This is a genomic window from Spirosoma knui (assembly GCF_054780635.1).
Map to the genome: position 1 here is coordinate 980,416 of NZ_BAAGVY010000001.1, position 57,671 is coordinate 1,038,086.

At 53.6% G+C, this 57,671-nt stretch carries 29 protein-coding genes (2 of these 29 only partly in view); 22 read left to right on the forward strand and 7 right to left on the reverse strand.

From position 1 onward, the window contains the following. The 3 genes from ACYVIY_RS03980 to ACYVIY_RS03990 all read left to right on the forward strand — a co-directional run. Nucleotides 1-740, forward strand: the 3' portion of a protein-coding gene (locus ACYVIY_RS03980; protein WP_460974977.1) for an ABC transporter permease. 1,243 nt of this gene lie to the left of the window's left edge; the window shows 740 of its 1,983 coding nt (coding positions 1,244-1,983); the start codon falls outside the window, past its left edge; the stop codon is at nt 738-740. 64 nt (nt 741-804) lie between these two features. Next, entirely contained in the window at nt 805-2,412 is a 1,608-nt protein-coding gene (locus ACYVIY_RS03985) for a M1 family aminopeptidase (protein ID WP_460974978.1), read from the forward strand. A 188-nt stretch (nt 2,413-2,600) separates the two neighbouring features. Then, nucleotides 2,601-3,191 (forward strand): carboxylesterase family protein, encoded by a 591-nt coding sequence (locus ACYVIY_RS03990; protein WP_460974979.1) that lies wholly within the window; start codon nt 2,601-2,603, stop codon nt 3,189-3,191. A gap of 264 nt (nt 3,192-3,455) precedes the next feature. On the opposite strand, the gene ACYVIY_RS03995 is transcribed toward ACYVIY_RS03990, so the two are convergent. After that, nucleotides 3,456-3,920, reverse strand: coding sequence for an Lrp/AsnC family transcriptional regulator (locus tag ACYVIY_RS03995; protein ID WP_460974980.1), 465 nt, complete (start codon nt 3,918-3,920; stop codon nt 3,456-3,458). Nucleotides 3,921-4,132: 212 nt separating this feature from the next. Here ACYVIY_RS03995 and ACYVIY_RS04000 point away from each other — a divergent pair, with 212 nt between their 5' ends. After that, nucleotides 4,133-5,098 carry an NAD-dependent epimerase/dehydratase family protein gene (locus ACYVIY_RS04000; RefSeq protein ID WP_460974981.1) on the forward strand — a complete coding sequence of 322 codons (966 nt, stop codon included), beginning with the start codon at nt 4,133-4,135 and terminating at the stop codon, nt 5,096-5,098. A gap of 1 nt (nt 5,099) precedes the next feature. Continuing rightward, nucleotides 5,100-6,308, forward strand: a complete 1,209-nt coding sequence (gene kbl, locus ACYVIY_RS04005) for a glycine C-acetyltransferase (RefSeq protein ID WP_460974982.1) — start codon at nt 5,100-5,102, stop codon at nt 6,306-6,308. Between the two features lie 64 nt (nt 6,309-6,372). Here kbl and ACYVIY_RS04010 read toward each other — a convergent pair whose 3' ends face one another. Then, a complete protein-coding gene (locus ACYVIY_RS04010; RefSeq protein ID WP_460974983.1) occupies nt 6,373-7,383 on the reverse strand; it encodes a LacI family DNA-binding transcriptional regulator in 1,011 nt (336 codons plus the stop codon). 246 nt (nt 7,384-7,629) lie between these two features. Between ACYVIY_RS04010 and ACYVIY_RS04015 the strand changes: the two genes are divergently transcribed. From ACYVIY_RS04015 to ACYVIY_RS04035, 5 genes are all read left to right on the forward strand, one after another. After that, nucleotides 7,630-9,003, forward strand: coding sequence for a Gfo/Idh/MocA family protein (locus ACYVIY_RS04015; RefSeq protein WP_460974984.1), 1,374 nt, complete (start codon nt 7,630-7,632; stop codon nt 9,001-9,003). Nucleotides 9,004-9,166: 163 nt separating this feature from the next. Then, a complete protein-coding gene (locus tag ACYVIY_RS04020; RefSeq protein ID WP_460974985.1) occupies nt 9,167-12,160 on the forward strand; it encodes a SusC/RagA family TonB-linked outer membrane protein in 2,994 nt (997 codons plus the stop codon). 13 nt (nt 12,161-12,173) lie between these two features. Beyond that, the gene (locus ACYVIY_RS04025; protein WP_460974986.1) at nt 12,174-13,625 is read left to right on the forward strand and encodes a RagB/SusD family nutrient uptake outer membrane protein; all 1,452 of its coding nucleotides are present in this window, start codon (nt 12,174-12,176) and stop codon (nt 13,623-13,625) included. Between the two features lie 79 nt (nt 13,626-13,704). After that, nucleotides 13,705-15,018, forward strand: a complete 1,314-nt coding sequence (locus tag ACYVIY_RS04030) for a DUF3472 domain-containing protein (RefSeq protein WP_460974987.1) — start codon at nt 13,705-13,707, stop codon at nt 15,016-15,018. Nucleotides 15,019-15,071: 53 nt separating this feature from the next. After that, entirely contained in the window at nt 15,072-16,199 is a 1,128-nt protein-coding gene (locus ACYVIY_RS04035; protein WP_460974988.1) for a GHMP family kinase ATP-binding protein, read from the forward strand. Between the two features lie 25 nt (nt 16,200-16,224). Here the strand turns inward: ACYVIY_RS04035 and ACYVIY_RS04040 are convergent, their stop codons facing one another. Beyond that, nucleotides 16,225-17,058, reverse strand: a complete 834-nt coding sequence (locus tag ACYVIY_RS04040; protein ID WP_460974989.1) for an ion transporter — start codon at nt 17,056-17,058, stop codon at nt 16,225-16,227. A gap of 320 nt (nt 17,059-17,378) precedes the next feature. Here ACYVIY_RS04040 and ACYVIY_RS04045 point away from each other — a divergent pair, with 320 nt between their 5' ends. The 5 genes from ACYVIY_RS04045 (at nt 17,379) to ACYVIY_RS04065 (ending at nt 22,541) form a co-directional block, all read left to right on the forward strand. Further along, entirely contained in the window at nt 17,379-17,852 is a 474-nt protein-coding gene (locus tag ACYVIY_RS04045) for a cupin domain-containing protein (protein WP_460974990.1), read from the forward strand. A 97-nt stretch (nt 17,853-17,949) separates the two neighbouring features. Then, nucleotides 17,950-19,317, forward strand: a complete 1,368-nt coding sequence (locus ACYVIY_RS04050; RefSeq protein ID WP_460974991.1) for an amidohydrolase family protein — start codon at nt 17,950-17,952, stop codon at nt 19,315-19,317. A gap of 34 nt (nt 19,318-19,351) precedes the next feature. Continuing rightward, nucleotides 19,352-20,500, forward strand: a complete 1,149-nt coding sequence (locus ACYVIY_RS04055) for an FAD-dependent monooxygenase (protein WP_460974992.1) — start codon at nt 19,352-19,354, stop codon at nt 20,498-20,500. A 23-nt stretch (nt 20,501-20,523) separates the two neighbouring features. Further along, entirely contained in the window at nt 20,524-21,843 is a 1,320-nt protein-coding gene (locus ACYVIY_RS04060; RefSeq protein ID WP_460974993.1) for an NAD(P)/FAD-dependent oxidoreductase, read from the forward strand. Nucleotides 21,844-21,893: 50 nt separating this feature from the next. Next, on the forward strand, nt 21,894-22,541 hold the full coding sequence (locus tag ACYVIY_RS04065) for a DAPG hydrolase family protein (protein WP_460974994.1): 648 nt from the start codon (nt 21,894-21,896) through the stop codon (nt 22,539-22,541). Between the two features lie 16 nt (nt 22,542-22,557). Here ACYVIY_RS04065 and ACYVIY_RS04070 read toward each other — a convergent pair whose 3' ends face one another. The 4 genes from ACYVIY_RS04070 to ACYVIY_RS04085 form a co-directional block, all read right to left on the reverse strand. Continuing rightward, on the reverse strand, nt 22,558-23,331 hold the full coding sequence (locus ACYVIY_RS04070; protein ID WP_460974995.1) for a LytR/AlgR family response regulator transcription factor: 774 nt from the start codon (nt 23,329-23,331) through the stop codon (nt 22,558-22,560). A gap of 52 nt (nt 23,332-23,383) precedes the next feature. Next, nucleotides 23,384-24,439 carry a sensor histidine kinase gene (locus tag ACYVIY_RS04075; RefSeq protein WP_460974996.1) on the reverse strand — a complete coding sequence of 352 codons (1,056 nt, stop codon included), beginning with the start codon at nt 24,437-24,439 and terminating at the stop codon, nt 23,384-23,386. Beyond that, a complete protein-coding gene (locus ACYVIY_RS04080) occupies nt 24,432-25,502 on the reverse strand; it encodes a sensor histidine kinase (RefSeq protein WP_460974997.1) in 1,071 nt (356 codons plus the stop codon). Before ACYVIY_RS04080 ends, ACYVIY_RS04075 begins: the two co-directional genes overlap by 8 nt. A 286-nt stretch (nt 25,503-25,788) precedes the next feature. Then, nucleotides 25,789-29,775: a hybrid sensor histidine kinase/response regulator transcription factor gene (locus tag ACYVIY_RS04085; RefSeq protein ID WP_460974998.1), complete on the reverse strand. Its 3,987-nt coding sequence runs from the start codon at nt 29,773-29,775 to the stop codon at nt 25,789-25,791. 489 nt (nt 29,776-30,264) lie between these two features. Here ACYVIY_RS04085 and ACYVIY_RS04090 point away from each other — a divergent pair, with 489 nt between their 5' ends. From ACYVIY_RS04090 to ACYVIY_RS04120, 7 genes are all read left to right on the forward strand, one after another. Further along, the gene (locus ACYVIY_RS04090; RefSeq protein ID WP_460974999.1) at nt 30,265-34,269 is read left to right on the forward strand and encodes a hypothetical protein; all 4,005 of its coding nucleotides are present in this window, start codon (nt 30,265-30,267) and stop codon (nt 34,267-34,269) included. A gap of 155 nt (nt 34,270-34,424) precedes the next feature. Further along, a complete protein-coding gene (locus tag ACYVIY_RS04095; RefSeq protein ID WP_460975000.1) occupies nt 34,425-37,958 on the forward strand; it encodes an SMP-30/gluconolactonase/LRE family protein in 3,534 nt (1,177 codons plus the stop codon). Between the two features lie 335 nt (nt 37,959-38,293). Beyond that, nucleotides 38,294-42,472 (forward strand): hybrid sensor histidine kinase/response regulator transcription factor, encoded by a 4,179-nt coding sequence (locus tag ACYVIY_RS04100; protein ID WP_460975001.1) that lies wholly within the window; start codon nt 38,294-38,296, stop codon nt 42,470-42,472. A gap of 206 nt (nt 42,473-42,678) precedes the next feature. Continuing rightward, nucleotides 42,679-43,434 carry a DUF5602 domain-containing protein gene (locus ACYVIY_RS04105; protein ID WP_460975002.1) on the forward strand — a complete coding sequence of 252 codons (756 nt, stop codon included), beginning with the start codon at nt 42,679-42,681 and terminating at the stop codon, nt 43,432-43,434. 105 nt (nt 43,435-43,539) lie between these two features. After that, nucleotides 43,540-47,613: a choice-of-anchor Q domain-containing protein gene (locus ACYVIY_RS04110; protein ID WP_460975003.1), complete on the forward strand. Its 4,074-nt coding sequence runs from the start codon at nt 43,540-43,542 to the stop codon at nt 47,611-47,613. 247 nt (nt 47,614-47,860) lie between these two features. Further along, on the forward strand, nt 47,861-48,433 hold the full coding sequence (locus tag ACYVIY_RS04115; RefSeq protein ID WP_460975004.1) for an RNA polymerase sigma factor: 573 nt from the start codon (nt 47,861-47,863) through the stop codon (nt 48,431-48,433). A 155-nt stretch (nt 48,434-48,588) separates the two neighbouring features. After that, a protein-coding gene (locus ACYVIY_RS04120) for a putative Ig domain-containing protein (RefSeq protein ID WP_460975005.1) crosses the window boundary here: on the forward strand, nt 48,589-57,671 show its 5' portion. It continues 1,300 nt past the right edge of the window; the window shows 9,083 of its 10,383 coding nt (coding positions 1-9,083); its start codon is at nt 48,589-48,591; its stop codon lies off the right edge, out of view.

The following is a 57,671-nucleotide window of genomic DNA, read 5'->3' on the forward strand; positions in this document are numbered from 1 at the left end:
TCCTCTTTCTGGGTAAATTTTGCGGACTCGCTCTGGTAGTCACTACCTGGGTGGTCTTTCTCTGGCTGGCTGGTCTTATCAACCAGTTGGTCATGCACTATTACCAGTTCGAGATAGGCGTGTACGTAAAGGCGCTCTTCGGTATTCAACTGACCAACTACCTGCTCTTCGCCTTGCTCGTCTTCGTAGTTCATGTTCTGGTGAATCAGAAATACATCGGTCACATGGTAGCCTTTGGCCTGTACGGGTTCATCGTTTACGCGTCGATGCTCGGCGTGGAACACAAGCTACTGATCTACGCGTCTGATCTGGGCTGGTCGTACAGCGATATGAGTGGCTTCGGCCCGTTTATCAAACCCTGGCTGTGGTTTAAATTGTACTGGGCCTCCTGGGCCTTTCTCCTCGCGGTGATCGCTACTCTGTTCTGGGTACGTAGCAAAGACGGTGGCGTTAAGGCACGGCTCCAAAGGGCCCACCATCGGTTGCCGCACTATAAATCCGCTCTTGTAGTGGCCCTGACGCTGGTTATCGGCTCGGGTGGCTTTATTTTCTACAACACCAACGTGCTGAACAGGTACCTGACGGAAGCGGACCGGATGGCGATGCGGGCGGAATACGAGCGACGCTACGGCCAGTATGAGCACGCTACGCGACCCGTATTGACGCGAACAAAGGTGCAGGTCGAGATTTATCCCGACGAGGGGGGGGGGCAACATCTGGGGCACGTATCAATTAGTTAATCGCAGCCATGTCGCCATTGACTCCATCCATCTGTCTACGGTTCCGCTCAACGAGTTTCCCACCATGTCCTTTAACCGGCAAGCTTCGGTTGTTGTAGATGATGATCAGCTTGGCTACCACATCTATCGTCTAAAAAATCCGCTCCAGCCCGGCGATTCGGTGCAGATGCGTTTTCAGGTTCAGATTAAACCCACCGGCTTTAGCAATCGGGGGGTAGATGCCGCCATTGTCGGGAATGGTTCGCATATCACCAACGACTGGATGCCCGTCCTTGGTTATCAGACCGACCGGCAGCTGCGCACGGCCCAAGACCGGGCTCAGTACGGGTTTCCTCCGCGCTCTGAGCGTCCATCCCTCTATGATGTGGCGGCACGTACTGATGCCCAGCATGCCGAACGGATGAATTTTGAAGCGGTTGTGAGCACTACGAACGACCAGATTGCGGTGGCACCGGGCGCGTTGATACGTACATGGACGAAAGGCGACCGTCGGTATTTTCAGTACGCGACCAATGCGCCGATTCTGAACGAGTACGCGTTCTTCTCGGCAAAGTATGCCGTGCGGGAAGCGCAGTGGGTTCCGCCTTCCCCCGTTTCGCAGCTGTTGGTTCAGCCCTCGGACGTCTCGGCAAAGCCCGTAACGATTCAGATTTTTTACCATCCCGCGCACGACGTCAACGTGGAGCGCATGGTAAAAAGCGCGCAGGCTTCGCTGGCCTATTACGCACGGGAATTTGGTCCGTACCCATACAGCCACTTTCGGGTGCTGGAGCGCCCGGGGCCCGGCCGGGGTATGCACGCCGAACCGATGACGATTGATTATCAGGAAGGGTATTCCCTGATGAATCCTAAACCAGATGGCCTCGATCTGCCGTATCACATCATGGCCCACGAAGTCGCGCACCAGTGGTGGGGTATATATCTGACTCCCGCAGCGGTTGAGGGAGCTGGTTTACTCGTCGAAAGCCTGGCGACGTACTCGGCCATGCAGGTCGTGGAGGAAACGCTGGGCTACGAACACCTGCTCCGGTATTTGTCCCAAATGCGTCAGGAATACGAAGTGCCGCGCTCCCGAGCGGCTCCGCCCTTGCTCCAGTCCAACAACGCGTTTATGAATTACCGCAAGGGCCCCTTCGCGCTCTACGCGCTGAGAAATTACATTGGAAAAGACCGGGTTAACGAGGCACTCCGGCAGCTGCTTCGTCGCTATACGCCAACTCCGCCCTTACCGACAACGCTCGATTTTTACCGGGAACTAAAGGCCGTAACGCCCGACTCGCTTCACTACCTTGTGCATGATCTTTTCGCGGCCAATACGTTCTGGGAGTTGACCACGAAACAAGCCACGGCCACCCAAACCCCGGCCGGAGCCTGGCAGGTTGTCCTGGACGTAGAAGCGCGGAAGGTAACCGTCGACCTTATCGGTAAAAAAACGAATATTCCCATGAGCGACTGGGTGGAGATCGGGGTCTTTGCCCCTGATGAAACCGGTAAGCCAGCGTTAAAACCGCTCTATCTGCAAAAGCACCGCATCCGTTCCGGCCAGCAACGAATCAGGTTGACGGTGCCTGCAAAACCCCAACGCGCGGGCATCGACCCCAACCACCTGCTGATTGATTTGGAACTGGACGATAATACGAAGAGGGTGAAAATTGAACGAGAAGCCTTATAATGATTCTGTCACTAACCAACTGGGCTCACCGCACAAAGCGATCTCTGCTAATCATTACGTTACTAATGAACCGTTTTTTGTCTGGATTCTGGCAACTGAGCTTTCTGCTAATGGGCCAGGCGCAAGCCTAGGTACATACGTATAGCCTACAGATACCTATTGAGAAGACACATTCGGTCAATTACGTAGTGTATCTGCCCAAAAGCTATTCGGCTACGCTATCGACCCGCTGGCCCGTTCTACTTTACTTACACGGGGGCAGCCTCCGAGGGAATGACTTGAGCCTGATAGCCCGGCAGGGCTTGCCGTACCAACTGGAACATGGCTTCGACATCCCGTTTATTGTCGTGGCGCCCCAATGCCCGTCGGGTGAGATCTGGACGGATACCGAGGGGCTTAAAGCGGTGCTGGATGAGGTGACGAAAACCTACCGGGTCGATGCCCATCGCATGTATGCTACCGGGCATAGCATGGGTGGTCGTGGCGTCTGGTATCTGGCGTATACGTATCCCGACTATTTTGCCGCCATTATTCCCATCGCGGGTTTATCGCCGATCCAGCATTGGGCTACCCGGCTGAGTCAGTTACCCATCTGGGCGTTCCACGGAGAAGTTGATGCAATTGTTCCGGTATCAGACTCACAGGCATTGGTGACGGCGCTCGAACAAGCCGGTGGAAAGGCCAAATTGACCATCCTGCCCAAACGAGATCATTTTATACTGGATCTGTACGAACAAAAAGAACTTTATGAGTGGCTCCTAACCCATCGCAAGCCCTGATGTAAAGCTAGCTCTTCCACAGCGTCCGGATAGACGTTTCGGTCAATAGCTCTTGCCTTGACTTATCCGGAGTTTAAAGATCTGCTGGCCAGTATAAAACAGCACATGTATCGGGCAACTGTTTTCCCGGTATGGACAGATAAGCGAGTTTATTTTGCCGGTTTGTGCTTGTCCGCTGGTCTCGTTAAACAAGTTGCGCCTGTAGGGTAGGGGCGTTACTGGGTTAGAGGAGTGCCGACCTATTTTGCCGGTAAACAATCTTTTTTAGGGAATGTAGTAACCGAGTCTGTGTTTGATTTCTTTCAGGACAAACGTGCTGTTCAAGACGCCTATGTTCTCAATCTGAGACAGTTTATACTTGACGAAATCGTGGTACTCATCAAGACTGCCGACGTGGATCTTAAGCAGAAAATCGACTTGGCCAGCCATGTGGTAGCACTCCTGCACTTCTTCCAGTTTCTGCACCTCTTCTTCAAACTTATCGATAAACGCTTTGTCATGATAGCGCATCGATACCTGGCAAAACGTGGTAATTGGCTGACCTAACAAGCTTTTATCCAGCACCGCTATATACTGCTTGATATAGCCCAGCCCTTCCAGTCGTTTGATTCGCTCGTACACGGGGGAGAGCGTCAGCCTGAGTTGAGCCGCCAGTTCCTTCGTCGTTAGCTTAGCATCCTGCTGCAACAGCCGTAGCAATTGTTTGTCCGTATCATCCAGTGGTTCCATGCCAAAAAATTTTCTTTAAGACTTCAAACAAGATACACTCAAAAAGTTAATTTATCTGCTCTACCTCCTACGAGCCGTAATATTATCTGATTTGAGTATAGGTTACTCATTTATTATCTGGAAAATTAATTTTGTGCCGGAAATAAGCTTACGCGTTTTAGTTGGGTTTACAAAACGCAAGAGCCATTGTTTTACTTTCTCATTCGTTATGTATGCCGCGCGAGCGCATTTTAATTATTGGATCGAATGGGCAGATTGGGACGGCTCTGCTGCCCCTATTACAGGCCAATTTCGGCTATAGCAACGTAATAGCCACTGATCTTCGCAAGCCCTCAGCTGACGTCGGTGTCTTTGAACTCCTCGACGCCACCCGGCCCGAAGCGCTAACCGAGATCGTACGTAAATACCGGGTTACACAGATATACCATCTGGCCGCAGTTCTGTCAGCAAAAGGAGAGAGCGATCCACTCTCGGCCTGGAATCTGAATATGCAAACGCTGCTGAACGTACTGGAAGTAGCCCGGCTGCATGCCCTCAAAAAGGTGTTTGTCCCCAGCTCAATTGCCGCTTTTGGTGAGCAGGCTCCCAAACACGAAACCCCGCAAGCCACTCTGCTCGACCCGGCTACCGTGTATGGAATCAGTAAGGTGGCCGCCGAAAATTGGTCATTGTATTACCACAAGCGGTATGGACTCGACGTACGTTCACTACGTTATCCAGGCGTAATTAGCTACCAGTCCATGCCGGGTGGCGGCACAACTGACTATGCCGTAGCGATCTTCCACGCGGCTATCCAGGGTAAGCCGTTTGAGTGTTATCTGCGCGAGGACACGCTGCTGCCGATGATTTATATGAACGACGCATTGAGAGCCACGCTGGAATTGATGGAAGCGCCTGAATCGCAGATCAGCGTCCGAACGTCCTACAATCTGGCAGGTATGAGCTTTACCCCCGCCGACGTAACGACGGCCATCCAAACGTATTTTCCGAATTTCGTTACGGAGTATAAACCCGATTTCCGGCAGGCAATTGCCGAATCATGGCCTAAATCCATCGACGATTCAGTAGCACGACGTGATTGGGGCTGGAAGCCCACGTTCGATCTGGCCCGAATGACCCAGGAAATGATTAATAAGCTGACAGGGCTATATCAGCCCCTTGTCCCGACCTTACAGTAGTATGAACGAAACCATCAAACAACAACTTCAGCACGAGCTGAATAGCCTTAAGGAAGCGGGGCTTTATAAATCCGAGCGGATTATTGTATCGCCCCAGTCATCCGTAATTGCCATTCATGACGGACGGCAGGTACTCAATTTTTGCGCAAACAATTACCTGGGCTTATCCTCTCACCCGGATGTAGTCGCGGCTGCGCATGATACGTTGGATACGCACGGGTTCGGCATGTCGTCGGTACGGTTTATCTGCGGTACTCAGGACATTCATAAGGAGCTGGAACGACGAACTGCCGAGTTTGTCGGGGCGGAAGATTGTATTCTTTACGCAGCAGCCTTTGACGCCAATGGGGGCGTATTTGAACCGCTGCTGGGCGAAGATGACGCCATTATTTCGGATGAGTTAAATCATGCGTCGATTATCGATGGAATCCGGTTGTGTAAGGCAAAACGGTTTCGCTATAAGCACAACGACATGGAAGATCTGGCGACTCAACTACAGGCGGCTGCAACGGCACGCCGTATCCTGATTGTCACCGATGGCGTTTTTTCGATGGATGGAACGATTGCGCAGCTGGATAAAATCTGCGATCTGGCCGATCAGTACGGAGCGATGGTCATGGTTGACGAATGTCACGCCAGCGGTTTCATGGGTAAAACGGGTCGCGGCACCCCCGAATACCGGAACGTATTAGGCCGTATTGACATCATCACCGGAACCTACGGCAAAGCCCTTGGTGGCGCATCAGGTGGCTTTACGGCGGCTCGTAAGGAGATTGTCGAGTTGCTTCGGCAGCGGTCACGCCCGTATCTGTTTTCTAATACGTTAGCGCCGTCTATTGTGGGCGCTTCGCTGAAAGTGCTGAACATTCTGGAAAGCTCGACCTCGCTGCGCGATAAACTGGAAGCCAACACCCGCTACTTCCGCAGCGCCATGACAGCCGCCGGATTTGACATCGTGCCAGGAGAGCACCCGATCGTTCCGATTATGCTGTACGATGCCCCCTTGGCCCAGGAGTTTGCCGCCCGGCTGTTGCAGGAAGGGATCTACGTAATTGGTTTCTTCTACCCGGTTGTTCCGGCGGGAAAAGCTCGTATCCGCGTCCAGATTTCAGCTGGTCACGAAGAGGAGCATCTGCAACAGGCCGTGGCCGCCTTCACCAAAATAGGACAGGAACTTGGCGTAATTACCGTTGGCGAAACGGTGAGTTAGCCCCTTTTTAGGGTCATAAAAAAGCTGACCTCTTTCGTTTAAAAGGGTCAGCTTTTTTATGACCTTAACGTATTACCAGCTGGGGTTCCAGCATAACGCATTGGAACGTATCGGCCGCCTGATCTTCTTTCGACTCTACAATGGAAAGCAGAATATGCACCGTTGTTCGCCCGATCTCATACGGATGCTGCTCAACGGAGGCCAGTGGCGACTGATCCATATAGGCGGTTAGGGGAAGGTTCGCAAAACTAACAAACGAAATATCTTCGTTGATCCGAAGCCCCTGTTGGCGGCAAGCCCGCATCGCGTCCAGAGCCACGTAATCATTGAAGGCCAGTACGGCATCAGGTCGGTGCGCGGAGTTCAGTAACTGGGTCATTTTCTGAATGGTGTCGTCGGGAGTAAGATCGACGCGTTTCACGAGCGCGCTCTCAACAGGTAAGTTGCCTTCCAGAAGTGCCTTAATGTAGCCCCGGTACCGATCTTCACTGGCCACTAGTGGATACGGTCCGTTCACTAAAGCAATTCGCTGGAACCCCTGTTTAGCCAGCCATTTTGTGGCCTCATAAGCGCCTTTCTCCATATCGCACCCAACCTGATGGGTCTTAACCCGGGGCGGAATCCGGTCGAATAAAACGACGGGAACACCCCGATCGATCAGATCCTGAATGTGCCCAAACTGCTGTGATTCTTTCGCCACTGACAACATCACGCCATCCACCTGATGCCGGTTCAGTAAAGACAAAATCTGCCGTTCACGCTCAAATGAATCGTGCGACTGATACAAGGCAACGCTGTACTGATGACTGAAGGCCAGTTCCTCGACCCCATTGACTATTTCCGAAAAAAAGTTTTCGCGAATCTCCGGTAAAACCAGGGCAAAAACGCCTGTTTTCCCGCTGCGCAGATTACGGGCCGTCTGGCTGGGCGTGTAGTGCAGTTGAGCTGCCAGTTCACGTACCGCGTCGCGGGTTTTCTGGCCAATTCGGGGGCTATCCTGAAGCGCCCGTGAAACGGTGGAAGGAGAGATGTTTAATCGGCGGGCAATTTCCTTGATAGTTATCGGTTCTTTCATCAGTTGACGGGATCACCTATACAAACTACCCATTTTAGCGTTTAACGCCAAATTATTTCGGCTTTAAACAAACGTTTGCACAGGGTATGACAAACGTTTGCGCAAGAAAATTTGGTATTTATTATCGGGATCAACGGTTACAGCCTATTTACAATTGCGTTCAGTAAGGCTAACTTCAATCCTCCATTCAAGGATAACATTAACTAGATCAGACTCTTCCATTCAATTAACTCTTTTAACTAACGTATGTCTCTCACCTCCCGTCGGTCCTTTATTCGTACTGCTGCCTTAACCAGTGCTGCTGTACCGTTTATGCCTTCCCTGTATAACGCGGCAAAAGCAGGTAACCAACCTTCAGCCTTGTCAAAAGTGCGATTAGGCTTCATTGGCGTTGGGCTGCGGGGACGTAGTCACCTTCAGCAGGCGCTCTATCGACCCGATGTGGAAATTACGGCTCTTTGCGACACTTCGGCGGACGCCATCGCCCGATCCAATGCTATGATCGAGAAGGCGGGCCGCAAAATTCCGCCCGCCTATACCAAAGGGGACGAAGCGTTTCTGGAAATGCTCAAGCGCGACGATATAGATGGTGTCGTTATTGCTACCCCCTGGGAATGGCACACACCTATGGCAGTAGCCTCCATGAAAGCAGGCAAATATACTGGTGTAGAAGTATCGGCCACGGTTACGTTAAAAGAGTCGTGGGATTTGGTGGATACGTATGAGAAAACCAAAGCGCACTGCATGATCCTGGAGAATGTGTGTTATCGACGCGACGTAATGGCGATTCTCAATATGGTCCGGCAGGGTATGTTCGGGGAGATGACCTACGCTCATTGCGGCTATGAACATGACCTGCGGAATATCAAATTCAATAATGGTACCGCCCGTGGGGTTGGAGCCGAATTTGGCGAGAAAGGCTTTTCAGAAGCGCAATGGCGCACTCAGCATTCCGTTGACCGAAACGGTGACCTTTACCCGACCCACGGATTAGGACCGGTTGCGCACTGGCTCAATATCAACCGGGGCAACCAGTTCGTGCGGCTGACCTCAATGGCTACCAAAAGCCGGGGACTCCATAAATACGTAGTGGATAAAGGCGGGGCCGACCACCCCAATGCCAAGGTCAATTTTAAACTGGGCGACGTCGTGACGACCATGATCGAGTGCGCAAATGGCGAAAACATCATGATTATCCACGATACAAATTCGCCCCGGCCGTACTCACTTGGCTTCCGGGCGCAGGGTACACAGGGTATCTGGATGGATGACAATCATATGATTTATCTGGAGGGCGTCAGCCCAAAACCGCACCAGTGGGAGCCCTTCGCACCTTATCAGGATAAATACGACCATCCGCTCTGGAAACAGCACGCGCAAACAGCCCAGAATGCCGGTCACGGTGGAATCGACTTCTTTGTGCTGCGCGGATTTATTGAAGCCATCAAAAACCAGGTCGCTCCCCCCATCGACGTATATGACGCAGCCGCCTGGAGCGCCATCAGTCCCCTGTCCGAAGAAAGTATCGCCAAAGGCAGCAAACCCATGGATATCCCTGATTTCACGCGGGGTAAGTGGAAGACCAATAAGCCCATTTTTGGCCTGAACGATATCTATTAACCGTCTCCTAATTCATGCTTGGAAAGACAGAGCCAGTCGATCAACTGGCTCTGCATGAGATACCTATGCCCCAATTAATCGGGGCCGCCTTACGGTAGCGCCACCCCGTTTTTTCCTTCAAGTTTCCCTAGTTCCTGTTCACCTATATCAACCAATCACCAGTATGAATCAGTATTTTTTACGAATAAGAACCGTTACCGCTCAGCCGACGCGGTGGCTGTTGGGTCTTTGGCTGGTTTTACTAACCGTAGCCACGAATGCGCAGACCTCGATTACGGTCAATGGGACCGTTACCGATAGCGAAAACGGTCAGGGATTGCCGGGCGTTAACGTAGTGGCTAAAGGATCGGCGCGTGGTACGACCACCGATGGCAACGGACGCTATCAACTGACTGGCATCCAGCCAAAAACAGTCCTGGTTTTCAGCTCGGTTGGCTACACGTCTCAGGAGGTTACGGCAGCGAACAGCAGTGGCCAATCGCAAACGACCATTGACATAAAGCTGGCGAATGACAACAAAAGCCTGAACGAAGTAGTCGTGCTGGGGTATACAACAACGACGCAGAAAAACCTGACGGGCGCAGCGCAGGCCGTATCGGCCAAAGAACTCAAGGACGTAACGGCCAACAACGTAGGCCAGTTGTTGCAGGGTAAAGCGGCCGGTGTATTTGTGGGTAATAATTCCGGCGACCCCCGCACCCCGCCAAAAGTGCTGATCCGGGGAGTGGGTACGCTGACCGCCAGTTCAAACCCCCTTTACGTAGTGGATGGCGTTATAGGCGGTATTCCAAACCCCAGCGATATCGAGTCAATCACGGTGCTGAAAGATGCGGCCTCCACGGCTTTGTACGGGGCACGGGCTTCCAACGGCGTTATTGTGGTCACAACCAAACGGGGCGCATCGGGTAAAGGGCAGGTAACGGTTCGGCTCAACAAAGGCGTGGGCTACTTAAGCCTGGGCAATTTTCGGTTGCTCGATGGGCAGGAGTTATATGCGCTTCAGAAAGGCGTGTTCCAGCGCGACCGTCCAACAGCTGTGCTCAACGATTACCTGCCAACGCCTGAAGCCAATGCCAACACCAACTGGTTCGATCAGGCTTTTCGGCCCGCAACAAACACCCTGGCTGAACTCAGCGCATCCGGTGGAAACGACAAAACCCGCTTTTTTCTGAGTGGCAACTATTATCAGGAAGATGGGATTCTGAAAGGAACGGGCCTCAACCGGTTCGGGCTGCGGCTTAATTTTAGCCACAACCTGAGCGACAGGTTCCGGGTGAGCCTCAACACCGCCGGAACGTACACCCGTGGCTTCGACAACAGTAATGGCGCTTTGTACGGGGCTTATACCTACCTGCCCTACGACGACCCCAATTACAACGGTGTGCCGTATAACCCCGTAACGGGGGCAAAAAAATGGTACGGGCGCGACAACGCCAATTTCATCTACAACCAGCAGTTCAACACGTTCAAAGAGAACACGTTTGCGGGTGATGTGCTCTTTAAAGCCGAATATGATCTGCTGCCCTGGCTTTCGCTATCAACAACCAACCGGGCACAAACCAACTATTACGGCAGCGAGAGCAGCCAGGACCTACGGGGCAATGCAGCCGCCGATGTGCAGGGACGTCTTACGGATTACACTAGCCGGGACTATAACTTGCTGACATCTAATCTGCTACGCTTCAGGCGGAGCTTCGGCGACGGCCATAGTCTGGATGGACTGGCTGGCTATGAGTACCAGAATTACTATTTTGAATCGTTGGGAGCTACCGGCAAAGGAATCTTCTCCGGACTGAACATACTGGATGCAACGTCGCAACCTGAGAGCATCAACGGCAGTAAAACCGACAATGCGTTTCAATCTTACCTGTTCCAGGCAAATTACGGCTACAAAGAAAAGTACCTGGTCACTACGTCGTTCCGGCGCGATGGTTCGTCGAAGTTTGGCCGCGACCGCAAATACGGTAATTTTTACGCTGTCGGCCTGACCTGGATTGCCTCGAACGAAGCATTTCTCAACAACAATTCAACCCTGAATAATCTTAAGTTTCGGCTTAGCTACGGTACGACAGGCAATGCCGACGGCATTAACGATTACGCAGCGCAGGGCCTGTATAACTTAACGGGTCAGTATGCCGGAAATCCATCGGCCTATCCAACGCGCATTGAAAACCCGAACCTGTCGTGGGAGGTATCCAACAACGCCAACATCGGGGTCGACGCTACGTTGTGGAACCGGCTGAACGTAACGGTCGATGCGTATAATCGATTGACTAACAACTTGTTGTTCAACCGCCCTCTACAGGGTACGAGCGGCTATGCGTTTATTACTGAAAATATTGGTGCCGTTCAGAATCAGGGCGTTGAAGTCGTTTTGTCGGCGGATATTCTGCAAAAAACGGCGTTCAAATGGCGGGCCGAAGTCAATGCAGGCATGAACCGAAATCGGGTCACCGCCCTCTACGGCGACCGAACGTTCGTAGCCAACAACATGCGTCCCTTCGCGCTGGATATGCCGCTGAATAGCTGGTACATGCGTCGTTGGACAGGCGTTGATGCGCCAACGGGCGATCCGCTCTGGGAAAAAGTAAATACGGATGGCACAAAGACAAGCACCAACAACTATAACGAAGCTACGTTGCAGTTTATCGGCAGCAACGCCAACCCGAAACTGTTCGGAGGTATCCGGCAGGTGCTGAGCTGGAAAAATTTTGAACTGAATGGCTTTTTTACCTATGCCGCTGGCGTAACGATTTACAATGGCGATCGGAATCTGTTCGACAACGACGGGGCTTATGACCGTTACAATCTGCTGGCGTTACAGGATGGCTGGAGCCGCTGGGAAAAACCCGGTGATGTCGCTACGCATCCCAAATACGTAATCGGGGGTAACAAAAACGCCCAGCGTCCTTCGTCGCGCTTTCTCGAAAATGGGAATTACCTGCGCCTGCGAAACATAACCTTAAACTACGACCTGCCCAAAGCGCTGGTCAGCCGGGCCAAACTGGGCAGCGTACGGCTGTCGGCATCGGCGGATAACCTGTTCACCATCACGAAGTTTTCGGGTATTGACCCCGACGTAGCGGAAACCGGCGAAGTCGGTACGAAATATCCGTTCAGCAAGAAATTTGTTTTTGGCGTTCAACTCAGTTTCTAAGCAGCACCCATCCATGAACTCTCATTTTTCGCGGTATCTCCTGCTCGGTATGGTCTTTATGACCGCTGCCTGTAGCATCGACAAAAAGCCTTACAACGGACTTCCCGAAGACGCCATCCTGCAAAATGCGCAGGGTCTACGAGCCGCTACCGATGGCAACTACACGTTCATCAAAGATTCGGATTATACCCGTAATCTGTTCATCATGAACGAGTACCCCGGCGATAATTTAACGCTGAGCGGCACCACAACCGACCCCTTATTCCTAACGTATACGTACCGGCACACCTCGGATCAGGGTAATGCGTTGCAGATCTACCGGAAAGCGTATCAGGTCATTGTCGGATGCAACAAAGTGATCGGATCGATTAAGGAAGGTACGTCTAAAGAACTGGATCAGATCCTGGGCGAAAATCGGTTTCTGCGGGCGATGGTTCATTTCGATCTGATTCGCCTGTTCGGTCGGCCCTACACGCAGAGCCCGGAAGCCAATCTGGGCATCATTATCAAAACCGATACCAAAGCCGACGACAACGCCACCCGTTCGACCGTAAAGGATGTTTACGCATTTGTGGTCGATGAACTTCAACGGTCGGCTCAGCTCATGACAACCGTTCGTACCAGTAGCTATGCCAGTCCGGCGGCTGCCAACGCGCTGCTGTCGCGGGTGTACCTGTACATGAACGATAACGCCAATGCCCTGAAATACGCCGATCTGGTCATTGCCGATAGTCGCTACGCCCTGGCGACACCTACGCAGGTGCCGGATTTTTATACGCTTGAAAATGAGCAGAATCGGGAAGTTATTTTCGCCATTAAACACACGCTCAAAGACGACCGGGGCTTTAATGCCATTGGATCGATGTACTATACCTCACCGGGAGGGGTGGGCTGGGGCGAAGTGTATGCCTCGCAGGAATACCAGGATCTGGTCAACAAATACCCCAATGACAAACGCCGGTCGTTTCTGGTTAAAAAGCTGACGACTGCGGGTGTGCTGGAGAAGCGGAACGGAATCGACAAAGTGTTCATTACCAAATTTTCCAATCAGGGCGGCATTCCGACGCTAAGCTCGCCGATTGTGCTCCGTCTGTCGGAAATTTACCTGAACCGGGCCGAAGCCTACGCCAAGACCGGCGAAATGGCCAAAGCGATTGCCGACGTGAACCTGATTCGGCAACGGGCCGGCCTGACGGGCGCGGAACTCTACTCCGAAACTGACCTGAAAGGCTTGCCAACGGTGCTGGACGTTGTGCTTCAGGAACGTCGGCTGGAGCTGGCCTTTGAAGGGCACCGCCCGTACGATCTGTTTCGCAACAACCGGAGTCTGGTTCGCAATTATCCCGGCTTTCATAATACCACAAATGGCCAGCAGACGGTGGCTCCGGACGATAAGCAGCTGGTTAATCTGATTCCTGAATCGGAAATTGTGCTGAATAAAAACCTGAAGCAGAATCCCTTGTAACGCAGTACTGACGAAGGAGACAACCCGCTGAAGCACTGGGCTGTTTCCTTCGTCCTATTCCTTTTATCGTTTCGTAACCATGATTATTGTAAGCTGGATACACGTACTGAGCTTCCTGCTGGTCGCTTGTAAGCCCTTCGATTCATCCGTTCAAACGCCTGCTGTTCATGACCCGAACGTAGTACGGGTTCCGGTGGGTGGCAACAGCTGGGTGACGAACGTGGCAAACGGCCCGGAAAGCATCGGTACGGACGGACTGACGAACTGGTCGAGCCAGTTGAGCAAGGTGGCTACGTATGTTCGTTTTGAAAAGACGGGGCCAGTGACGCTATCGGCTAAGCTGCGCGTGCCAGAAGGAAAAAGCCGCATCCGGGTTACGGCACTGGGAAAATCGAAAGAGGTTGACGTACAGGGCACTACGTTGACCGATCACCTGCTTGGTCAGTGGACGATTCTGAAGGCGGGGTACGTAGAGATCACACTCGAAGGGCTGAGTAAAACCGGCGCTGCGTATGCCGACGTGGCGGATTTCGGGATCAGCGGGGACGCGGTCGACGAACGTACCGCCTTCGTGCGTAGCAACGAGGGTAACTTTTTTTACTGGGGTCGGCGCGGGCCGTCGGTCCACCTGCGCTATCCGGTTCAGGAAGGAGTTGATGTCGAATGGTTTTACAACGAGGTGACTGTCCCCCAGGGCAGCGACGTGATCGGGTCGTATTACATGGCCAACGGTTTTGGGGAAGGGTATTTCGGTATGCAGGTTAACTCACCCACGGAACGGCGGGTGCTTTTTTCGGTCTGGAGCCCGTTTAAGACCGATGATCCAGGTCAAATTCCGGCCGATCAAAAGATTCTGCTCGTCCGAAAAGGTACGGATGTGATCACCAATGATTTTGGCAACGAAGGCTCCGGCGGACAAAGCTATTTGCGGTATAACTGGGTCGCTGGTCAGACGTATCAGTTCCTGCTGCGTGGACAACCGGGCGGTGATGGGTACTCGACGTATACTGCTTATTTCAAGCCAGTCGACGCCGGAAACTGGCAGCTGATCGCCAGCTTCAAGCGGCCTAAAACGACAACCTATCTGAAATCGCTGTATTCCTTTCTGGAAAATTTTACGCCCCAGACGGGTACTATTCAACGCGAAGTTGACTTCTCGAACCAGTGGGTCAGAACTAAAGACGGAACGTGGCAGGAACTAACCAGGGCTCAGTTTACCGGCGACAATACCGCCAGGAAATCGTTCCGGATGGACTATGCCGGAGGCCTGCGTAACAACCGATTTTTTCTGCGCAATTGTGGCTTCTTCGATTCGTTTACACCGCTCAGGACCGATTGGGTAAGACCCGCCCAACGCCAGCCTCCGGTTATTAAGCTGGACGCTTTACCCTGATCGGTTACCATCCCGGTTTGTTAGTGCCCTGATTTCTTTACGTATTACCCGACATGGTCAATTCCACTATTACAGCCTCTACTCCCGGACGCATCTGCCTGTTCGGCGAACACCAGGATTATTTGGGTCTTCCCGTTCTTGCAGCTGCCATTTCCTGTCGCATTCAATTCGTTGCCAGGCAGATTAACCAGCGCGTCGTTGACCTCAACCTGCCGGATCTTAACAGTCGGGAACAGTTTAGCTTAATCGAAATGCCGCTGGCTTATCAGCACGATCGGGATTACTTTCGGAGCGCTATCAACGTGTTGCACCGAAAAGGCTTTCGATTCAAAGACGGTATCGAAGGAGAGGTTCGGGGGGCTATTCCAATCAATGCGGGTACCTCAAGTTCGTCGGCGCTGCTGGTTACCTGGCTCAACGTATTGACTCAATTGGCTAAAAACCCCCAGACCTTATCCCCCAGAGAATTGGCGGAGCTGGCCTACCTTGCTGAAGTACTGGAATTTGGTGAGCCGGGGGGGATGATGGACCATTATTCAACGGCAGTTGGCGGGGTAATCTACCTGGAATCAAAACCCGCCATCCGGCTGGAAACGTATCGACCCAAGCTAGGAACATTTGTACTCGGCAACTCCCAGGAGCCCAAAGATACCATTGGTATTTTGGGACGTGTAAAGCATGGCATGTTACGTATTGCAGACCAGTTGACGACGCTGAATCCCGACTTTTCCCTGCGTACAACCTCAGTGGCAGAGATTTCGGCCTACAAACCGGTTCTCTCGAAAGAGGATTACATTTTATTGAAAGGAACGCTCGCAAATCGGGACTTGCTACGGGAGGCCCTGACGCTGATTCAGGCCTCTTCTGCCCCTGATTCGCGACTCGATCATGGTAAATTTGGTCAGCTATTAAGTGCACATCACGTCAACTTGCGGGATGCGCAACGCATTTCAACCCCAAAAATTGATCGGATGCTGGATTCGGCGCTGGCGGCAGGGGCGTTAGGCGGTAAAATCAACGGCTCAGGGGGGGGAGGGTGTATGTTCGTTTATGCACCCGATAAGGCCGAACTGGTAGCCGAAGCAATTGAACGGGAAGGTGGACAAGCCTTTATTGTCACCGTTGATAGGGGAACGACTTCAAAGTGGCAGTCAGCACTCAGGGCCGAAATAATCCACTGAGCCAGCCCAGATTAAACCGGTTTGATCATGGATTCGGGCTTTCAGAAAGTATATGCCCGCAGTATTTGCAGTGGATCGCATCCGAATCGTGCCCCTGCCGACCGCAACTCGAACACGCTTGCTGGCGAATGGGCTGACGGCTTGAAACGCCCGATAAACTCACAGCCACAATACCGGTCGGCACGGCAATGATAACGTACCCCAGCATCATGATCAGGCTGGCAATAAACTTCCCTATGGAGGTGCTGGGGACGATGTCGCCATACCCTACTGTCGTGATGGTGATGATCGCCCAGTAAATGCTGACGGGTATGCTTTCGAATCCATTCGTACGCCCCTCTACTACGTACATCATGGAGCCCAGGATGATCACCAACGTAAAAATGGCCACGAAAAAAACGGTGATCTTGGCCCGGCTTTCCCGCAGGGACGTGGCCAGCAAGGTGGCTGCCTGGGTGTATTCCTGCAATTTAAGAATGCGAAAGATCCGCAGCAGCCGTAAGATCCGGATGACGACCAGTTCGTGAGCGCCAAAATAAAACAGGCTTATGTATGCCGGCAGTATGGCCAGCAGATCCACAAAGCCGAAAAAGCTGAACACATACCGCCAGGGATGGCGAACCGCTAAAAGTCGAATAATGAACTCCAGGCTAAATAGGGCGGTGAATATCCATTCCAGGACATAAAAGAAGGTGCCAAATTGCTGATTGAGGGAGGCAATGCTTTCCAGGATAACCAAAACGACACTAAGCAAAATCAGCACCAGCAGTGCAATGTCGAAGGTTCGGCCCGCCCAGGTATCATTTTCGAAAACGATATTGTGTAGCCAGTGTTGGAAACGTTGCCAGCGCGTCTGCATGTGAGTCAAGGCGTAGAAAGACGAGAGATACGTAATAGGTGTTGATGGGTGATTTCGTAACCAGGTCTGCTACAAAGTTGCAGCCCGGTTCCAGTATTACCTAACGTTAATGCACGCTAATTTAGCCCTCTGTTCCCGGCGAGTAACGAGCCTTTTTATTGAGACGTATCAATACCTACGTACCGGTTGCCTGTTCGTTTCATCCCCCCGCTCTGCTGGTTTCAAGGCTTAGTTTGAAGGTTCTATAGAAGTTGCTCCCGGTTCTGCAGTACGTACCGATCACCTTTGTGACGTTCAATCAAACAAAGCCTCTTTAAACCATGACAACGTCTCAAACACAGGCTGGCCTTCAGGTCGGCGCATTGCGGTGGCACAATGGCCACCTTATGAACTTTAAAGTAACAACAACGCAAACCGACGGAGCCTTTTCCCTGCTCGAGGTGACCCTGCGCCGGGGCTGTGAACCACCCCGACACACCCACGAACGTGAAGACGAACTGTTCTACGTGCAGGAAGGGGTTATGCGGTTCACCGTCGGCGACCAGGTAATCGAAGCAAAGCCCGGCGATACGGTATTTATGCCCCGGCAAATTCCCCACGCCTTCGAAGTGGTTACCCCATCGGCCAAGGCCCTGCTGTATCTGACGCCCGGTCACTTCGAAGGCTTCTTCTACGAACTCAGCGAAGAAGCTCCCGAAGCCGTTCTGCCACCCGCCCCGATGGGGCCACCGCCAGTGGAGGTGATGAACCAGATTCTGGAAACCTCAACGCGTTACTGCGTTCGGTACGCCTAACATGAGATGTTGAAGAGGGGTAATAAGCTTAGTTACCCCTCACTATTGCAAACGTACTAACCCTTACTACGTCTTTACTTTATTCGCAACAATACCTATGAACCATCGTTTGCTCATCAAAAACGCCCAAGTCATAACGCTCGATGACGAGCTGGGCAATTTCTCAAAAGCTACTATTCTCATTGAGAATGATACCATAACCGCCATCGGGCCCGATCTGGACGCGGTTGATGGTGAGGTCATTGACGCTACGGACATGATTGCGATGCCGGGATTTGTTGACACGCACCGGCACGTATGGCAGGGCCAGATTCGCGGTACTACGACTGACCTGACGTTGGGTCAATACATGCAATGGATGCACGGCGTATTGGGCGATAAGCAGTCTCCGTCCATTGGCGCGATCTATCGGCCGCAGGATGTATATGCGGGTAATCTGCTGGGCGCTGTTGAGGCCATTGATGCGGGCATCACAACCTTGTTGGACTGGTCGCACATTATGAACTCACCCGAAAACGCCGACGCGGCCATCGGAGCCTTACAGGACTCAGGTATACGGGCCGTTTTTGCTCACGGTTTTTCGCAGCTTAGCGGCCATCTACTAACCGATGTCGAGCGGGTAAAAGCAGAATATTTTTCTGCTGAAACGGGCCCATTAACAATGGCCTTAGCGATTCGCGGCCCTGAAATGTCATCCATGGCCGAGGTAAAACAGGAAATCGAGCTGGCCCGTAACTTAGGGCTACGTATATCCATGCACGTTATCGGTGGGGCCGTCAGGCCCATTGAATTGCTCGCTGCTCATAACCTTCTGGGTCCCGATCTGAATTTTGCCCACTGCACCCTCTTAACAGACCATGAGTTCGCCCTGATCAAGGACACCGGCGGCTCTATCTCGATTACCCCCGAAGTAGAAATGCAGATGGGCATGGGGTTTCCGGCTACCGGAAAGGCATTGCGGCACGGGATTAGTCCTTCGCTTGGCGTTGATATTGTGACGGCTACGGGTGGGGATCTGTTTGCGCAGATGAAAATCGCGCTGCAAACTGAACGCGCCCTGCAAAATGATGAGCAGCTCCGGAAAGGACAAATGCCCCAAACCTTATCCCTAACCACCCAGCAGGCGCTCGAATGGGCGACGATCAATGGCGCGAAGGCGTTAGGGCTGGATCATCGGGTAGGGAGCCTGACGCCAGGTAAGCAGGCCGATCTGATTCTGATCCGCACGACTGACCCCAATCTAAGCCCGGTAAATAATCCCGTTGGTTCCGTGGTGTTGCAGAGTCATGCGGGTAATGTCGACTCGGTATTTGTGGGTGGCAAAGCACTCAAACGCAACGGCAAGCTGGTCCATACCGATTGGCAGAAACTTCGGCAGCTAGCTGTTGAATCCAGAGATTACATCGCAGCCAACTCGCATAACCAGCTACTAACCCAATCCACGTCGAGCCTGGTTGTGGAGTAGTCACTTCATTTGGCCATTATCTGGACGGTTTATCATGAAAACAACGAATCAATTTACCATCATCGGCGGGGGCATTGCCGGGCTAACAACGGCGGTTGCCCTGCGCCAGATCGGTCTTCAGCCGACGGTTTACGAAGCTGCGCCCACGATCAAACCATTGGGCGCTGGACTGGGTTTGGCCGCCAATGCCGTCAAAGCGTTCCAGAAACTGGGTATTGCCGAATCTATTCTTAACGCGGGTCGACTGCTGGACGCATTTGTCATTCAGGATCAGGATGGGCGCGTCATTACCCGTACCGACAGCCGGGCTATCAGCCAGCGTTACGGTACTGACAACTTCACGATTCACCGGGCGGCATTGCACCAGGAGCTGTTGATGCAAGTCGGCGACACTCCGATTGTAACGGGCAAACGGGCTATTCGGATTAGCCAGCCCGGCAATCGGGTTACCGTGCATTTCGACGACGGGACCGAGCACGCAACGGACTATCTGATCGTTGCCGACGGCATTCATTCGGCCATCCGGCAGCAGCTTGTTCCGGGTAGTCAACCCCGGTATGCAGGTTATACGTGCTGGCGGTCGGTTATCGACAGCAGCGGTTTAAACTTATCGGAAGCAACGGAGACCTGGGGCCCGAACGGGCGAATGGGTTTGGTCCCCTTAGCGGACAACGCCTTGTACTGGTTCGCCTGCACCAACGCACAGCCCAACGACCCCCGGATGCGGCAATCGACAATCGCTGATTTATTGACCTTGTTCGGTAAGTATCACGCACCAATTCCTGAAATCTTAGCCCGTTCTAGTGATAAAAACCTGCTTTGGAACGACATCTACGATTTAAAACCGATTCCGCAGTACGCCTTTAAGAACATAGTCCTGATCGGTGATGCAGCCCACGCGACGACACCCAACATGGGGCAAGGCGCTTGTCAGGCCATTGAAGACGCCGTTGTGCTGGCCGATGAACTGAAAGGAAGCGGTTCGGTAGCCGACGCCTTCCGCCGATTTGAGCAACGGCGACTGAAGCGTACGCACTACATTACCGACAACTCCCGGCGAATCGGCCAGATTGCCCAGACTCAGCGCCCTTTATTAGCCTGGTTACGTAACGGTGTTTTTCGGCTTCTGCCGCCCAGCGTCAACGAGCAGCAATTGAAGCGGGTGTATGAAGTTGATTTTTGATCCACTATTTCCTCTTGTCAATCATGACATACCAAGAAACAAATTCATTGAACATTCCCCGGACTGCCAAACCAAGAGTCGTCATTGTTGGCGGTGGTTTTGGTGGCATCCATGTTGCGAAGGGGCTTATAGGAAGCAACTATCAGGTGGTTATGCTCAGTGCGCAGAACTACTTTAGCTTTTGGCCCCTGCTGTATCAGGTAGCCACCGCCGATCTGGAACCTGATGCCATTGCCCAACCGATCCGGAAGCTCTTTGCGAAGCGACTAACGGACTTCTATTTTCGGGTGGCGCAGGTCACGAGCGTAAACAGCGCTGCCAAAACCGTATCGACATCCGTCGGTGAATTGGCGTATGATTATCTGGTAATTGCCACGGGAACGCGGGCTAATTATTTCGGCAATGAACAAATCAGACGCTTTGCTTTCCCCATGAAAGGCCTGCCCGATGCGCTGGATTTGCGTAGCCAGGTATTGCAGGTGCTCGAGCAGGCCAGCCTGGCTCCGGACGTACCGAGTCGACAGCAGTTGTTAACGATCGTAATTGTAGGGGGCGGGCCGACAGGTGTAGAGCTCGCGGGAGCACTAGCCGAAATGCGAAAATACGTACTGCCGGGCGACTATCCGGACATGGATCATAAGCTGGTTCAAATCCACCTGGTAGAAGGGCATGATCGGCTGCTACCGACTATGTCGAGCCAGGCTAGTGAGGCAACTTATCATGACCTCGACAAACTGGGCGTTATCCTCCGCTTGAACACAATCGTAAAGGCGTATGACGGACAGTACGCTACGTTAGGTAATGGTGAACAGATCCCCACGCGCACCTTAATCTGGACGGCTGGTGTAACCGGAGCAACTCTTGAGGGCTTACCCTCCTCTGTCCTAGACCGAAGCCGGTATAAAGTGAACAGCTACAATCAGTTGGAGAACCATCCGGATATTTTCGCAATTGGCGATATCGCGCTGATGCGATCCGCCGACTATCCAAACGGATACCCCAACGTAGCGCAGCCGGCTATGCAGCAGGGGAGCCATCTGGCTAAAAACCTACATCGTCTGCAACGAGGGAAAGCGCTTCGCCCGTTCAGTTATCTGGATTATGGCTCACTGGCGATCATCGGCCGCAACCGCGCTGTCGGTGACTTTCCGGGCAATCTGCACCTGACGGGCTTTCCGGTCTGGGTCGTCTGGCTAATGATTCACTTTACTCATCTGGTTGGCTTTCGGAACAAGCTCGTGGTGATGGCCAACTGGCTCTACCACCTGTTCACTTTTCAGGGAGGTACGCGACTGATTATTCGACCAGTTGTTCGTCAGAACGAGCCCTTGATTGATCCATAGCTCGTTACGTATCAGCCTGATCCTGTTACCATCAACCAAACGTATCAACCATGAACTGGCAATTCCCTTCTGTCCGGCCTGCTGGCTGGCGCATGAAACCACTCTCCAGCGCAGCTACTGCCTTCCGGGTCTTACCGTATGGCAGCTTCGAGCTAACCATTGAACACGACTTGATTAAGGACGTAACGCCCGCGATGCTGGTCTGGTGGTTTACCCACATCGGCGGTACGATGCAATACCAGGGCCAGACGTACCCCCGATATCTGGTCTGGCACCCGCTCGATCATATTCGCTGGGAACTGGCGAAGCCGGCACCCGGTGGCGGAGCGGGCGTGGGCGCTCAGTTCAGAATTGTCGAGGCCTTTGGCCAGAACCGAAATCACCTTGTCGATAGCACCGAAGACGTCATCACGCTTGATACGGAAGGCATTACGTTAGTCCGACGCATAGCAGGGCTGGAAGTGTTTCGACTAGCTCACCGGTTTATTCCTACGGAGGGCGGTACGTTGTACCGGTCCCGGATGCAGGTTGGGCACGAAAGTCGGTTGGGCAAGTGGCTCATCAATCCCTTCATGCAGCGGTTCATTTTTACCAAAGCGATGGGGTACGCCTGGCTGAAGCATAACGTAGAGGAAGTTGGTAATTTTGAAGTATTTCTGCCTACGCTGTATAACCAGCAAACACTGGTTGCTACGTGATTCGGTGTCCTACAGCCTACTTACCCATCCACTTTTTAAACTCTCCCGATCGGTCGCGGCTAACCAGTACCTCCCCATCGGCGGCTGGCTGTAGGGTAAGCTTCAGTTTGTAGTTAAAGTACTGATGAATCTTTATGACGGAGCTGATATGGATAATGTACTGACGATTCGCCCGGAAAAACTGCGACGGGTCAATCATCGTCTCCAGATCATCCAGCGTATAATCGATCGGATATTTCTGACCTTTGACTGTTCGGAACAAGCTTATGCCATCTTCAGAATAGAAGTAGGCAATGTCCGTCACTTCAACGGGAATCCACTGGGAGAGGTGCCTCACCAAAAAGCGTTTACGGTACTCGACGGGTTGAATCTGCTCCCGCAGTTGCTGGGCCAGCTCACTGATGGCTACTTTGCTTTCCCGACCGCTCCCTGCCGAAAGCAGTTTTTTGTGCTTGTTCAGGCTGGCTTCCAGGTCCTGGCGCTTGATGGGCTTCAGCAGATAATCAATGCTGTTCACCTTAAACGCCCGAATTGCGTATTCATCGTAGGACGTAGTGAAGATAACAGGCGAGTCTACATCGATTTGCTCAAAAATAGCAAAGCTTTGCCCATCGGCCAGTTCAATGTCCATCAGAATCAGGTCGGGCGCTGCGTGATTTTGGAGCCACTCTACGGAGGCCTGTACGCTGGCGGTCAGACCGACGATGCGAATGGAGGCATCGACCTGCGTTACCAACTCCATGATCTTTTCGGCGGCCAGTTCTTCGTCTTCAACAATCAGTACGTTCATTGTCTGTGAGGAGTTTAGGCGATTTACTTTCGTTTAAGTGGGTCTTTGTCAATTATGGAGAGTCGATGCTACCAATCAGCGGAATGGTAACGATAAAGGCCGTGTCGGTTTCCTGAACATCCAGGCTTCCCCGGCCCAGCAGTTGATATTTCGTGGCGATATTGGCCAGACCCACTCCGTTGGAGACAATTCGGGCTGGCTTCCGTTGCAGGGTATTGCTGATTTGCAGGCGCCCATCGTCGGTGATTGTAATGCAGATTTGAAGCGGGCGATGGGCTAAGATTACGTTATGCTTCACGGCATTTTCCAGCAGCAGTTGCAGCGTTAGTGGGGGTAGTTGAGCATTCTGGTACGTTGCCTCGACTTGTACCTGCAAATTAATTCCGTTGCCGTAGCGGGTTTTCAGTAAGTGATAGTAGGACTGAATAAACGACAGCTCTTCTCCCAGAGCGGTTAACGTTCCCTGGTTCGACTGAAGCAGATACCGATACACACTGGCTAATTCATCAATGAAGCGTTCAGCCCGGTCACTGTCCTTGTTGATCAGCGACGAAAGCGTATTGAGCGAATTGAACAGAAAATGGGGATTAACTTGCTGTTTAAGCCCCTCAAGTCGGCTCTGTAGATTCGTCTTCTTCAGCTTCTGCGTGCGTTGCAGCGCCTGCACCCACATCTCGAACGTATAAAATCCTTCGTGAACGACATTCGTAATCAGATTGCCGATCAGGCCAAGTACTAAGGTCCACACTAGGCGGGTAGCCGAAAACGTATAGCCCGGAAAGTGCACCCATTCGTAGCCGTAAAACAAGAGTAAAAACGTACCCGATGACATCACCCCATGAATGAGCAGGGCCAGGCTCAGGCGTACGCCCGTCTGCCGAATAGCCGGAAAACGGTGCCGTAAATAAACCGCTGGCAGGGCATGCAGGAAATAAGCGGGTGTCCAGACGATCGCCGTGCATAGGGTGGCCGCTACAAACAGATCCAATCGCTCAACATAGCGCCATCCGAACAGCATTCCGTTAATGAATAGAACGTAGCCCGGCAGAATCCAGGCGGCAATGCGCGTATCCTGCCGGGTAAATCGGTTTAGGGTTAACCTAAGCATGGTCTCTTTGCAATACGGCGGTGGTGCTGGCTACTAACGGTAAGGTAACCGAAAAGAGCCTGCCGTCATCAGAGATGATCGGGTCGGCTAACGCCAGCAGAGCGAAGCGTTCCGTCAACTGATGCAGGCCACCCGGACGATTGTCTACGCGCAGTATTTTGGGTTCAATCGTATTGGTCACGACCACCGCAGGCTGGCCGTTCATCGCGGCACAGGAGTCGATGGTTGTAATGGTAATACGTAATGGTTTATCGACCAGGATGCTATTATGGCGGATCGCGTTGTCGATCAGAACCTGTAAACTGTAGATCGGCAGGTAGGCCTCCAGCCAATCCGGAGAAACCGCTATGGTGAACGTAATGGCCTGTCCATAACGGACTTTTAGAATAGAAAACAGAGACTGCATGAACTGAACCTCGGCCTGAAGGCTAACCCACTGAATGGTATTTGATTGCAAAAGGTACCGGTACACAGCCGCTAACTCGTCCAGAAACTCATTGGCTTTCTGCTTATCGGCCGCAACCAGCGCGGAAAGGGAAGTCAGCGAGTTGAACAGGAAGTGAGGGTTCACCTGATTCTTCAACTGGTCGAACTGGCTTTGCAGATTCGCCAACTGGATACGATCAGCCTCTTCCATCGTCCGGCGGTATTGACGCAAATAGTAAACCACCTCATAAGTCGTTCCAAAGACACTGATGGTCAGTAAGCCAATGCCCAGATGAGTAGCGACAACCGCAACCGTGACGGGTACGGGAGCCGTGTGGGTAGCGTGGGTAATACCTAAAAAAGCGAGCTGCGCACTGGCGGTAATCACTACGTAGCCCAGAAACGAAAGCGTGACGCGCCGGGTGGTTTGACTAATATCCGTGTAGCGCTGTCGAACCCATTGTCTCCAGCGGTCCAAACCCAGCCACACTAACCAGATATACACCATACCCAGCAGCGACCAGCCCAGATACAAGCTTACGCTAAACGTATACTCCCGAATGTAGACCAGATTAGCCAGCAGGAGCACAACCGGCAACCCAATCCAGCGTATCCAGCGATCGTTTAAACGTTCCATTGCCTGTATCAGGTTGCTGACTTTTCTAATATCGAGATGGTGCGGATCGTCGCGGTTGAGACGTTGGGAAATTTAGTAACGTCGGCGGGTTGACGAAAGCGTATGCAATAATTCGTCAAAATTGCCATCAGCAGGCGACCAACCCAGCAGGATCGTCCGTCAGACCGTCAACCTGGTTGGTGAAGGAAGCAATTCCGGCCTTGAAGCAGCAATGGGGTTGGTCAGTTGCTGAAGCTAGTGAATGCGTATAGCTTCAAAAAAGCCATGAATCCGGCCTAGCTTCGCGTTACGTTATTGGATGATGCTGGCTAATGAATTCAGAAGGGGTAAGCTGGTAAAGCTTACGAAAACATTGGGAAAAATAGGAGGGGCTCGAAAAGCCGACCAGATAAGCCGTAGCGGTGATGGGCTGGCCCTGTCGCAAGTATTCGGCTGACCGCTTCAATCGGTAATTCTGAATTAATTCATTGGCCGACAAGCCCGATACGGCTTCCAGTTTACGGTACAGACTTGCCCGGCTCATCCCCATTTCACGGACCAACTCATTGATTCCAAAAGCAGAATCATCGAGGTGTTCGTTCAGAATGGTATAAAACTGGGTCAGGAACGGATCTGACTGAGCTAGCTCAGCGTCGGAGAGAACGGTATCTGGCTCCGCCAGACTTTGCCCCACCCACTCGCGCAGCCGTCGCCGGTTTTCCAGCAAATTCTGGATTCGCAGCCGAAGCTCGTCTACGTGGAAGGGCTTGGTGATGTAATCATCGGCGCCCAGCTTTAACCCGTTCACCCGGCTGGATAGTGTACTTTTTGCCGTCAGCAGCACCACCGGTATGTGACTGGTACGCGGGTCGGTTTTCAGCTTTTCGCAGAGTGTATACCCATCCATCACCGGCATCAGTACGTCACTGAGCACCAGGTCAGGCATGTGTTCGGTCGCTCGCTGAAATCCCTGCGCCCCGTCGCTCGCCCGCTCCACCCGGTAGGAGGCCGGTAAACTCTGACTAATGAATTCGGCCAGATCGTCATTATCTTCCACCAGCAGGATGAGGGGTGTTCCAGTCGATGGGGGCGATGCATGCAGTAGCGAACTTTCCTGCGTATCGGCCAGTGCGGTAAGGACTATCGGCTCGTGAAAGGCGGATTGACACGGAAACCGAACCGTAAAAGTCGTACCGACCCCTGGTTCACTTTGAACCTCAACCGTACCGCCCTGCACCTCCACAAGTTCTTTGACCAGGGCCAGCCCAATGCCGGTGCCTTCCTGCGAACGGGTTGGGGAGTCGTCAGCCTGATAGAAACGATCGAAAATTAAGGGTAACTGCTTTGGGGCTATGCCGATGCCCGTGTCGGTCACTTTGAGCTGGACGAAACCGTCCGTGGCTTCCTGTACCGTAACGATTACCCGATCGCCGGCCCGGCTAAATTTGATGGCGTTGGACACCAGATTGTAAACGATCCGTTCCAGTTTCGCCTGGTCGAATAAAAAATCACCGGTGAGCTGCGACTCATAGCGAACCGTTATCCGCAACTGTTCCGCCTGCTCTCCAAACGACCTTACTATCGTTTCGACAAACTCGCCCACGTTGCCAACCGACTGCTGAACTGGCATGGCGTTCGCTTCTAATTTCGACAGATCGAGCAGTTGGTTAATGAGTTCCAGGAGCTGATAAGCGTTACGTTCAATGACCCCTAGTTTACGCCCGTCGTCGGAGTCCGCGTATTTTTGTTTTAACTGCTGAGCGGGTCCCAAAATCAAGGTTAATGGCGTTCTGAACTCGTGCGTTACGTTCGAGAAGAAACGAGTCTTCATCTCATCCACCACCCGCAACTGTTGGGTCTCCCGTTCCTGAAAAGCCAGATTTTGCTGCTGAAGCGTAAGTTCCTGCTGTAAGCGTAGTCGGCTGATGTACGAACGGAACACACCGTAGAAAACGCCAAAAATAACGAGCCCATACAGCCCATACGCCCACCAGGTTGCCCAATAAGGTGGTTTTATAATCACGGACAGGGTGCGGACATGGGAACTCCACTGGCCTGAGGTATTAGAAGCATTCAGCTTCAGGACGTAGTGACCGGGACTTAGATTCGTGTAAATGGCCTGGGGCTGGTTCGACTCGACCCATTGGTCAGTAAGCCCTTCCAGCTGATAGCGGAACCGGTTCTTTTCGGGTTTGTTGTACTGGGCTACCGCAAATTGCACAGTCAGATAATTCTGATCATGGGGCAGCGTTAATTCACGTAATACCTGCACCGGCAGGAAAGGCGTAGCGGCTGTATCCGCAGGACTGCTCAGCGATAAGGGCTGGTTGTTCACCTGAATCTGGGTGACTTCGACGGCCGGCGCAAAGCGATCATCCCGAACCTGGCGGGGTGAAAAAGCCGTGATGCCTTCTAGCCCACCCATAACAATCTGTTCGGCAGCGGGGCCTCGGGCGGGTACGTACAAAAAATGAAAGCGGTTAAACTCCTCGGCCAGCAGCCCATCCTCCCGGGTGTAGGTGTGCATTTGATGGGTTTTGCGATGCATACGTACCAGACCCTTGTTGGTTCCCATCCAGAGGTACCCCTGCCCGTCCGGAATAACGGAGTAGATTACGTTGTTGGGGAGTCCGTCGGCTTCGGTGATCCGTTGGCACTGGCCGGTGCGTTTGTCAAAGGCGCATAGCCCCCCGCCAAACGTGCCGATCCACAGGCGATTCGGGTCGGTCGGGTCGGCAGATAAACAAAAAATAGTATTGCTACTAATGGAGGTTGGATCCGTAGCTACGTGGGTAAACGGCCGATGGACGCCCGTTCGTCGGTCAATCCGGAACAAGCCTTTGCCTAAAACAGCCATCCACAGCGCCTGGTCATCGACGACCAATTGTAGGGGCACCTGCGGAAGGCGGAGTTTATGGACAAACGGAATCCATTGTTTGGTTGCTGGTTGGTACTGCCAGGCGAGCGAATCATGGGCTACCCACACCTGCCCGGCTGGGTCGGTGGCCATTGGATACGGAGTGGCTCCCTGTGCTGACGCGGGCATGGGTACGGCCGTAACCCGACCACTGACCAAATCCAGCCGTTGAATGGGGGGCCGTGCTACGTTAAACCAAAGCCCGTGCTGTTGATCGACGGTATACCGAAAGTCGTACCCATTCGTATTGGCGACAAAGGAAGACGCCAGGGGTTGCCGAACGCCTAACCAGTGCCGAAGCAAATCGACGTGAAAAGACACCTGATAAGGCGCTGTTTGAAAAGGATTTACAGCCAGATCATACGTCTGTATACCAGCCCCATTCGTTCCTACCCAAAGCACATCGGAGCGATCCACCCACAAACTTCGGCCATGTTCCATAGGCGAGATCGTGCTAGGAGAACTCAGCAACTGAAGTCCCTGCTGATGGGTGTATCGGTACAATAAGCCTTCTCGCAGAAAATAGATTATCCCTTTGCTATCAGTCGCGAACTGCATTTGATTCCATATATGCTTCAAGCGGGGCAGGGGATACGGTTGCGTTTGACCAGTGAGTGGATTAAGCCGGACCAAATGCTGGCTGGTTCCAATCAGAAACTGGCCATCCGGCGTTCGATAGAGACCGTTTAAACTGTCATGAGGCACCGGAAAGGTGGGCGTCATGAAGCGCTTCTGTACGTCATCAAAATAGGAAAGCCCTGACCGAGTGGCGACCCAGCAGCGACCCTGGTTGTCTTCCGTAATACCGATTCCTGCATCGTCGGGCAACGTATGGTGTTGATCTTTCTGATGACGAAAAAGCTGGCACCGTCCCGTCTGGATATCATAGAGGCCTACGCCCTGGTCAACGAACGCAATCCAGAGTCGATCCCGACGATCCCGCCAGACAGTCCCCGGCTGCTTGAATACGTTCTTATAGGCAGGTAATTGTGAGACATTGGTAAACGTTTCGGTCCGTGGGTCGAATCGATCCAGATCCCCTCGTTCACTCACGATCCAGATCATACCTCGATGGTCCAGCATGAGTCGGATTAAGCCCGGATAAGAAAGCGATGGTTTTCCCGTAGGCGACGGCCTGAAAATCCGAAAGGTGCGGCCATCATATCGGCAAAGCCCGTCGCGGGAAGCGACCCAGATAAAGCCTTGTCGGTCCTGCACAATGCCGGTGATATACGCCTGGGGCAACCCTTGCCGATCGTTTATCACCCTGGGCCGGGGTAAGGCAGACGACTGGGCCAGGGAAGCGTTGCCGATAAGGCTGAAGCAGCCGCTTAGCAGGAGTACGAGCGTGAGTCGTGTCAGGTAATGCAGGCCCATGCCAGGTCTGAGGGTTTTGTTGAGTAACGGAACGGTAGCAAAAAGTGAACCGGCTTTAGCCGCTCACGACAGTTCAGACGGGTAATCAACCCAATAATTTCTTACAGTAGGCGAAGACGTTATTCGGCAGAAGGTGTACTGAAAAAAACGATGTTTTGAACCTCCCGGCTAGTTGTTGAGACAGGATTAACAGGATTTGAGACGGAATTAACAGTCCTTCTGGGTAAAGAACGAGACCTTTGGCGGGTTGCATTGAATATGTTTTCATTAGTTAGAAATCAATGACTTATAAGATTCATATTTTGATAAAGACAACTTACCCAGGGGTGTATACGAACAAATGGCATTCTTGGATTAACTACTGCGCCTGTTTGGGTAAGATCGCGAGGTGATTGCCGCCTGGTGCGTATTTACGCCTGTCTTCTTACGCTGCTTACTTTTTCCGCTCACTAGTTTTTCTAATTAACACATAACCGGATTCCTAACTGTATGAACTCAGACTTCTACTACGCCCGGCCCTTTTCAGCACCCGGCCGTTTGACAGCCGACCGCCTTTCGGGCGAGGCTGAACACCAAACCACTCTTCGGCCAGCGCGAATGCTGAGCCGGATGTTAGGCTCAAAGCTAATGAGCCGCCCCTGGCTCATGGCCCTGTTTGGCCTATTCTGGCTGGGCTTGCCCTTACTGACAAAGGCGCAGACACCGGATGGCGTTACCGTGGCCGGAGGCCTGCCTTCAGCGGCTACTCAGTTTGATTATGCCAGTGGCGTATATGTGGATGGGCTGGGCAATGTATATGTATCTGATGAAAGTAACCACCGCATCCAGAAGTGGGAACCGGGTGCCACCCAGGGTATCACTGTAGCGGGAGGCAATGGTGAAGGGAGCGGAGCTAATCAATTGTCTTATCCGCATGGCGTTTTTGTGGACGGAGCAGGCAACACCTATGTAGTTGATCGGTATAACAACCGCATCCAGAAGTTCCCCCCAAATTCTACTTCGGCCACTAGTGGTACCACTGTAGCGGGGGGTAATGGAGCAGGTAGCGGAGCCAATCAGTTAAATCGTCCCCTTGGCATATATGTGGATGGGACGGACAATTTGTATGTGTCTGATGCAGATAACCACCGCATCCAGAAGTTTCCCCCTAACTCCACGTCAGCTACGGCTGGCACCACCGTAGCGGGAGGCAATGGAGCAGGTAGCGGGGATAATCAGTTGGAGGATCCTTCAGGGGTGTATGTGGATGGAGCGGGGAATATCTATGTCGCTGATACAGATAACACCCGCATCCAGAAGTTTTCCCCTAACTCCACTTCGGCTACCAGTGGTACCACCGTAGCGGGGGGCAATGGCAATGGTAGTGAGGATATTCAGTTAGATCGCCCCTATGGCGTGTGGGTGGATGGGCAAGGCACCATCTATGTGGCCGATTCAGGCAACGACCGCATCCAGATGTTCCCCCCTAACTCCACGTCAGCTACGGCTGGTACCACCGTAGCGGGAGGCAATGGTGAAGGGGGTGGGGCCAATCAGTTCGATTTTCCCGAGGGCTTGTTTGTGGATGGGGCGGGCAATATCTATGTGGCCGACGCCGTCAACAGCCGCATCCAGAAGTGGGCTCCCGGAGCTACCCAGGGCACTACTGTAGCGGGTACTTTGTGGACATATCCCGAGGACTTGTTTGTGGATGGTGGGGGTAGCATCTATGTGGCTGATTCGTATTACTACCGCATCCAGAAGTGGGCTCCCGGTGCCACTCAGGGCATCAATGTAGCCGGAGACAACAGCTACAATGGGAGTGGGGCTACTCAGTTAAATAATCCTCAGGGGGTGTTTGTGGATGGGCAGGGTTATGTCTATGTCGCTGATTCGAGAAACCATCGCATCCAGAAGTTCCCCCCCAACTCCACTTTGGCTACCGAGGGTATCACCGTAGCGGGAGGTAATGGCCAAGGTAGAGGGGGCACTCAGTTGGATTTTCCCCGTGACGTGTTTGTGGATGGGCAGGGTTATATCTATGTGGCTGATAGGCGTAACCATCGCATCCAGAAGTTCCCCCCCAACTCCACTTCGGCTACCGAGGGCATCACCGTTGCGGGAGGCAATGGCCAAGGTAGCGGGGCTAATCAGTTCACGAGTCCCTATGGGGTGTTTGTGGATGGGGCGGGCAACATCTACGTGGCGGATTATGGTAACGCCCGCATCCAGAAGTTCCCCCCTAGCTCCACTTCAGCTACCAGTGGTACCACCGTAGCAGGAGGCAATGACTATGGGAGTGGGGCAAGTCAATTAGCCACTCCCAGTGGCGTGTATGTGGATGGAGCGGGCAATGTGTATGTGGCTGATGCAGGCAACGACCGCATCCAGAAGTGGGCCCCCGGCGCCACCCAAGGCATCACTGTAGCGGGCGGTAATGGCTACGGTAGCGGAGCCAATCAGTTTAAATCTCCTTCAGGCGTCGTTGTGGATGGGCAGGGCTATGTCTATGTCGCTGATTCGAGAAACTACCGCATCCAGAAGTTTCCGCCCTTACCGGCTACCGTAACTGAGCTAGCAGTCACCCCCAATCCGGTTTGTGCGGGTCAGCCCCTGACCTTCACCGCTAGTGTGGGCAACGTAACGGGCAGCTACAGCTATACACTCACTAACGGCACCAGCACTACCACCGGCACGTCGTCCACCACCGCCTTCAGCCAAAACCTAACGGCCAGTGGGCAGGGAGCACAAACCTACACCCTGACGATTGGGACTACGGGTGGCTCCACTACGGCAAGCGTAGGGGTTACTGTCAACGCCCTGCCTGCTCCGGCCATCACCAACCTGGCCAGCAGCTTCTGTAAAGACGCCAGTGCCGTTACGTTGACGGGCACGCCAGTCGAAGGGGGCGTCTTCACTGTTGATGGCACGACCGCTACCAGCTTTAACCCCACCAGTCTGAGTGTAGGCACTCACACCGTACGCTACACGGTCACCACCAATGGGTGCAGTGGCTCCACCGAGCAGACCGTAACCATCAACGCCCTGCCAACTGCTCAGATCACTAACCTGGCTAGCTCGTTCTGTAAGAACGCTTCGGCGGTCACCTTAACTGGTACACCCCCGGAAGGAGGGGTATTCACCGTTGATGGTCAGTCAGCTACCTTATTCAGCCCAACCAGTCTGAGTGTTGGTACACACACGGTCCGCTACACAGTGACCACTAACGGTTGTTCAGCTTACAGTGAGCAGAGCGTGGAAATCAACGCCCTGCCTGCTCCGGCCATCACGAACTTAGCTAGCTCTTTTTGTAAAGATGCTCAAGCTGTTACCCTGACGGGTACACCCACTGAAGGGGGCGTGTTCACTATCGACGGTCAAAATACTAGCCAGCTCAACCCCGCCAATCTGACGGTGGGTAACCACACGATCCGTTACACCGTCACTACGAATGGCTGTTCAGCTTACAGTGAGCAGAGTGTGGAAATCAAGGCACTACCTGTCCCGGCTATCACTAATCTGGCTAGCAGCTTCTGTAAAGACGCTAGTGCCGTTACGTTGACGGGTACGCCAGTCGAAGGGGGCGTCTTCACTGTTGATGGCACGACCGCTACCAGCTTTAACCCCACCAGTCTGAGTGTAGGCACTCACACGGTACGCTACACCGTGACAGCCGATGGCTGTTCGGCTTATAGTGAGCAAACAGTAACCATTGAGACCGTGCCTAGCGCTGGTCTGACTAACACGGGACCTCTTTCGGCCACGAACACCACGGTTACCCTCACCGCCACCGGCGGCAGTAGCTACAGCTTTAGTGCGGGTGCTGCTCAACAAGGCGGTGGGGCAATGGCTACCGTCACCACGCCGGGTGTTTACTCGGTCACTGCTACCAGCAACGGCTGCTCATCAACAGCCTCTACGACTGTGACGGGGGGCGTGAGCAGCCTGACGGTGTGTCGGGGGGGGACGGCGGTGATTAGTGTCGCGGTGAGTGGCAGTCCGGTCAAGTACGAGTGGTACAAGAACAGCCTGAGTACGCCCAAGATCATGGAGACGCCCCAGCTGTTTCGGGGTACGGCCACCAGTAGCTTAACGCTGATCAATGCCCAGAGCAACACCCAGGGTGACTTCTACCTGAAGGTGACGGACCGCTCAAACTCAGTGGTGGTGTACGGTCCCTACCGGCTGGTGGTAGACGCCAGCTGCCGGGCTCGGGAAGGGGCGGCTGTTGAGCCCGAAGTGGCCTTGCAGGTGGAGCTAGCCCCCAACCCCCTCCAACAGGACCGGCTTCGGGCGGTGGTGCGAGGAGCGGAAGGTCGCTTGTTACAAGTAGAGTTGGTGGACCTGCAAGGTCACTCAGTACGTCAGCAACGCTGGCCGCAGGCCGAGGCTGAGCAGGTGATCGATTGGGATATGCAGTCACAGGGAGATGGGGTGTACCTCTTACAGGTAGTTAGTGAAGCTGGCCAGGGTCTACCGGCTCAGCGCCGGAGTGTGAAGGTGATCAAACTATAAAGACCTGACTCAACCTGAAGCTCGGCGTTATACACGTCGAGCTTCAGGTATACCTCCTAAACAATATGCCTGTTTTGTTCTGCCTGGTCTTTCCCATCTGTATAGACCCAACTTAATAGGATTTATAATCAACACATAACTGAATCCTTAACTATATGAACACAGACTTCTACTACGCCCGGTCCTTTTCGGCACCCGGCCGTTTGACATTGGGTGAGGCTGAACACCAAACCGCTATTCGGCCAGCACGAATGTTGAGCCGGATGTTAGGCTCAAGGCTAATCAGCCGCCCCTGGCTCATCGCTCTGCTTGGCTTACTCTGGGTGAGTTTACCTTTCCTGACCAAGGCGCAGACACCAGATGGCGTTACCGTGGCCGGAGGTCTTCTTTCGGCAGCCACTTACTTCAATGGCCCCAATGACGTGTATGTAGATGGGCAGGGCAACATCTACGTCGCTGATCAATATAACCACCGCATCCAGAAGTGGGCTCCCGGGGCCACCCAAGGCATCACTGTTGCGGGCGGTAATGGCGCTGGCGGTGGGGCAAATCAGTTATCTTATCCCAAAGGCGTCCATGTGGACGGAGATGGTAATATCTATGTAGCCGATTCAGATAATGACCGCATCCAAAAGTTCCCGCCCAATTCGACTTCGGCGACTTCGGGCTCCACCGTTGCCGGGGGCAATGGTGGAGGGAGTGGGACTAATCAGTTTAATGATCCTTATAGGGTGTTTGTGGATGGATCGGGCAATATCTATGTCGCTGATTGGAGAAACTACCGAATCCAGAAGTGGGCACCTGGGGCCGTTGAGGGCACTACTGTAGCGGGGGGCAATGATTACGGTGGTGGGGCCAATCAGTTATGGCATGCCGAAGGTATGTTCGTGGATGGAGCGGGCTATTTATATGTAACTGATAGCGATAACTTCCGCATTCAGAAGTTTCCGCCCAACTCGACTTCGGCGACTTCGGGCTCCACTGTCGCAGGGGGCAATGGACGAGGTAATGGAGCCAATCAGTTTGATCTGCCCGATGACCTGCATGTGGATGAGCAGGGCAATATCTATGTGGCAGATACGCGTAACCACCGTATCCAGAAGTTTCCGCCCAATTCGACATCCGCAACTTCGGGCTCCACCGTGGCGGGGGGCAATGACTATGGCAGTATGGCCACTCAGATAGGCTGGCCCGAAGGAGTGTTTGTGGATGGATCGGGCAATATCTATGTCGCTGATTCAGATAACCAACGCATCCAGAAGTTTCCGCCTAACTCCACCTCAGCTACGGCTGGTACCACTGTAGCCGGTACGTTACCGTTATATGACATCTGGAGCCTGGACCTGGATGGGCAGGGGAATGTGTACGTAGCCAACTGGTATTTTGACCGCATCCAGAAGTTTTCTCCCAATTCCACCCAGGGCACCACCGTGGCGGGGGGGAATGGTAAAGGAAGCGGAGCCAACCAGTTGGATTATCCGTATGGGGTATATGTGGATGGAGGGGGCAACCTCTATATCGCTGATGGAGACAACAACCGCATCCAGAAGTGGGCTCCGGGAGCCACTGAGGGCACCACCATAGCGGGGGGCAACGGGTATGGTAGCGAAGCTAATCAGTTAAAAGATCCCACAAACGTGTATGTGGATGGAGGAGGCAATGTCTACATCGCTGACTATAGTAACAACCGCGTTCAGAAATTCCCCCCCAATTCGACTTCGGCTACGTCGGGCTCCACTGTTGCAGGCGGCAATGGGCGAGGTAGTGGAGCCAATCAGTTGGCTTCTCCTTCAAGCGTGTATGTAGATGGAGCGGGCAATTTGTATGTGTCTGACTATGATAACCACCGTGTCCAGAAGTTCCCGCCCAACTCGACTTCGGCTACGTCAGGTTCCACCGTAGCGGGGGGCAATGGATATGGTGATGGGGCCAATCAGTTGGCTAATCCGTATGGGATGTATGTGGATGAGCAGGGCAACATCTATGTCGCTGATGAAGATAACCACCGCATCCAGAAGTTCCCGCCTAACTCGACTTCGGCGACTTCGGGCATCACTGTAGCCGGGGGCAATGGTGGGGGAGCTGGGGCCAATCAGTTAGATAGTCCTTTAGGTGTCGTTGTGGATGGAGCAGGTTATGTCTACGTGGCAGATACCGATAACTACCGCATCCAGAAATTTCCCCCCTTACCGGCTACCGTAACTGAGCTGTCAGTCACGCCTAGTTCGGTTTGTGCGGGTCAGCCCCTGACCTTCACCGCTACGGTGGGCAACGTAACGGGCAGCTACAGCTATACCCTCACTAACGGCACCAGCACTACCACCGGCACGTCGTCCACCACCGCCTTCAGCCAAAACCTAACGGCCAGTGGGGGGGGGGACCAAAGCTACACCTTAACCATAGTCACCATAGGCGGCTCCACTACGGCAAGTGTAGGGGTTAGCGTCAACGCCCTGCCCACCCCAGCCATCACGAGCCTGGCCAGTACTTACTGCCAGGATGCTCAAGCTGTTACCCTGACGGGTACACCCACCGAAGGGGGCGTGTTTATCATCGATGGGCAGAGTGCTACCTTGTTTAACCCGGTTAGTTTAAGCGTGGGTACCCATACGGTACGTTACACCGTCACTGCCAATGGCTGTTCAGCTTACTCGGAACAGACCGTAACCATCAACGCCCTACCGTCTGTCCAGATCACTAACCTGGCCAGTTCATATTGTCAGGACGCCCAGGCCGTTACCCTGACGGGCACCCCTACGGAGGGCGGGGTATTCACTATTGATGGTCAGACCGCTACCAGCTTTAACCCGGCCAGTCTGAGTGTGGGCACTCACACCGTACGCTACACCCTCACTACCAATGGCTGTTCGGTGTACGCCGAACAAACGGTGACTATCAACGCCCTGCCTTTGGCTGGCCTGACTAACTCAGGGCCGCTCTCGTCTACCAACGCCACGGTTACCCTGACCGCCACCGGCGGCAGCAGCTACAGCTTTAGTGCGGGCGCTGCTCAGCAAGGCAGTGGGGCAATGGCTACCGTCACCACGGCTGGTGTCTACTCGGTCACTGCTACCAGCAACGGCTGCTCGGCGACGGCCTCCACCACCGTTAGCGGGGGCAGCAACCTGACCCTGTGTCGAGGAGGTACGGGTGTGATCAGTGTAGCGGTGGAGGGGGCTCCCCTCAAGTACGAGTGGTACAAGAACAGCCTCACTACGCCCAAGATCATGGAGAGCCCGCAACTGTTTCGAGGTACGGCTACCAGCAGTCTGACCATCATCAACGCTCAGACTAACACCCAGGGCGACTTCTATCTCAAAGTGACGGATCGTTCGGGTAGTGTAAAGGTGTATGGTCCCTACCGGCTGAATGTAGACGCCAGTTGCCGGGCCCGGGAAATGGCGAGTCTGGAAGTGGCCTTGCAGGTGGAGCTAGCGCCCAACCCGATTCAGCAGGAGCGGCTGCGGGCGGTGGTGCGAGGAGCGGAAGGTCGCGCCCTGCACGTGGAGCTGGTTGATCTACAGGGGCATTCGGTACGTCAGCAGGTCTGGCAGCAGGCTCAGCCTCAGCAGGTGATCGACTGGGATCTACAAGCGAATCCAAGTGGGGTGTACCTCTTGCAGGTGGTCCGTGAAGCGGATGCCTCGACCCCGGCTCAGCGCCGAAGTGTAAAGGTGATCAAGCCTTAGAGAAAGTTTATGTTAGATCTTTAGTAAGTCGGCTCACCTGAGGGCCAAAAACGCCCGGCTTTCGAGTCGGGCGTTTTTCTTAATCGATACTGCCCAATCATGATTTCTTTTTGAAGAACGCAGACCCTACTTGTAATCGACGCCAGCAAAGTCAATTTATCAGTAGCTGAGAGGAGAAATGAAGCCGGGCACGATTTTGGCAACCCCTAACCGAAGACAGCCGACGTAATCTCGCTTATGGGTCTGATCTGTTACTTGAACTCAGGCAATTAACCTCATATGTTTAAATCGGCACGTGCCAATTTTCCGTACTTTTAAGGTCAATTTGCTGAACCATGCGCTTTTTGCACTTACTGCTCTTCTTGCCTTTCCTTGTTATGGGGCAGCCTACTTCCCAGTCGGCTAAGGGCTGGCAGGAACTGACCATCTCTGATGGGCTGTCGCAGGGGATGATCTATGACCTCAAGCAAGACAGAAAGGGATTCATCTGGGCCGCTACCAAAGATGGATTAAATCGCTACGACGGCTACAACTTCACGGTTTTTACGCACAATCCTTACAATAAATTTAGTCTGTCGTCAAGTGCCTGTTCGACCTTATTAATTGATCGTCAGGGGCGGTTATGGATTGGGACCTTGAACCGGGGACTCAACCTGTACGATGAGCGGACCCAGCGGTTTTATCACATCGACATGAGTGATCCAGCTTCGCCTGATGCCGGTAATTATGAAATAATTACGTTAGCAGAAGATCCCGAGGGCAACATCTGGGTAGGTACCCGACAAAATAAACTCGTTAAGATTACCTTGTCGGGTTCGTTGAAAGCAGGGTTTCCCCAGCAGGATGACGCTACGTCAATGGTTCGTTTCAGCCGCTTCTCATTTCCGCTGAATAGCGTAATCGGAGAAAGCGCCCCGACCCGGATTCGCTTTCATGCCGATGGGCAGGCCGAAGTCAGTGCCGCCCGGGAGCTATACCGGCTGAACTGGCGGCAACCGCAGCCAACCCGTTATACGCCAATCAACCGATTCGGCTCATTGGCCACCTTATTCCAGGCAACGCCCGACGGGCAACAACCCGACTACTGGTTTGGATTCAGCAATGATACGCTCATTGGCTGGCTGCAAAACAGACGAAAAGCCATCAGGATGCCACCCACCAAAAACTTCAATGTACTTCTGGAGGCACTCAACGAGCGTACGGTGGCTGTAGCAACGTCAGAATTTTTGTGGCTTATGTCGCCCGCTCAGCTCTACGCCCAGGAGCAACTGTCAGCACGTAATGCATTTGCCGTTATGCCGCCCAACGTATTTGGCATCACAAAACTGCTCATCGATAAAACCGGCAACATCTGGGTAGGTACGGCGGGTTACGGACTGCGTAAGTTTAGCCCGCGCATTAAACAGTTTCAGGCTTATCTGCCCAATACGTCGCTCTCTTATTTGTTTCAGGATCGACGAGGACAGATGTATGTGCGGGATCAGTTTAACTACGGCCGACTGGACCGGTCGGCCAGCCGACGGATTCCGTTTCTGAGCAAAAGTGACGCGGTAGCCGACCGGGCCGTGTACATGATGCAGGATCGACAGGGATTCTTCTGGGCATCCGTCATCAATACGCAGGTGCAGCCGATTACCCATCAGCTGATAAAGTTTTCGGAAAGCTGGCAACGGCTTAAGACCTATTCGCTGCCCGCGGGTACCGTTTTTGGGTACTATGGCAACCAAACCCGGCAGGACGAAGCTGGATATCTCTGGATCGGTGCCACGAATGGAAAACTTCTTCGCTTCAACCCGACTACTGAAACCTTCAGCGTATTTTCGTATCAGCACCTGTTTCCCCGTCAGGCCGCCGAGGTAGAAACTTATAGCCTCTATTTCGATCGAAGTGGCACGGGCTGGATAGGGACGCAGACTGGGCTGATCCGGGTTGATCATCCACAGACAACCCCGGCTTTTTCGCTTTACAAAAACGATGTGGCCGTCCGGGAAAGCCTGAGTAATAATTTTGTGTCGAGCACCATCGATGACCCTGACCAGCCGGACAAATACCTTTGGATCAGCACAAAAGGAGGGGGGCTGGAACGGCTCGACAAACAAACGCGGCCCGGTGCTCCGGGTAAATTTCGGCACTTTACCGAAGCCCAGAGACTGCCTAATAAAGTGGTGTACGGCATCCTGGTGGATGAGTTCCGGCAGCTTTGGATGAGCACTAACCGAGGGCTGGCGCAACTCAATCCCCGAACGTTCAAGTTTCGTAATTATACCAAAGCGGATGGCCTTCAGGACGACGAGTTCAATACGGGGTCGTTTGTTAAAACTGCATCAGGTGAACTGTTTTTTGGGGGCGTGAACGGGCTGACCGCCTTCCGGCCTAAAGACGTAGCGTCTTCATCGGTCGAACCTATATCCCAGGTTCAGGTCATCGGGCTCAAAATCAACAACGAAGCGGTGACCGTGGGTGATTCCAGTGGTATCCTGCCGGAAAGTATAGAACATACCCGGCAACTCGATTTAGCGCATACGCAAAACTTGCTGACCCTTGAGTTTGCGCTGATGGACTATACCAATGCTGCCAAAAATCAATACCGATACCGGCTGGTGGGTATCGATCAGCAGTGGGTAGAAGCGGGGACTAACCGCTTTGCCAACTACGCGCAACTGCCCGACGGTGCCTATACGTTTGAACTAGAAGGCTCTGCAAACGGAGAAACCTGGAGTAAAGCGTCGACCCTGACCATTCGGATTCATCCACCCTACTATCAGACCTGGTGGGCCTATCTGCTCTACGGAGGGTTGCTGGCGTTTATTGGCTGGCAGTTGTTTCGGTTTCAGAAACAACGGTGGCTATTGCAGCAGCAGGTGGCGTTCGAGCAGCAGGAAGCCAGTCGGCTGGCTGAACTGGATGCGTTGAAAACGCAGTTCTTTACTAACATCTCGCACGAATTCCGGACCCCGCTCACCCTGATTCTGGGGCCGCTCACGGAGTTGAAAAAACGGTTTCGGACCGAGAACGTGGTTACGTTGACCGAGCCGGTCGTGACACTTATGGAGCGAAACAGCAATCGGTTGCTGAGCCTGATCAATCAGTTGCTCGATCTGAGCAAGCTCGAAGCCGGGCAACTCCGGGTAGATCTACAGCCTGGTGACCTGGTTACGTTCTTTCGCACGCTGGCCTCTTCCTTTAGTTCGCTGGCGCAAAGTCATCAGATTCAGTTTACGTTTGCGCAGGAGCCTGTTCATTTTCCCGCCCGCTTCGACCGAGACAAACTCGAAAAGATTGTTACCAACCTACTCTCCAACGCGTTTAAGTTTACGCCCAGCGGTCAGCAGGTTCGGTTGCAGATTGACTATCCGCCCTCCGGCAGCACCGGTGAGCTGGTTATTCAGGTAAACGACACAGGCATTGGTATTGCTTCGGCGAACCTGTCGGCCATTTTTGGTCGATTCTACCGGATCGATGGAAAAGCCGGTCGCGCCTACGAAGGTACCGGCATTGGGCTGGCGCTGGTAAGTGAGCTGGTAAACGTACTGGGAGGAACAATTACCGTCGCGAGCACCGAGGGCGTCGGGACGAATTTTACGGTTCGGTTACCGTTAGTGCCCCTTGAGCAGCTGCCAGCCGACGAAAACGTCGGGTTGCCCGAACCGGTAGAGTCTTCGGCCGCTTCCCTGGTCGGGGCGACTGATGCCGACCAGCCAGAGCCTGCAACGGATCTGATCATGCTCATTATCGACGACAACCCGGACATCCGGGCCTATGTGCGTATGGTGTTTGAGTCGAGCTACCGCATCATCGAAGCCGAAGATGGACTGGATGGCCTGGAAAAAGCAACGGCCAGTCTGCCCAACGTAATCATCTGCGATCTGATGATGCCCCGGCTCGACGGGTTTGGTTTCTGTCGGCGGCTGAAGCAGCAGGAAACCACCAGCCACATTCCGGTGGTGATGCTCACGGCGCGGGCAACGATGGAAGACCGCATTGAAGGCTTTGATCTGGGGGCGGATGAGTACTTAACCAAACCGTTTAACCAGGCCGAACTGGCATCCAGAGTGCGTAACCTGCTCCTCAAACAAGCCCGGTTGCAGCACTATTACAGCCGTAGATTTGAAGCTGTGAGCCAGGTGGCAACTGAGCCTGGTCACTCCGCAAAAGAAGAAGCCTTCCTGGCCAAAGCCTACGCGGTTGTGATGAGCCAATTGGCCGACAATCACTTTGGTGTGGAGAATTTCAGCCAGCAGATGAGCATGAGCCAAAGTCAGCTGGTGCGCAAACTAAAAGCGCTGACCGGGCAGACGGCGGTAGAATACATCCGTACTGTTCGCCTGGAGCAGGCGGCCCAGCGGCTAAGTCAGGGGCAGGGTGTTTCGGAGGTTGCTTATCAAGTAGGGTTTGAAAGTCTATCGTACTTCACGCGGGTTTTTCAGGAAAAATTCGGCGTATCCCCCTCATCGATCCTGGCTGGCGGGGGAACAAGCGAGTCTAAATCTGATGTGACTACCGGTCGGTTATAGTAAATATTTTTTTAGTAAAAGGCCCTGAAAAGAGAGTATTTCAGGGCCTTTTTGCAATTAATACCCCCCAAAGAGACAAAATGCCGAAAATGAGCAAAAGAATGCCGAAAATGAGTTAACACCTGCTGACTGGAATCGGACAATTTTACCCCGTCAATTTAATCGGATTGTCAGTTGATCACGTACTCTTTTTTAGCCTTTCTGTCATGAAACACTACGTCTACCTGCTTCTTTTGTTCGTTGGTATCAATGCCTGCTCAACCGCCGATACCGCTAAGCAACCCCAGCGGGTGTATGGTCCATCATTATCGATGGGTAATGGCACCGCCAAAGCCTGGTTCATGCCCGACGCCCAGGGAACCCCGGCCTCTATTGGTTTTACAGTGAGCAAAGGAGCGTTTGAGAATTTGCCGACCAAATTGCCCGAGACCGAATATATGCTGGCCCTGCCCGACGAAGCAACCACCCAAACGCCTTTTAAACACGTCATGATCAACTGGAATCCCCAGGGTCATGAACCAGCGGGTATCTACACGGTTCCTCACTTCGATTTTCACTTTTATATACAGCCCATGAACGAGGTCATGGCCATTCCTGCTTACACCGCAGCCACGGCTACCAAGTTCGATAACGTTCCCGCTTCGGTTTATCTGCATTCCGATTTTGCGAAAGGGCCCGGAGGTGTACCCATGATGGGAGCACATTGGTCGGATATGACCAGCCCGGAATTTAAGGGAAGTCCGTTTACCGAAACGTTTGTCTATGGCAGCTACGACGGGCGCGTTACGTTCTGGGAGCAGATGGTAGCCCTGAGTTACCTCAAAACGAATCCTACCTTCGATAAAGCCATCAAACTACCGGCCCAGTACGAAACGCCGGGTTACTACCCCACCCGCTACAGCATACGGACCAATGCCGATGGCAGTCAAGATATTGCGCTTGACGGGTTCACCAAACGCTAACGGCTTTCCGCTTTATCCCTCCTTACGTTCTTCCTGTTCAACTAATCAGGCGCAGTATTCGACTGTCACTACGTATCACTGCGTCGACTTTTATCAATCTCGTTTATGAGTTTCTCTTTACTTTTCCCACAACGTACTAGCGGCCTGCGATTATGGATGCTGGTCATCGCCTTGCTCACGCTCAGCCTGACGACCCAGGCTCAGACCATTCGTTACGTCAAACCGGGGGCCTCGGGTACTGGGACTACCTGGGCTAATGCCAGTGGCGACTTACAGGCCATGATCAACATCAGTGGTGTACAGGAGGTGTGGGTGGCGGCTGGTACCTATAAGCCGGGGGGAAATGCCAACACCGACCGTACCATCAGCTTTAGGATGAAGAACGGAGTGACCATCTACGGGGGCTTTGCGGCCACGGGTACTCCTACCTTTGCTCAACGCAACCCTACCAGTTTTACGACCGTGCTGAGCGGAGATATCGGAACGCTTAACAATACCACTGACAACAGTTACCACGTGGTTAACAACGATCAGACGAACATCGACAACACGGCGGTGCTGGATGGTTTCGTCATCAGGGGCGGCAATGCCAATGGGGAGGGTAATGATGTGGCGGGTGGGGGTATAATTAACGTGTTGACCAGCCCAACCATACGCAACTGTATCATCCAGGGCAATTCTGCTAGTCTATCCGGAGGGGCGATGTACAATTACAGCGCCAATCCCCGTCTGACCAACTGCTCCTTCCAGAGTAATACAGCTAACCGCGAGGGCGGGGCGATGCACAATGATGGGAGCAATCCTGTTCTGGCCAACTGCTCCTTCCAGGGCAATACCGCCACCAGTACTGGCGGAGCGATAAACAATAGTAGCAGCAGTCCCAGCCTGACCAACTGCTCCTTTCAAAGCAATACTGCTACCAATGGTGGTGGGGCGATGGCCAACAGCTTCAACAGCAATCCCAGCCTGACCAACTGCTCATTCCAGGGCAATACTGCCCCCAATGGTGGGGTGATAAACAACGGCTTTAACGGCACCAACAGTGCCAGCCTGACCAACTGTGTGCTGTTTGGCAATGGAGGAGATAACACCTTTGCTACTATTGACAATAGGACAGTGACGCTACGCTACTGCCTGATTGAGAATTTAGAAACCGGCTTTACCGATGGGGGCAACAACCTGACTACAGCCATTTCGCCTTTTACGTCTACGACCTCCACCCAACTCAATGGTTGTACGCCGGCCATCAATGCGGGCAGCAATATGGCCTATACGTCCGTCAATGGGCCGGCCACCGATCTGGCTGGCAATACACGCGTGTTTGGCGGCACGATCGACATGGGTGCCTATGAGTTTCAGGCGGCTCCCAACCCCGATTTAATCGTTACGAATCCCACGGTTACCACCGCCAATCAGGGCGTTCCGTTCAGCGCGAGCTTCACCGCATCGGGCGGTGTAAGCCCGTACAGCTTTAGGCTGGCCAGTGGCACCTTGCCCGCGAACCTGAGCTTGTCGGCTACGGGGGAAGTGAATGATACGCCTACCCAGACGGGTAGCTTCTCTGTTACAGTGCGGGCCACCGATGCGCTGGGCTGCTCAGGGGTGGGCGCTACGTATACACTCAATATTCGGGAATTCATTGCACTTACCCGCTATGTTAAACCGGTGGCCACCGGTACGGGCAGTGGAGACAGTTGGGCCAATGCCAGTGGCGACTTGCAGGCCATGATCAACCTGCCGGCGGTAACCCAGGTGTGGGTAGCGGCTGGTACGTATAAACCCGGTGGTAACGCCAACACGGACCGGACTGTGAGCTTTAGAATGAAGAACGGGGTAGCTATCTACGGCGGCTTTGTGGGTAACGAAAGCAGCGTGAGTCAACGACCAGCCGTTAACCCTGTCACTGGCCAACCCAGCCGCAGCATTCTGAGCGGAGAGATCGGTGACCTTACGTCTATTGAAGATAACAGCCTGCACGTTATTGACAACCCACCGGGACTGACTCAATCGGCGTTGCTGGATGGCTTCGTAATTACCAGAGGATACGGTTCGAACACCGTTGGAGGTGGTGTGCAAAACAGGGGTAACGGTAGTGGGCAGCTATGCAGCCCCACTTTTCAGAACTGCCTGTTTTTAGAGAATGCGGCAAATGGTGGTGCCGGTATGTGTAATAACGCGGCCGACGGCGGAAACAGTAGTCCTGTATTGACAAACTGCGTATTCCAAAATAATACAGGACTGAACTATTATGGAGGGGGCATACTCAATAGTGTTTATAATGGAGGTACAACTAATGTACGGATCAGCAATAGTTTGTTTATAAACAATTTTAATTTATTCGGCGGAGGAATAGCCAATGAAAATGGGGGAACTACTACGCTCGATCTAACCAATTGCTCGTTTATCGGCAACCGGTCGAATAATAATGGCGGGGCACTATACACCTATCAGGGCGGGCATTCGTTTACGATCACGAACTGCTCCTTCCAGAACAACATCGCTGGTTATGGGAATGCGATTTATACGTCGGGTAATGTCACGCTCACAAACAGTGTGATCTTCAACAACGGGGCTCTTAACCAACAGCCCATTGTGGTCGGTGGGCTGACCGCTACCTATACATTGTCTGATGTGACGCTGGCGGGTGCAGGCAATATACTGACTACGATTTCTCCATTCGTCAGTACCACATCCACCCAGCTCAACAGCAGTAGTCCGGCCATTAATGCGGGCAGTAACACGGCTTATGCGTCCGTCAATGGGCCAGCCACCGATCTGGCGGGCAACGCACGCGTGTTTGGCGGCACGATCGATATGGGAGCCTATGAGTATCAGGCTCCTGCTGGTCTCGTCGTTACGAATCCCACAGTTACTACCGCCAATCAAAGCAGCCCGTTCAGTGCGAGCTTCACCGTATCGGGCGGTACAGACCCTTACAGCTTTAGCCTGGCTAGTGGCACCTTGCCGGCGGGCCTGAGCTTGTCGGCTGCGGGGGTGTTGAGTGGTACGCCTACTCAGGCGGGCAGTTTTTCCATCACGGTGCGGGCCACGGATGCCAACAGCTATTCGGGGGTGAGCGCTACGTATACCCTGGCGATCAACAGTAGCGCGCCTTTCCTGGCGGGTTTTGGGGCCAGTCCAGGTACGGTGTGCGTGGGTAGTCCAGTTACCTTCACCGCCACAGTGAGTAACGTAACGGGTAACTACAGCTATACCCTCACCAACGGCAGTAGCCCGCTGACGGGTACGTCCAGTGGGGCTCTCTTCAGCCGGGTCGTGACGGCTACAGTCACGGGAGGGCAGAGCTTCAGCCTGCTGGTCAGCAGTAATGGGCAAGTCGCCGGGTCGACTACCAACGTAACAGTGAGTGTGGCTCCCAGTCTGAGCCTGACCAACAGCGGACCGCTTTCATCCACCAACACCAGCGTGACGCTGACAGCCTCAACAGGCTTTGCCAGTTACGTATTTAGCTCCGGGGCCAGCCAGCCCGGTGGACCTTCCAGCAACACGGCTCAGGTGAGTGCAGTCGGTGTCTACTCGGTGACGGCTACCACCAGCGCAGGCTGTTCGGCTACCGCCACGACCACCGTGACGAGCGGTGTGAGCAGCCCGACTGTATGCCGGGGTGGTACAGCGGTGATCAGTGTAGCGGTGAGTGGCAATCCGGTCAAGTACGAGTGGTACAAGAACAGTCTGAGTACACCTAAGATCATGGAGACGCCCCAACTCTTCCGGGGTACGGCGACCAGCAGTCTGACCATCATCAACGCCCAGACCAATACCCAGGGTGACTTCTACCTGAAGGTGACGGATGGGGCAGGCAGCGTAGTGGTCTACGGTCCGTACCGGCTGGTGGTAGACGCCAGTTGCCGGGCCCGGGAAGTGGCCGCTGCTGAGCCCGAATTCGCTTTGGCGGTGGAACTGGCCCCTAACCCGATCGCTGGAGATCGGCTCCGGGCGGTGGTACGGGGAGCTGAGGGTCGTTCGTTGGCGGTGAGCTTGGTCGACCTGCGGGGTCGTCTGGTCCGTCAGCAGATCTGGTCAGTAGCGGGTCCGGCCGAGGAACTGGACTGGGAGCTGGCGGGTCAGCCTGGTGGTACGTATGTGCTGGAGGTGATCAGTGGCTCGGGTAGTGGTGGAGTCGGTCAACGCCGGAGTGTGAAGGTGATCAAGCCCTAGAAGAGGGAGGCTTCTTATACCCAAAGACGTCTGGCTTTCGGGTCGGGCGTCTTTCAGTATGGTTCAATGAGAACCCCCAGATCGTTCTGGTTTGGATGATTTTGGGAGCTTCTACGTCCTGAAAAGGGCTAAATGCTGAAAATGAGCAAAAGAATGCCGAAAACGGATTAATAAGAAAAAGCCAAACCGAGTGAGCTTTGCCCGTAATAAATCGCCTACAATCTTTACTCCCTGGGCGGGCTCACGGATGAAAAAAAATATACCCCACGACCACCAACTGGTGGGTACTTTTCAGCAGACTAACTCCGCCGACAGCTTCGAACAACTCTACAATCGGTATAGGCGCAAGGTCTACCAGACCTGCCTCTCGATGACTAACGACACGCTATCGGCTCAAGACTACACCCAGGATATTTTTATTCGGGTGCTGAATAAACTAGACTCGTTTCAGAATCGATCGACTTTTTCGACCTGGCTGTATTCGGTCTCCTACCACTACTGCCTGGATCAGCTTCGGCTACAGAGCCGACTTAAAACCGAGCCGCTTTCTGACGTATTAAGCAACGAAGCGCTGGGTGACCCCTTCGAGGGAAACCAGAACGACTGGTTCGAGTGGCAGTATCAGGTTCAGGAGTCGGTTTTGCAGATGCTGCCCCAAGAGGAGTTAAATCTTTTGCGGCTTAAATACGAAGAGGGGTTGTCGGTGAAGGCGATCAGCCAACGGTGTACCTTGTCGGAGAGCGCCGTTAAGATGCAGCTCGAACGCAGTCGCGACAAACTCCGGCAGGCTCACCGGAACGTAGGGCACTACGGACAATAAGGCCTTACCCCGCCGACTCCCGCTGATGGCCGCCGGGCTCACCACCAATAATTGCTTTCCGCTTTCCATACACACCTTCCTTCAATTGGCCTGGTCGATAGGCTGCTCAGGCAGCCTATCGCCATCCTTCCATGAAACGTTAGCCTAGTTTATCTATGAATCAAATTTTACTTTTCTTTCAACGAACTACACGCCTGCGCGTCTGTGTGCTGGTGATGGCGCTGCTCACGCTCAGCCTGACGACCCAGGCTCAGACCATTCGTTACGTCAAACCGGGGGCCTCGGGTACTGGGACTACCTGGGCTAATGCCAGTGGCGACTTACAGGCCATGATCAACGCCAGCGGAGTGCAGCAGGTGTGGGTAGCGGCTGGGGCCTACAAGCCCGGAACCAACCGCACCAGCGGCTTCCGTATGAAGAGTAGGGTGTCTATCTACGGTGGATTTGTGGGCAATGAGACGGACCTGAACCAACGACCGACCATTAACCCCGTTACGGGGCAACCTTCCAGCAGTACCCTCTCAGGCGAGATTGGCAGCACCAACACCGCCGATGACAACTGCTACAATGTGGTCAGCAACAATAGCAATGAAGGGAGCATCGACAGCACAGCCGTACTGGATGGCTTTGTCATTACGGGGGGGAATGCCAACGGGAGTGATAATAATAGCGGTGGCGGTATGATTAACGTACGGACCAATCCAACGGTCCGAAACTGTAGCTTTCTGAGCAATTTTGCCGCTTCGGGAGGAGGAATTCGTAATTTTAATGCCAACGCCATCTTGATCAACTGCTTTTTTCAGGGCAATACCGCTTCCAACAGTGGCGGGGGAATATACAATGATGGCAACAGCAGCCCCCGCCTGGTCAATTGCTCCTTTCAGGGCAATACCGCTACTGGCTTCGGTGGGGGAATGCACAATGACCAAAGCAGCCCCAGCCTGACCAACTGCACTTTTCTGGCCAATACCGCTATCACCGAAGGTGGGGGGATATACAATTACAACCGTAGCAACGCCAGATTGATTAACTGCTCTTTCCAGGGGAATACTACCTCCAGCCTTGGCGGGGGAATGGCTAATAATGCCAGTAATCCGAGTCTGACCAACTGCTCTTTTCTGAACAATACCGCTACTACCCTCGGCGGAGGGATGTACAATCAAATCAATAGCATTCCCAGCCTGACCAACTGCTCTTTTCAGGCCAATAGAGCGAATGGTGGTGGCGGGTGCATGTTCAATACCAGCGGCAGCAATCCTAGTTTAACCAATTGCGTGGTGTTTGGCAATGGGGGAAGCAGTGCCTTTGATAATAGGGGTAATGGGGCGGTGACGCTCCGCTACAGCCTGATCGAGGCTACTGTAACCACCTTCACCGATGCAGGCAACAACATCCGTACGATTGCTTTCCCGTATCTTTCCACAAACTCTACCCAACTCAACCCCTGTTCACAGGCCATCAATACCGGATTTAGTTCGGCCAGTGGGGTTTTAGGAATCAACACCGATCTGGCCGGTAGCTCGCGGGTGTTTGGTGGTCAGATCGACATGGGAGCCTACGAGTTTCAGGCCGCCCCCAACCTTGCTCCTACAATCACCAATCCGTCGATCACCACCGCTACGCAGGGCATTGCCTTCAGTGTAAACTTTTCGGCATCGGGTGATGCGTCTCCCTACGAATACCGTGTGGCCGATGGTGCCTTGCCGACCGGTCTGAACCTGGACCAGACCACAGGTGCATTGAGTGGTACCCCTACCAAGGGTGGCAGCTATTCAATAGTGGTGGAGGGGCGTGATGGGAAGAGTTGCTCAGGGCTGAGTAACACCTATACGCTGGTCGTAGAGGCTGTTCTGCCCAAAATCAGCGGACTGGCCGCTTCATCTGCCTCGGTCTGTGTAGGTACCCCCGTTACCTTCACGGCTACAGTAAGCAACGTATTCGGTAGTTACGACTACGTGCTTACCAACGGTTTCAGAAGCATCAGCGGCACCAGCAGCACAGCTATCTTTAGTCAAACCCTGACGGCTGCTGTTGACAATGGGTGGAATTATACCCTGATTGTGACCAACAATGAACAGACTGGCTGGGCCGAAACGGAGTTGACAGTGAGCCAACAGCCTAAAATTACTGTTTATTATCCCGCTTCAACGTACTGCCGAAATGATGGTGTTCGAATAGCGCCTACTATAAGCAGTTCCGGTATTTTTACGTCGAGAGGAACCTATAGCAGCAGCCCAGCCGGACTTTCTCTTGATCCCTCAGGCATTGTGAATACGGGGGCCAGTAGTCCGAATGCCTACACAATTTCGTACACCTACCCACCCACAGGAGGTTGTCCGGCTACCACTGCCGCTACGGCGCTAACGATCATAGGCGCACCTATTCTTAGTCTGGATGTAACCCAGCCTAACTGTGATGTACCAACGGGAACCATCAGAATTACGGCTACAAGCAATGGTACGCCTGAGTTCTCGATCAATAATGGCGATACCTGGCAGACCAGTAACGTATTTAGCGGTTTGGCACCGGGGCAAACGTACGAAATCATCGCCCGGTCGCAAACTGAACCTACCTGCCTGTCCAGAATATCAACCTCTATCAATTCGCTTCGGAATACGGTACGTATCAGCTACCCGGCGGGGCCTTATTGCCGAAACGCAGGGGATACCTATCCGGCCAGCGTAACAAGCCCCGGAGGGCAAGGTACCTTCACCAGCAGCCCGGCCGGATTGAGCATTGATGCTGCCGGTACTATTATCCCGAATGAGAGTGAGCCGGGCAATTATACGGTCAGTTACGTATCGTCGAGCTGTACGAACGTAACGGCAACAGCCGCTATAACCATCGTAGGTACTCTTGTCATCGGTCTTGACGTAACCCAGCCTACCTGCGCTACGGTTACGGGTACGATCAACGTGAGCGTAACCGGGTTGAGTGGGGTCGAGTATAATATTAACGGAGGTCCCTGGCAACCCAGCGGTCTGTTCAGCGGATTGGCCGCCGGTCAGTTGTACACGGTTCGCGCTCGTCTGGCAAACTCACCCACCTGCGAAAGCAATCTGACCGATATCCCCATCAATGCGGTGCCTACGCCACCGTCGGTAAATAATCCAACCGTCAATACGGCTACGATTGGCGTTGCCTTCAGCCAGAGTTTCACGGCGGTGGGCGGCACGGGAAATGCCAGTTTCAGCCTGGCTAATGGGGCTACGTTGCCTCCAGGCCTGACGCTGAACGCTGTGACGGGTGTCTTGAGTGGCACGCCCACGGCGCTCGGTAGTTTTACGCTTGCGGTGCGGGCTACTAATGCCAACAGTTGTTCGGCGGTGAGCGCTACGTATACATTGACAGTCCAGGAGCCTTTTTCTCCCATCCGTTACGTCAAGCAGGGTGGAGCGGGTACAGGCAGCGGCAGTAGCTGGGCCAATGCCTCGGCCGATCTGCAAAGCCAGATCAATCTGGCGGGCGTGACCCAGGTGTGGGTAGCGGCTGGTACGTATAAGCCGGGAGGTGATGCCAACACGGATCGAGCTATTGGCTTCTCGATGAAAAATGACGTAGTGATCTACGGCGGTTTTGCGAATACGGGGAACCCAGTTCTGGCGGAACGCAATCCCACTAACTTTACTACGGTGCTGAGCGGAGATATTGGTACGCCTAACGACAATAGTGACAATAGCTACCATGTAGTCAACAACGATCAGACGGGAATCACCAGCACAGCCATTCTGGATGGCTTTATTATCACGGGAGGCAACGCTAGCGAAATTGGTAACAATTCGGTTGGTGGGGGGATGATTAATGTATTGACCGATCCGATAGTACGCAACTGTATCTTCCAGGACAATACCGCTTTTTCCAGCGGTGGAGGAATGTATAATTATAGCAGCGGCCTCAGGCTGATCAACTGCTCTTTCCTGCGTAATACTACTCTGGGTAATGGGGGGGGGATCGACAATATTGGCAGTGCTGCCAGCCTGATCAACTGCTCCTTCCTAAGCAATACTGCTGGCAGTGGCGGGGCGATGAGCAGTGAAACTAGTAATCCCAGTCTGACCAACTGCTCCTTCCTAAATAATACTGCTATCAGAAATGGGGGGGCGATGTTCAACTCCGACGGTCCTAGTCTGATCAATTGCTCTTTTCAGGGCAACACCGCTAACTCTGGCGGGGTAGTCTATGGCAATACCAACAACAGCAGGCCTAATCTGACTAACTGCGTATTGTTTGGAAATGGAGGAGCCAACACGTTGATGGTTGGTGGCCAGAGATTGACGCTCCGCTACAGCCTGATTGAGGCTTCCGTAACTGGCTATACCAATGGGGGTAACAATCTGACCACTACGGTTTCTCCTTTTGCCTCTACTACCTCTACCCAGCTTAACGGCTGTGCTGCGGCCATTAACACCGGCAGCAACGCGGCTTACAATGGCCCCGCCACCGATCTGGCGGGCAACCCCCGGCGCTACAACAATGGCACCGTGGACATGGGGGCTTATGAGTACCAGGCCAACCCCAATCCGGCACTGATCGTGACTAACCCAGCTATCACTACTGCTACAGTGGGGACGCCTTTCAGTCAAACCTTCACGGCATCCGGTGGCGTGTTTTCTTACAGCTTAAGTCTGGTTAATGGTGCTACGTTGCCCACCGGTCTGACGCTGGCTACGTCGGGCGTGTTGAGTGGCACACCTACCCAGACGGGTATTTTATCCCTCACCGTCAGTGCCCTTGACGCGCTGGGTTGTTCAGGAACCAGTGCTACGTACAGGTTGACGGTACAAGATGCGTTTTCACCCATTCGTTACGTCAAACAAGGCGGAGCCGGTACGGGCAGTGGCAACAGCTGGGCCAATGCATCGGCCGATCTCCAAAGCCAGATTGACCTGGCGGGCGTGGCCCAGGTGTGGGTAGCGGCTGGTACGTATAAGCCGGGAGGTGATGCCAACACCGACCAGAGTGTCAGCTTCGTGATGAAGAACGGCGTAACGATTTATGGCGGCTTTGCCACTATCGGCAGCCCTACTTTGGTGGAACGCAATCCCACTAACTTTACTACTGTGCTGAGTGGAGATATTGGGACGCCTGACGACAATAGCGACAATAGCTATCATGTTATTAACAATACGGCGCTGAATGCAACGGCGGTGCTGGATGGTTTTGTGGTCAGTGGCGGTAATGCTGTCGGCTTTGATTCGTTCGACTACGGTGGAGGGATGAACAACGAGGGCAGCAGTCCGACACTTGCTAACTGCTTATTTCTAAATAATTCGGCGGTGTATGGTGGAGGGATAAGCAATGCCAATGCCAGCAGTCCGACATTGACGAACTGCCAGTTCGAGAACAATTCGGCAGACGAGGGGGCAGGGATGAACAATGGAAACAGCAGCAATCCGAGTCTGGCTAATTGTATATTCCGAAACAACTCGGCTTCTGTTGGTGGTGGACTGAAGAATGAGAGTAGCAGCCCAGCACTAACCAATTGCTCGTTTGTGAATAACTCGGGCATTACGTACGGCGGGGGAATCGTAAATTCAAATAGTAGTCCAAGTCTGACCAACTGCCTGTTCCAGGACAATTTTGGCAGCTTTTATGGTGGGGGAGTCAGTAATGAAACGAGCAATCCAGTGCTAACGAATTGCTCGTTTCAAAGCAACTCTAGTGGTTTTCTCGGTGGTGGTGCTCTCTACAATAGTGATAGCAATCCCGTGCTAACGAACTGCTCGTTTCAGGCTAACACGGCCGATAATGGTGGCGCCATAAATAACCAAAGCGGTAATCTCGTTCTGGTGAACTGCGTGCTGTTCGGCAACGGAGGAGCCAACGCAATTTCAGGTGCTGTTTCGGCCAGTTATAGTTTGTTCGAGGCTTCAGAGACGGATTACACAGGCGCTAACAACCTAACCACCACGGTTTCACCTTTTGCGTCTGCCACGTCTACCCAACTCAATGGCTGTGCGCCGGCCATCAATACGGGTAACCCCACGGCTTATAACGGCCCCGCTACCGATCTGGCGGGCAGTACACGCGTGTTTGGCGGTACGATTGACATGGGGGCTTATGAGTACCAGGCGGCTCCCAACCCCGATCTAATCGTTACGAATCCCACGGTTACCACCGCTACGCAGGGTAGTCCGGTCAGTGTGAGCTTTGTGGCATCGGGTGGTACGGCTCCTTACAGCTTTAGCCTGGACAGTAGCAGTTTACCAGCGAGCCTGAGTTTGTCAGCTACAGGTGTATTGAGCGGAACACCCACTCAGTCGGGGAGTTATTCGATCACTGTGCGGGCTATTGATGCCAACGGCTGTTCAGGAGTAAGCGCTACGTATACCTTGGTGATCAACGATGCCACGCCTACAATTACGGGCTTCGCGGCAAACCCTAACTCCGTTTGCATAGGTAGCCCAGTTACCTTTACAGCTACCATCGGCAATTTCTCTGGTAATTACGGTTGGTCACTTTCTAACGGAGGTCCGCCCATTGGTGCCTCCGGTCCAGTCACTTCTTCTACGCTTAGCGTTACGCTGACGGCAAACGGGTCGGGACTGCAAACCTATACGCTGACTGTAACCAATAACGGACAGAGTAGCCAGGCTACAGCCAGTGTCATGGTGAACAGTCTGCCCACCATTGACCTGAGTGCGGCCAACGTCTGCGTAGGGCAAGTCCTCGACCTGTCAGCTACTAATGGCTTGACGAGTTACACCTTCACGGGCCCTACTGGAGTCATTGCCGGATCAGGCAACACCCGTAGCGTGGAGAGTCTGTCGGCAGGAACCTATAGCTTCAGTGTGGCTGGGGCCAATGCCAATGGTTGCGTGAACACCGATGTGGTGAGCGTAACCGTCAACGCTTCACCGATAGCGACGCTAGTCAGCAGCGGTAGTCTGACCTGCTCGGTGACCAGCGTGACGCTGACGGCGAGTGGTGGGGACACGTACCGCTTTGCCGGACCAGGTGTGGTGAGTCAGAGTGCTAACCAGGCGGTGGTGAACACATCGGGCATCTACTCGGTGACGGTGACTAACACCGCCACGGGCTGCTTCAGTGCGACCAGCATCACGATTGATGGGGGCACGGCTACTGTGGTCGTGAGTAATCCATCCACCAGCACCGCTACGGTGGGCCAGGATTTCAGCCAGAACTTCACCGCTCAGGGCGGCAGCGGAACTTATCGCTTTAGTATAGTAAGCAGTAACCTGCCCACTAGCCTGAGCCTGTCGAATGATGGTACGTTAAGGGGGACACCCACGACAGCGGGCAGCTACTCCGTGCTGGTTAACGCTCAAGATCAAAACGGATGTGTAGGGGTGGCCAGCACGGCCTATACGCTAATTGTGAGTACGACGGCTTCCGTGACCACCGCAGCGGCCAGTAACATTCAGGGTACCAGCGCTACGCTGGGGGGCAACGTAACGGCTGATGGCGGAACGCCCGTCACCGAACGGGGCGTAGTCTACCTGATCGGCAGCGGTACCCCTACCACGAGCGACACTAAAGTCGCTATGGGGGTGGGCACGGGGTCCTTCTCCCAGCCCGTTGTCGGCCTAAGTAGCAGCACCACCTACTCGGTACGGGCGTATGCCATCAACGCAGCTGGCACCAGCTATGGTGAACTACAGACCTTTACTACCGCTACGGCTCCTTCAGCCCCTGTAGTCGTTACGCCAGCCAATGGCAGTCAGCAGAATGATAATACGCCGACTTACTCCGGCACCTCAGCACCCACCAGCAGCCTGACGGTATTAGTGGATGGCAACTCGGTGGGTGAAACCCTGGCTGATGCCAATGGGAACTGGAGTTTGACCCCGTCGGTAGCGCTGGCGGAGGGTTCCCATACGGTCAATGCCCGAGCTGAACTGGCAGGTCTGGAGAGTCCCCTTAGTAACACCAACACCTTTTTTGTTGATACGACTCCTCCGGGGGCTCCCGTCGTTACTTCACCAGCCAACGGAGCAACGATTGGTGATAATCTGCCCACTTACTTGGGTACGGCTGAACCCAGCAGCACCGTAACCGTTATTGTCGATGGATCGGCCATTGGCACCACCACGGCCACCGGGGGCGGCAACTGGAGCTTAACTCAGGGTAATCCCTTGGCACCTGGCTCGCATACGGTTAAAGCCAGAGCGAGTGATGGGGTGGGCAACACCAGTGTTGACAGCAATACCAATACGTTTGTGATCGACAACACGCAACCAACGGTGAGCGTGACCAGTTCGGCTACGAGTCCTACCTCTACCAGCCCGATCCCGGTAACGATTACCTTCTCCAAACCGGTAACGGGGTTTGTGGTCAGTGAGATCAGTGTCAGTAACGGTACAATAAGTGAGTTTGCGGGGTCAGGTACTACGTACACGGTGACTGTAACCCCAGTGACCAGTGGGCTGGTGTCGGTCAGCGTACTGGCCAACGTGGCCCAGGACCAAGCGAGTAACTTCAATCAGGCCTCGAATGTGTTGGGCATCCTGTATGCTCCAGCCCCGACGCTGGCTGGCTTTGGAGCCAGTCCAGATGCGGTGTGCGTAGGTAGTCCCGTTACGTTTACCGCTAATGTGGGCAACGTAACGGGCAACTATAACTACACCCTCACCAACGGCGGCAGCAGCCCGCTGACAGGAATGACCAGCGGTGCTGTCTTCAGCCAGATAGTGACCGCTAACGGATCAGATGTACAGACCTTTACGCTAACCGTGACGTTCAATGGGGAGACTGTTCGGTCAACTGCCGATCTGACGGTAAACAGTTTACCCAGCCCAGGTCTGACCAACAGCGGGCCTTTAAGCTGCACCAACACGAGTGTAACACTGACGGCAACGGGGGGCAGCTCCTTTACCTTCACCAACAGCAGCGGTGAGGAACTGCCTGGGTCGGGCAACATCCGCACCGTTTCGGCAGCGGGCACCTACTCGGTGCGGGTAGCTAATGCCAGTGGCTGTGTGAGCACCACCACCACCAGCGTCGACCAGGACAATACGGCTCCGGTGGCCAGTCTGGTCAGCAGCGGTAGTCTGACCTGCTCGGTGACCAGCGTGACGCTGACGGCTAGCCCCAGTGGGCAGCACTATATGTTCAGTGGACCGGGTATCCTCAGTCAAAACGGGAATACAGTAGTGGTCAACGCAGGAGGTACGTACTCGGTGACGGTGAGTAACCCCATCACGGGTTGCAGCAGTACAACCACCACCACTGTGGCTAGCACCACCGCCGTGGTGACGGTGAGTGCTCCGGCTACCAC

What these genes read in the sequence shown, in the direction of transcription:
- ACYVIY_RS04070 (WP_460974995.1), bottom strand. Translation starts at nt 23,331, where the DNA reads ATGAACGTACTGATTGTTGAAGACGAAGAACTGGCCGCCGAAAAGATC.
- ACYVIY_RS04060 (WP_460974993.1), top strand. Translation starts at nt 20,524, where the DNA reads ATGACATACCAAGAAACAAATTCATTGAACATTCCCCGGACTGCCAAA.
- ACYVIY_RS04075 (WP_460974996.1), bottom strand. Translation starts at nt 24,439, where the DNA reads ATGCTTAGGTTAACCCTAAACCGATTTACCCGGCAGGATACGCGCATT.
- ACYVIY_RS04065 (WP_460974994.1), top strand. Translation starts at nt 21,894, where the DNA reads ATGAACTGGCAATTCCCTTCTGTCCGGCCTGCTGGCTGGCGCATGAAA.
- ACYVIY_RS04020 (WP_460974985.1), top strand. Translation starts at nt 9,167, where the DNA reads ATGAATCAGTATTTTTTACGAATAAGAACCGTTACCGCTCAGCCGACG.
- kbl (WP_460974982.1), top strand. Translation starts at nt 5,100, where the DNA reads ATGAACGAAACCATCAAACAACAACTTCAGCACGAGCTGAATAGCCTT.
- ACYVIY_RS04025 (WP_460974986.1), top strand. Translation starts at nt 12,174, where the DNA reads ATGAACTCTCATTTTTCGCGGTATCTCCTGCTCGGTATGGTCTTTATG.
- ACYVIY_RS04045 (WP_460974990.1), top strand. Translation starts at nt 17,379, where the DNA reads ATGACAACGTCTCAAACACAGGCTGGCCTTCAGGTCGGCGCATTGCGG.
- ACYVIY_RS04000 (WP_460974981.1), top strand. Translation starts at nt 4,133, where the DNA reads ATGCCGCGCGAGCGCATTTTAATTATTGGATCGAATGGGCAGATTGGG.
- ACYVIY_RS04105 (WP_460975002.1), top strand. Translation starts at nt 42,679, where the DNA reads ATGAAACACTACGTCTACCTGCTTCTTTTGTTCGTTGGTATCAATGCC.
- ACYVIY_RS04030 (WP_460974987.1), top strand. Translation starts at nt 13,705, where the DNA reads ATGATTATTGTAAGCTGGATACACGTACTGAGCTTCCTGCTGGTCGCT.
- ACYVIY_RS04035 (WP_460974988.1), top strand. Translation starts at nt 15,072, where the DNA reads ATGGTCAATTCCACTATTACAGCCTCTACTCCCGGACGCATCTGCCTG.
- ACYVIY_RS04110 (WP_460975003.1), top strand. Translation starts at nt 43,540, where the DNA reads ATGAGTTTCTCTTTACTTTTCCCACAACGTACTAGCGGCCTGCGATTA.
- ACYVIY_RS04085 (WP_460974998.1), bottom strand. Translation starts at nt 29,775, where the DNA reads ATGGGCCTGCATTACCTGACACGACTCACGCTCGTACTCCTGCTAAGC.
- ACYVIY_RS04095 (WP_460975000.1), top strand. Translation starts at nt 34,425, where the DNA reads ATGAACACAGACTTCTACTACGCCCGGTCCTTTTCGGCACCCGGCCGT.
- ACYVIY_RS04090 (WP_460974999.1), top strand. Translation starts at nt 30,265, where the DNA reads ATGAACTCAGACTTCTACTACGCCCGGCCCTTTTCAGCACCCGGCCGT.
- ACYVIY_RS04100 (WP_460975001.1), top strand. Translation starts at nt 38,294, where the DNA reads ATGCGCTTTTTGCACTTACTGCTCTTCTTGCCTTTCCTTGTTATGGGG.
- ACYVIY_RS04010 (WP_460974983.1), bottom strand. Translation starts at nt 7,383, where the DNA reads ATGAAAGAACCGATAACTATCAAGGAAATTGCCCGCCGATTAAACATC.
- ACYVIY_RS04055 (WP_460974992.1), top strand. Translation starts at nt 19,352, where the DNA reads ATGAAAACAACGAATCAATTTACCATCATCGGCGGGGGCATTGCCGGG.
- ACYVIY_RS04050 (WP_460974991.1), top strand. Translation starts at nt 17,950, where the DNA reads ATGAACCATCGTTTGCTCATCAAAAACGCCCAAGTCATAACGCTCGAT.
- ACYVIY_RS03985 (WP_460974978.1), top strand. Translation starts at nt 805, where the DNA reads ATGTCCTTTAACCGGCAAGCTTCGGTTGTTGTAGATGATGATCAGCTT.
- ACYVIY_RS03995 (WP_460974980.1), bottom strand. Translation starts at nt 3,920, where the DNA reads ATGGAACCACTGGATGATACGGACAAACAATTGCTACGGCTGTTGCAG.
- ACYVIY_RS04015 (WP_460974984.1), top strand. Translation starts at nt 7,630, where the DNA reads ATGTCTCTCACCTCCCGTCGGTCCTTTATTCGTACTGCTGCCTTAACC.
- ACYVIY_RS04040 (WP_460974989.1), bottom strand. Translation starts at nt 17,058, where the DNA reads ATGCAGACGCGCTGGCAACGTTTCCAACACTGGCTACACAATATCGTT.
- ACYVIY_RS04115 (WP_460975004.1), top strand. Translation starts at nt 47,861, where the DNA reads ATGAAAAAAAATATACCCCACGACCACCAACTGGTGGGTACTTTTCAG.
- ACYVIY_RS04080 (WP_460974997.1), bottom strand. Translation starts at nt 25,502, where the DNA reads ATGGAACGTTTAAACGATCGCTGGATACGCTGGATTGGGTTGCCGGTT.